This is a genomic window from Mesorhizobium sp. 8 (assembly GCF_006351905.1).
Classification (GTDB): Bacteria; Pseudomonadota; Alphaproteobacteria; order Rhizobiales; family Rhizobiaceae; genus Mesorhizobium; species Mesorhizobium composti.
Window position 1 is genome coordinate 3,290,489 of sequence record NZ_CP040914.1, and the last position, 56,823, is coordinate 3,347,311.

The 56,823-nt window shown below is 66.4% G+C and carries 53 protein-coding genes (2 of these 53 only partly in view); 35 read left to right on the plus strand and 18 right to left on the minus strand.

Annotation, left to right across the window (positions count from 1 at the left end; genetic code table 11):
- The 13 genes from FGU64_RS16000 to FGU64_RS16060 form a co-directional block, all read left to right on the plus strand.
- Positions 1 to 47, plus strand: the final stretch of a protein-coding gene (locus tag FGU64_RS16000; protein WP_139954085.1) for an HPr kinase/phosphatase C-terminal domain-containing protein. It extends 403 nt beyond the left edge of the window; 47 of the gene's 450 nt are visible here — the last part of the coding sequence; the start codon falls outside the window, past its left edge; the stop codon is at positions 45 to 47.
- A gap of 163 nt (positions 48 to 210) precedes the next feature.
- Positions 211 to 612, plus strand: a complete 402-nt coding sequence (locus FGU64_RS16005; RefSeq protein ID WP_136354206.1) for a PTS sugar transporter subunit IIA — start codon at positions 211 to 213, stop codon at positions 610 to 612.
- Positions 609 to 899: an HPr family phosphocarrier protein gene (locus FGU64_RS16010; protein ID WP_136354208.1), complete on the plus strand. Its 291-nt coding sequence runs from the start codon at positions 609 to 611 to the stop codon at positions 897 to 899. The genes FGU64_RS16005 and FGU64_RS16010 overlap by 4 nt, the downstream gene beginning before the upstream one ends.
- 129 nt (positions 900 to 1,028) lie before the next feature.
- Complete coding sequence (ahcY, locus tag FGU64_RS16015) at positions 1,029 to 2,429, plus strand: adenosylhomocysteinase (protein ID WP_139954086.1); 1,401 nt, start codon at positions 1,029 to 1,031, stop codon at positions 2,427 to 2,429.
- Between the two features lie 292 nt (positions 2,430 to 2,721).
- Positions 2,722 to 5,271 carry a PAS domain-containing sensor histidine kinase gene (locus FGU64_RS16020; protein WP_139954087.1) on the plus strand — a complete coding sequence of 850 codons (2,550 nt, stop codon included), beginning with the start codon at positions 2,722 to 2,724 and terminating at the stop codon, positions 5,269 to 5,271.
- Between the two features lie 8 nt (positions 5,272 to 5,279).
- Positions 5,280 to 6,788, plus strand: a complete 1,509-nt coding sequence (gene tsaE / locus FGU64_RS16025; RefSeq protein ID WP_139954088.1) for a tRNA (adenosine(37)-N6)-threonylcarbamoyltransferase complex ATPase subunit type 1 TsaE — start codon at positions 5,280 to 5,282, stop codon at positions 6,786 to 6,788.
- Between the two features lie 32 nt (positions 6,789 to 6,820).
- Positions 6,821 to 7,525 (plus strand): nucleotidyltransferase family protein, encoded by a 705-nt coding sequence (locus FGU64_RS16030; protein ID WP_139955410.1) that lies wholly within the window; start codon positions 6,821 to 6,823, stop codon positions 7,523 to 7,525.
- On the plus strand, positions 7,522 to 10,638 hold the full coding sequence (addB, locus tag FGU64_RS16035; RefSeq protein WP_139954089.1) for a double-strand break repair protein AddB: 3,117 nt from the start codon (positions 7,522 to 7,524) through the stop codon (positions 10,636 to 10,638). The genes FGU64_RS16030 and addB overlap by 4 nt, the downstream gene beginning before the upstream one ends.
- Positions 10,635 to 14,159: a double-strand break repair helicase AddA gene (addA, locus tag FGU64_RS16040; RefSeq protein WP_139954090.1), complete on the plus strand. Its 3,525-nt coding sequence runs from the start codon at positions 10,635 to 10,637 to the stop codon at positions 14,157 to 14,159. The genes addB and addA overlap by 4 nt, the downstream gene beginning before the upstream one ends.
- An 84-nt stretch (positions 14,160 to 14,243) precedes the next feature.
- Entirely contained in the window at positions 14,244 to 14,567 is a 324-nt protein-coding gene (trxA, locus tag FGU64_RS16045) for a thioredoxin (protein WP_136354220.1), read from the plus strand.
- Between the two features lie 79 nt (positions 14,568 to 14,646).
- Positions 14,647 to 15,084: an alternative ribosome rescue aminoacyl-tRNA hydrolase ArfB gene (gene arfB, locus FGU64_RS16050; RefSeq protein WP_139954091.1), complete on the plus strand. Its 438-nt coding sequence runs from the start codon at positions 14,647 to 14,649 to the stop codon at positions 15,082 to 15,084.
- Positions 15,085 to 15,181: 97 nt separating this feature from the next.
- Positions 15,182 to 15,649 (plus strand): peptidoglycan-binding protein LysM, encoded by a 468-nt coding sequence (gene lysM, locus FGU64_RS16055; RefSeq protein ID WP_139954092.1) that lies wholly within the window; start codon positions 15,182 to 15,184, stop codon positions 15,647 to 15,649.
- 96 nt (positions 15,650 to 15,745) lie between these two features.
- Positions 15,746 to 16,360 (plus strand): alpha-ketoglutarate-dependent dioxygenase AlkB, encoded by a 615-nt coding sequence (locus tag FGU64_RS16060; protein WP_139954093.1) that lies wholly within the window; start codon positions 15,746 to 15,748, stop codon positions 16,358 to 16,360.
- Between the two features lie 3 nt (positions 16,361 to 16,363).
- Here the strand turns inward: FGU64_RS16060 and coaA are convergent, their stop codons facing one another.
- The 9 genes from coaA to hisB all read right to left on the minus strand — a co-directional run bounded on the left by coaA (position 16,364) and on the right by hisB (position 22,187).
- On the minus strand, positions 16,364 to 17,323 hold the full coding sequence (gene coaA, locus FGU64_RS16065; protein ID WP_136354229.1) for a type I pantothenate kinase: 960 nt from the start codon (positions 17,321 to 17,323) through the stop codon (positions 16,364 to 16,366).
- Positions 17,324 to 17,354: 31 nt separating this feature from the next.
- Positions 17,355 to 17,675 carry a phosphoribosyl-ATP diphosphatase gene (locus tag FGU64_RS16070; protein ID WP_139954094.1) on the minus strand — a complete coding sequence of 107 codons (321 nt, stop codon included), beginning with the start codon at positions 17,673 to 17,675 and terminating at the stop codon, positions 17,355 to 17,357.
- Positions 17,676 to 17,684: 9 nt separating this feature from the next.
- Positions 17,685 to 18,479 carry an imidazole glycerol phosphate synthase subunit HisF gene (hisF, locus tag FGU64_RS16075; RefSeq protein WP_180375554.1) on the minus strand — a complete coding sequence of 265 codons (795 nt, stop codon included), beginning with the start codon at positions 18,477 to 18,479 and terminating at the stop codon, positions 17,685 to 17,687.
- Positions 18,480 to 18,582: 103 nt separating this feature from the next.
- On the minus strand, positions 18,583 to 19,419 hold the full coding sequence (locus FGU64_RS16080) for an arginase family protein (RefSeq protein ID WP_139954096.1): 837 nt from the start codon (positions 19,417 to 19,419) through the stop codon (positions 18,583 to 18,585).
- Positions 19,416 to 20,162, minus strand: a complete 747-nt coding sequence (gene hisA / locus FGU64_RS16085) for a 1-(5-phosphoribosyl)-5-[(5-phosphoribosylamino)methylideneamino]imidazole-4-carboxamide isomerase (RefSeq protein WP_139954097.1) — start codon at positions 20,160 to 20,162, stop codon at positions 19,416 to 19,418. The genes FGU64_RS16080 and hisA overlap by 4 nt, the downstream gene beginning before the upstream one ends.
- A gap of 4 nt (positions 20,163 to 20,166) precedes the next feature.
- On the minus strand, positions 20,167 to 20,457 hold the full coding sequence (locus tag FGU64_RS16090) for a DUF1330 domain-containing protein (RefSeq protein WP_139954098.1): 291 nt from the start codon (positions 20,455 to 20,457) through the stop codon (positions 20,167 to 20,169).
- Between the two features lie 8 nt (positions 20,458 to 20,465).
- Positions 20,466 to 21,116 (minus strand): imidazole glycerol phosphate synthase subunit HisH, encoded by a 651-nt coding sequence (gene hisH / locus FGU64_RS16095; protein WP_139954099.1) that lies wholly within the window; start codon positions 21,114 to 21,116, stop codon positions 20,466 to 20,468.
- Position 21,117: 1 nt separating this feature from the next.
- Positions 21,118 to 21,585 (minus strand): DUF2628 domain-containing protein, encoded by a 468-nt coding sequence (locus FGU64_RS16100; protein ID WP_139954100.1) that lies wholly within the window; start codon positions 21,583 to 21,585, stop codon positions 21,118 to 21,120.
- A gap of 2 nt (positions 21,586 to 21,587) precedes the next feature.
- Positions 21,588 to 22,187, minus strand: coding sequence for an imidazoleglycerol-phosphate dehydratase HisB (gene hisB, locus FGU64_RS16105; RefSeq protein WP_139954101.1), 600 nt, complete (start codon positions 22,185 to 22,187; stop codon positions 21,588 to 21,590).
- Between the two features lie 132 nt (positions 22,188 to 22,319).
- Here hisB and FGU64_RS16110 point away from each other — a divergent pair, with 132 nt between their 5' ends.
- The 8 genes from FGU64_RS16110 (at position 22,320) to FGU64_RS16145 (ending at position 29,370) form a co-directional block, all read left to right on the plus strand.
- Complete coding sequence (locus FGU64_RS16110) at positions 22,320 to 22,724, plus strand: VOC family protein (RefSeq protein ID WP_139955411.1); 405 nt, start codon at positions 22,320 to 22,322, stop codon at positions 22,722 to 22,724.
- A 128-nt stretch (positions 22,725 to 22,852) separates the two neighbouring features.
- Complete coding sequence (gene hslV, locus FGU64_RS16115) at positions 22,853 to 23,407, plus strand: ATP-dependent protease subunit HslV (RefSeq protein ID WP_139954102.1); 555 nt, start codon at positions 22,853 to 22,855, stop codon at positions 23,405 to 23,407.
- Positions 23,394 to 23,912 carry a GNAT family N-acetyltransferase gene (locus FGU64_RS16120; RefSeq protein WP_139954103.1) on the plus strand — a complete coding sequence of 173 codons (519 nt, stop codon included), beginning with the start codon at positions 23,394 to 23,396 and terminating at the stop codon, positions 23,910 to 23,912. The genes hslV and FGU64_RS16120 overlap by 14 nt, the downstream gene beginning before the upstream one ends.
- Positions 23,909 to 24,517 (plus strand): DUF2585 domain-containing protein, encoded by a 609-nt coding sequence (locus tag FGU64_RS16125; RefSeq protein WP_180375555.1) that lies wholly within the window; start codon positions 23,909 to 23,911, stop codon positions 24,515 to 24,517. Before FGU64_RS16120 ends, FGU64_RS16125 begins: the two co-directional genes overlap by 4 nt.
- A 20-nt stretch (positions 24,518 to 24,537) precedes the next feature.
- Complete coding sequence (gene hslU / locus FGU64_RS16130) at positions 24,538 to 25,848, plus strand: ATP-dependent protease ATPase subunit HslU (RefSeq protein ID WP_139954104.1); 1,311 nt, start codon at positions 24,538 to 24,540, stop codon at positions 25,846 to 25,848.
- A 154-nt stretch (positions 25,849 to 26,002) separates the two neighbouring features.
- Positions 26,003 to 26,962, plus strand: a complete 960-nt coding sequence (locus tag FGU64_RS16135; protein ID WP_139954105.1) for a DUF1402 family protein — start codon at positions 26,003 to 26,005, stop codon at positions 26,960 to 26,962.
- 111 nt (positions 26,963 to 27,073) lie between these two features.
- Positions 27,074 to 28,066, plus strand: coding sequence for an inositol 2-dehydrogenase (gene iolG, locus FGU64_RS16140; protein WP_139954106.1), 993 nt, complete (start codon positions 27,074 to 27,076; stop codon positions 28,064 to 28,066).
- A gap of 212 nt (positions 28,067 to 28,278) precedes the next feature.
- Entirely contained in the window at positions 28,279 to 29,370 is a 1,092-nt protein-coding gene (locus FGU64_RS16145) for a 3-deoxy-7-phosphoheptulonate synthase (protein ID WP_139954107.1), read from the plus strand.
- 39 nt (positions 29,371 to 29,409) lie between these two features.
- Here the strand turns inward: FGU64_RS16145 and FGU64_RS16150 are convergent, their stop codons facing one another.
- The 4 genes from FGU64_RS16150 to FGU64_RS16165 all read right to left on the minus strand — a co-directional run bounded on the left by FGU64_RS16150 (position 29,410) and on the right by FGU64_RS16165 (position 33,529).
- Positions 29,410 to 30,528: a Gfo/Idh/MocA family oxidoreductase gene (locus tag FGU64_RS16150; protein ID WP_139954108.1), complete on the minus strand. Its 1,119-nt coding sequence runs from the start codon at positions 30,526 to 30,528 to the stop codon at positions 29,410 to 29,412.
- Positions 30,529 to 30,558: 30 nt separating this feature from the next.
- A complete protein-coding gene (locus FGU64_RS16155) occupies positions 30,559 to 31,362 on the minus strand; it encodes an ATP-binding cassette domain-containing protein (protein WP_139954109.1) in 804 nt (267 codons plus the stop codon).
- 11 nt (positions 31,363 to 31,373) lie between these two features.
- A complete protein-coding gene (locus FGU64_RS16160; protein WP_139954110.1) occupies positions 31,374 to 32,495 on the minus strand; it encodes an ABC transporter permease in 1,122 nt (373 codons plus the stop codon).
- A gap of 77 nt (positions 32,496 to 32,572) precedes the next feature.
- Positions 32,573 to 33,529: a sugar ABC transporter substrate-binding protein gene (locus FGU64_RS16165; RefSeq protein WP_139954111.1), complete on the minus strand. Its 957-nt coding sequence runs from the start codon at positions 33,527 to 33,529 to the stop codon at positions 32,573 to 32,575.
- Here FGU64_RS16165 and FGU64_RS16170 point away from each other — a divergent pair.
- From FGU64_RS16170 to iolB, 7 genes are all read left to right on the plus strand, one after another.
- Entirely contained in the window at positions 33,528 to 33,719 is a 192-nt protein-coding gene (locus FGU64_RS16170; protein ID WP_139954112.1) for a hypothetical protein, read from the plus strand. The two genes, FGU64_RS16165 and FGU64_RS16170, sit on opposite strands and share 2 nt — an antisense overlap.
- A 31-nt stretch (positions 33,720 to 33,750) precedes the next feature.
- Positions 33,751 to 34,602, plus strand: a complete 852-nt coding sequence (locus FGU64_RS16175) for a MurR/RpiR family transcriptional regulator (RefSeq protein WP_139954113.1) — start codon at positions 33,751 to 33,753, stop codon at positions 34,600 to 34,602.
- Positions 34,603 to 34,690: 88 nt separating this feature from the next.
- Complete coding sequence (iolC, locus tag FGU64_RS16180) at positions 34,691 to 36,661, plus strand: 5-dehydro-2-deoxygluconokinase (RefSeq protein ID WP_139954114.1); 1,971 nt, start codon at positions 34,691 to 34,693, stop codon at positions 36,659 to 36,661.
- 18 nt (positions 36,662 to 36,679) lie between these two features.
- On the plus strand, positions 36,680 to 38,530 hold the full coding sequence (iolD, locus tag FGU64_RS16185) for a 3D-(3,5/4)-trihydroxycyclohexane-1,2-dione acylhydrolase (decyclizing) (protein WP_139954115.1): 1,851 nt from the start codon (positions 36,680 to 36,682) through the stop codon (positions 38,528 to 38,530).
- A 36-nt stretch (positions 38,531 to 38,566) separates the two neighbouring features.
- The gene (gene iolE, locus FGU64_RS16190) at positions 38,567 to 39,484 is read left to right on the plus strand and encodes a myo-inosose-2 dehydratase (RefSeq protein WP_139954116.1); all 918 of its coding nucleotides are present in this window, start codon (positions 38,567 to 38,569) and stop codon (positions 39,482 to 39,484) included.
- A gap of 45 nt (positions 39,485 to 39,529) precedes the next feature.
- Positions 39,530 to 39,745: a DUF3329 domain-containing protein gene (locus FGU64_RS16195; RefSeq protein ID WP_139954117.1), complete on the plus strand. Its 216-nt coding sequence runs from the start codon at positions 39,530 to 39,532 to the stop codon at positions 39,743 to 39,745.
- 11 nt (positions 39,746 to 39,756) lie between these two features.
- Entirely contained in the window at positions 39,757 to 40,569 is an 813-nt protein-coding gene (gene iolB, locus FGU64_RS16200; protein ID WP_139955413.1) for a 5-deoxy-glucuronate isomerase, read from the plus strand.
- 4 nt (positions 40,570 to 40,573) lie between these two features.
- On the opposite strand, the gene FGU64_RS16205 is transcribed toward iolB, so the two are convergent.
- From FGU64_RS16205 to FGU64_RS16215, 3 genes are read right to left on the minus strand one after another with little or no spacing between them, the layout of a single operon-like run.
- On the minus strand, positions 40,574 to 43,669 hold the full coding sequence (locus FGU64_RS16205; RefSeq protein ID WP_139954118.1) for an efflux RND transporter permease subunit: 3,096 nt from the start codon (positions 43,667 to 43,669) through the stop codon (positions 40,574 to 40,576).
- Positions 43,666 to 44,742 carry an efflux RND transporter periplasmic adaptor subunit gene (locus FGU64_RS16210; RefSeq protein ID WP_139954119.1) on the minus strand — a complete coding sequence of 359 codons (1,077 nt, stop codon included), beginning with the start codon at positions 44,740 to 44,742 and terminating at the stop codon, positions 43,666 to 43,668. The genes FGU64_RS16205 and FGU64_RS16210 overlap by 4 nt, the downstream gene beginning before the upstream one ends.
- A complete protein-coding gene (locus tag FGU64_RS16215) occupies positions 44,739 to 45,872 on the minus strand; it encodes an efflux RND transporter periplasmic adaptor subunit (protein WP_139954120.1) in 1,134 nt (377 codons plus the stop codon). Before FGU64_RS16215 ends, FGU64_RS16210 begins: the two co-directional genes overlap by 4 nt.
- Before the next feature lie 226 nt (positions 45,873 to 46,098).
- On the opposite strand from FGU64_RS16215, the gene FGU64_RS16220 reads away from it, so the two are divergent.
- Positions 46,099 to 47,373, plus strand: coding sequence for a 4-aminobutyrate--2-oxoglutarate transaminase (locus FGU64_RS16220; RefSeq protein ID WP_139954121.1), 1,275 nt, complete (start codon positions 46,099 to 46,101; stop codon positions 47,371 to 47,373).
- Between the two features lie 145 nt (positions 47,374 to 47,518).
- On the opposite strand, the gene FGU64_RS16225 is transcribed toward FGU64_RS16220, so the two are convergent.
- Positions 47,519 to 48,760, minus strand: coding sequence for an FAD-dependent oxidoreductase (locus FGU64_RS16225; protein WP_139954122.1), 1,242 nt, complete (start codon positions 48,758 to 48,760; stop codon positions 47,519 to 47,521).
- Positions 48,761 to 49,271: 511 nt separating this feature from the next.
- Between FGU64_RS16225 and FGU64_RS16230 the strand changes: the two genes are divergently transcribed.
- The 6 genes from FGU64_RS16230 to FGU64_RS16255 all read left to right on the plus strand — a co-directional run bounded on the left by FGU64_RS16230 (position 49,272) and on the right by FGU64_RS16255 (position 55,692).
- Positions 49,272 to 50,576: an imelysin family protein gene (locus tag FGU64_RS16230; protein ID WP_246671135.1), complete on the plus strand. Its 1,305-nt coding sequence runs from the start codon at positions 49,272 to 49,274 to the stop codon at positions 50,574 to 50,576.
- A 57-nt stretch (positions 50,577 to 50,633) separates the two neighbouring features.
- Positions 50,634 to 50,945, plus strand: a complete 312-nt coding sequence (locus FGU64_RS16235; protein ID WP_136354292.1) for a (2Fe-2S)-binding protein — start codon at positions 50,634 to 50,636, stop codon at positions 50,943 to 50,945.
- On the plus strand, positions 50,911 to 51,408 hold the full coding sequence (bfr, locus tag FGU64_RS16240; protein ID WP_139954123.1) for a bacterioferritin: 498 nt from the start codon (positions 50,911 to 50,913) through the stop codon (positions 51,406 to 51,408). Before FGU64_RS16235 ends, bfr begins: the two co-directional genes overlap by 35 nt.
- A gap of 246 nt (positions 51,409 to 51,654) precedes the next feature.
- On the plus strand, positions 51,655 to 53,118 hold the full coding sequence (locus FGU64_RS16245; RefSeq protein ID WP_246671136.1) for a di-heme oxidoredictase family protein: 1,464 nt from the start codon (positions 51,655 to 51,657) through the stop codon (positions 53,116 to 53,118).
- A gap of 209 nt (positions 53,119 to 53,327) precedes the next feature.
- Positions 53,328 to 54,386: an imelysin family protein gene (locus FGU64_RS16250; protein WP_246671137.1), complete on the plus strand. Its 1,059-nt coding sequence runs from the start codon at positions 53,328 to 53,330 to the stop codon at positions 54,384 to 54,386.
- Positions 54,387 to 54,591: 205 nt separating this feature from the next.
- Positions 54,592 to 55,692, plus strand: a complete 1,101-nt coding sequence (locus FGU64_RS16255; RefSeq protein WP_139954126.1) for a DUF1513 domain-containing protein — start codon at positions 54,592 to 54,594, stop codon at positions 55,690 to 55,692.
- Positions 55,693 to 56,589: 897 nt separating this feature from the next.
- Here the strand turns inward: FGU64_RS16255 and FGU64_RS16260 are convergent.
- Positions 56,590 to 56,823 carry the 3' portion of an ABC transporter ATP-binding protein gene (locus tag FGU64_RS16260; protein WP_139954127.1) on the minus strand. Its footprint extends 516 nt past the window's final position, so only the last 234 of its 750 coding nucleotides appear in the window; its start codon lies off the right edge, out of view — the gene reads right to left on this strand; it ends in the stop codon at positions 56,590 to 56,592.

Here is a 56,823-nt window from a genome sequence, read left to right on the forward strand (position 1 = left end):
CCTTGCCGCTGGTCGCGGCGCTGCTCGGGCTTCCGCCTTTCGCCTAAGGAACAGGCAGTTCCATGCTGCAATGCGTCAAAATGGCCGGAAATGGCGCTTTTTGGGGCTTGCCAACGCCTCCCGCGTCGACAAGATAGCGCTCCCGCCGCCAGCATGGACGGCAAGCATAAGATGCGCCCGTGAAGGGCCCATGACGGGAGCCGCCGAAGAATGATCGGACTCGTGCTTGTGACGCACGGTCATCTGGCCACCGAGTTCCGCCACGCGGTGGAACACGTGGTCGGCCCGCAGGAAAATTTCGAGACGGTCGCGATCGGCGCCGACGACGACATGGAACAGAGGCGCCGCGACATCGTCGAGGCCGTCGCCCGCGTCGATACCGGTGCCGGCGTCATCGTGCTCACCGACATGTTCGGCGGCACGCCCTCCAACCTGGCCATCTCGGTGATGGAAGCGGGGCGGACCGAAGTCATCGCCGGCATGAACCTGCCCATGCTGATCAAGCTCTCCAGCGTGCGCAAGACCGACAACATGGCCGTCGCACTGGAAGAGGCGCAGGCCGCCGGCCGCAAATACATCAACGTCGCCAGCCAACTGCTTGCCAGCAAATGAGCGAAACCTCCGACGCACCCGTCATCCGCGAATTCCTCATCGTCAACCAGCGCGGCCTGCATGCCCGCGCCTCGGCCAAGTTCGTGCAGGTCGCCGGCAGCTTCGAGGCGACCATCGAGGTCGAGAAGGACGGGGCGAGGGTCGGCGGCACCTCGATCATGGGGCTGATGATGCTGGCCGCCAGTCCCGGCTGTTCGATCCGCATCGTCGCCAGCGGCCCGCAGGCGGAGGAAGCCGTCACGGCGCTCGGCGAACTCATCGCCCAGCGTTTCGGCGAGGAGATCTGATCGCATCGATATGCAGGCATAAAGATTTCTTTATGTGCCATTGTCGATAGCGGTCGTTTCTGCTAGTCAGGCTGCCGATCGCGCCCGCTTCGCCGGCGCCTGAACAACGCATATCACCGGAGAACCGCCATGACGGATCGCAAGGATTACGTGGTCGCCGACATTTCGCTCGCCGACTGGGGCCGTAAGGAAATCGAGATCGCCGAGACGGAAATGCCGGGCCTGATGGCCGCGCGCGAGGAATTCGGGCAGGCCAAGCCACTGAAGGGCGCGCGCATCACCGGCTCGCTGCACATGACCATCCAGACCGCGGTGCTGATCGAGACGCTGAAGGCGCTCGGCGCCGAGCTGCGCTGGGCCTCGTGCAACATCTTCTCCACGCAGGACCATGCCGCGGCGGCGATCGCCGCCTCCGGCATTCCGGTCTTCGCCGTCAAGGGCGAGAGCCTCGAGGACTACTGGACCTATACCGACCAGATCTTCCAGTGGACCGACGGCGGCCTTTCCAACATGATCCTCGACGACGGCGGCGACGCCACCATGTACATCCTGCTCGGCGCCCGCGCCGAAGCCGGCGAGGACGTGCTGTCGAAGCCGGGCAGCGAGGAAGAGGAAATCCTGTTCGCGCAGATCAGGAAGCGCATGGCGGCTTCCCCCGGCTGGTTCACCAAGCAGCGCGAAGCGATCCGCGGCGTCACCGAGGAAACCACCACCGGCGTCAACCGCCTCTACCAGCTCCAGAAGAAGGGCCTGCTGCCCTTCCCGGCGATCAACGTCAACGATAGCGTCACCAAGTCGAAGTTCGACAACAAGTACGGCTGCAAGGAATCGCTGGTCGATGGTATCCGCCGTGGCACCGACGTGATGATGGCCGGCAAGGTCGCCATCGTCGCCGGCTACGGCGACGTCGGCAAGGGCTCGGCCGCCTCGCTGAAGGGTGCAGGCGCGCGCGTGAAGGTCACCGAGGCCGATCCGATCTGCGCCTTGCAGGCGGCGATGGACGGCTTCGAGGTCGTCACCATGGACGACGCCATCGGCACCGCAGACATCGTTATCACCGCCACCGGCAACAAGGACGTGCTGACGCTGGACCACATGCGCAAGCTGAAGGACATGGCGATCGTCGGCAACATCGGCCACTTCGACAACGAGATCGAGGTCGCATCGCTGCGCAACCTGAAGTGGACCAACGTCAAGCCGCAGGTCGACATGATCGCCTTCCCGGACGGCAAGCGCATGATCCTGCTTTCCGAGGGCCGCCTGCTCAATCTCGGCAACGCCACCGGCCATCCGAGCTTCGTCATGTCGGCGTCCTTCACCAACCAGGTGCTGGCGCAGATCGAGCTCTACACCAAGCCCGGCCAGTACAAGAACGAGGTCTATGTGCTGCCCAAGCACCTCGACGAGAAGGTGGCCAAGCTGCATCTCGACAAGCTCGGCGCCAGGCTGACCGAACTGTCTAACGAGCAGGCCGCCTATATCGGCGTGACGCCGAAGGGTCCGTTCAAGCCGGAACACTACCGCTATTAACCATAGCATTAGTTACCACAAGATATTGAAGCCGGGCGATTGACATTTCGCCTGGCTTCTTTTTTGCGCGCGCCGCTGCTTCACGCCGATTCGGCAAGAGGCTATTGTGGGGTGATTCGCGAAGCTTCCGGCTCGCGCATGGCTTCGGGCCGAGGGGGTCCGGTCGGGCGGCCATGAGCAGCCTTCCACGGTATCGGAGCGTACTTTGCGTGTCCGCGAGGGCGCGTCGATACCGATTCCGGGAGCGAGCGATGATCGGGCGGTCTTGTTCAGGCGGCGGAGAGGATCGGACATGCCGGGGGAAGACCCGCATCGCGCGGGAAAGGCCGCTAGCAGCGGCCAGCAGGATTCGACGGGCAGCGTGCCCGGCATTTGCGCGGGGACCGGACCGGGCCGCGCCCGGCGGGCGCTGCTCCTGGCGGGCTCCGCACTGGCCGGCCTGTTCGCCCCTGTCGCCGCCTTTGCTCAAGCCACCCCTGCCCCCCCACCGATCACCACGGTCGAGGTCATCCAGCTCGCCGTGCTGGCCGGCGTCATGGGCGCGGCGCTGCTTCTGGCCATCATAACGATCCGCGAGCGGGCCAGGACCGCCGCCGAGAACGTCACGCTCAGGGCACGGATCGCCGACGTCAATGCCGCCCTGCAGCGGAGTGAAGCGCTGCTCAACCTGCGTGACCAGCGCGTCGTCATCTGGTCCGGCGACGACAGGCGACCGGAGCTGGCCGGCGCCTTGCCGCTGGAAAGCGGCGCCCCGGAAGACCGGTCGGCCTTCCTCGCCTTCGGCCGCTGGATGATGCCGCGCTCGGCGGCCGCGCTCGAACATGCCGTCACGGCGCTCCGCGAGAAGGGAACGGCTTTCGACCTCGTCATCGAATCGCAGAGCGGCCAGCCGCTCGAGGTGCAGGGCCGCAAGAGCGCCGCCCATGTCATCGTGCGTTTCGTCTCGCTGTCGGAAGCGCAACGCGGGCACGCCCGGCTGAAACTCGAGAACCGGCAGCTCGCCGCCGAGCACGACACCGTCTTCGGCCTGCTCGACGCCTTGAAGATGCCGGTTTGGATCCGGGCCGCCGACGGCGCGCTGAAATGGGCGAACCGGGCCTATGCCGCCGCCGTCGAGGCAGCCGACGGCGGCGCGGCCGTACGCGACGGCAAGGAATTTCTCGGCAGCCAGGCGCGCACGGCGATCGCCGAGGCTCATACGGCGCGGCCGGTCTTCGAGCAGACGCTTTCGACGGTCGTCGGCGGCGACCGGCACATGTTCGCCGTCACCGATTTCGCCGCGGCGGACGGCTCCGCCGGGCTCGCCAGCGACGTCAGCGCGATCGAGCAGGTGCGCGCGGAATACGAGCGCACGGTGCGCAGCCATGCCGACACGCTCGACCAGCTCAACACGGCCGTCGCCATCTTCGATGCCGACCAGAAGCTGCGCTTCTTCAACCAGGCCTTCCAGAAATTGTGGGAGCTGGACAGCGCCTTCCTCGGAAGCGCTCCGGACAACGCGCTGGTGCTCGACCGGCTTCGCACCGAAGGCAAGATCGCCGAGCAGCCCGAATGGCGGCGCTGGAAGGAAGGGCTTCTGTCCGCCTATCGCGCCGTCGAATCGCAGGAGCACTGGTGGCACCTGCCGGACGGCAAGACCATCCGCGTGCTGGCCAACCCGCAGCCGAAGGGCGGCGTCACCTGGGTGTTCGAGAACCTGACCGAGAAGATCGATCTCGAAAGCCGCTACCAGACGGCGGTGCGCGTGCAGGGCGAGACGCTGGACAACCTGGCCGAGGGCGTGGCCGTGTTCGGTCCCGACGGGCGGCTGCGCCTGTCCAACCCCGCCTTCACCACCCTGTGGGGGTTGAACGCCGACGTGGTCAAGCCGGGCGTGCATGTGTCGGCGATCCGCACCATCGCAGACCGGCGCGCCAAGGACAGTCCATGGGCGGCTTTCGTCGCCACCGTCACCGGTTTCGACGAGGAGCGCCGCGACCGTCACGGTCAGGTCGAACTGACCGACGGCAGCGTGCTCAGGCATGCCGCGATCCACCTGCCGAATGGCCAGGTGATGATGACCTTCGTCGACGTCACCGACAGCGTCAACGTCGAGCGGGCGCTGAAGGACAAGAACGAGGCCCTGCTGAAGGCCGACCAGTTGAAGAACGAGTTCGTGCAGCACGTCTCCTACGAACTGCGCTCGCCACTGACCAACATCATCGGCTTTACCGAACTGATGGCGCTGCCGGCCACCGGACCGCTGACCGGCAAGCAGCGCGAATATCTCGAGCACATCGGCTCGTCCTCGTCGGTGCTGCTCACCATCGTCAACGATATCCTCGATCTCGCCACCGTCGATGCCGGCATCATGCAACTCGACATTTCCGAGGTCGAGGTCGGCCGCACCATCGCCGCCGCCGCCGAACTGGTCGCCGACCGGCTGGAGGAGCACGGCATCAGGCTCGAGGTCGAGGCCGTCAACGCTCCGCGCAGCTTCCACGGCGACGAAATCCGCGTGCGCCAGATCCTCTACAACCTGCTTTCCAACGCCGCCAACTATGCGCCGGAGCGCAGCACCGTCCGACTCACCTGCCGCGGCGTTGCCGAGGGTATCGAGTTCGCCGTCCATGACGACGGGCCCGGCATGGCGCCGGACGTGCTGGAAATGGTCTTCAGGCGCTTCGAGTCACGCGCCAACGGCGGCCGCCGGCGCGGCGCCGGCCTTGGCCTGTCAATCGTCAAGAGTTTCGTCGAACTGCATGGCGGCACGGTGCGCATCGACACCGGCGAGGCGCGCGGCACGACGGTGATCTGCACCTTCCCGGACGCCCCCTCCGGCATCCGCGAAGCCGCCGAGTAGCACGCTGCATGGCCGGTCCGGCACTCGAACGGTTCCTGTCGGACGAGGCGGCGACGATCCGCTTCGGCCAGGACCTCGCCATGGCTCTGCACCCCGGCGACGTGCTGGCACTGTCGGGCGATCTCGGCGCCGGCAAATCGACGCTGGCGCGGGCGCTGATCCGCGCTCTTGCCGACGATGCCGGCCTCGACGTTCCCAGCCCCACCTTCACGCTCGTGCAGAGCTACGACGGCCGCCTGACCGTCCATCATTTCGACCTCTACCGGCTGGCCGATGCCTCCGAACTGGACGAACTCGGCTTCGACGAGGCGCTGGCGCAGGGCGCGGTGCTGGTCGAGTGGCCGGAACGCGCGGCGGGTTATCTGCCGGCCGGCGCCGTCACGGTCGTCCTGAAGCATCAGGGAGACGGGCGGCTGGCGCACCTGTCCGGCGATGGCCCGGCCTTCCAGCGCATCGCGCGGTCGCTGGCGATGCGCGACTTCCTCGGCCGATCCGGTTGGGGCGATGCCACACGCCGCCATTTCGTCGGCGACGCCTCGGCGCGTTCCTACGAAATCGTTCGCCTGCCCGATGTGGAACCACGCATACTGATGAATTCGCCGCCGCTGGTGCTCGGCCCGCCGGTTCGCGACGGCAAGGCCTATGCCGAGATCGCCCACACCTCGCGTACCGTCGCCGCCTTCGTCGCCATCGACCGTGCGCTGGCGGCAGGCGGCGTAACGGTGCCCGAAATCTTTTCGCAAGACCTCGACCAGGGCTTTCTGCTGACGGAGCATCTTGGCTCCGGTCCATTTCTTGATGACGGCAGGCCGATGGCGGACCGCTATGTAGCCGCCGCCGAACTGCTCGCCTTCATGCATGGGCAATCGTGGCCATATCGGCCGGAAGCCAAGCCCGGCGTTGTTCATGAAGTGCCGCCCTTCGACCGCGCCGCCATGACGATCGAAGCCGATCTGCTTGTCGACTGGTACATCCCGGCCGTCACCGGTGCGCCGGCAAGCGACGCCGTCCACGACGGCTACCAGCGCGAATGGAACGCTTTGTTCGACCGCCTCGCTGAGGCTGAAACGACCCTGATGCTGCGTGATTTCCACTCGCCCAACATCGTCTGGCGGCCCGAGCGGAAGGGCCATGACCGGCTCGGCATCCTCGATTTCCAGGATGCGTTGGTCGGACCATCGGCCTACGATGTCGCTTCTCTCGCCATGGACGCACGTGTGACGGTTCCGCCGGAGATCGAAAAGGTGACCTACGACGCCTATGTCGCGGCGCGGCAGGCCGCCGGCGACTTCGACGCGGACGCCTTCGCCGAGGCGTACGCCATCATGGCCGCGCAGCGCAATTCCAAGATCCTCGGCATCTTCGTCCGGCTCGACCGTCGCGACGGCAAGCCGACCTATCTGAAGCACCTGCCGCGCATCCGCGACTATCTAAGGCGCGCGCTGGCGCATCCCGCCCTTGCCGGGCTGAAGGCTTTCTACGAGAAGAACGGCATATTGGAGGAACGGACGCTGTGAGCGCGGACGCGACGAAAGCGCCGACGACCGCCATGGTGCTGGCCGCCGGACTCGGCAAGCGGATGCGGCCGATCACCGACACGCTGCCGAAGCCGCTGATAAAGATCGCCGACAGGACCCTGCTCGACCGGGGTCTGGACGCACTCGCCGCCGTCGATGTCGAGAAGGCGATCGTCAACGTGCATTACCTGCCGGACCAGATCGTTGCCCATGTCGCGGACCGCGAGGCTCCCCGCATCGTCATTTCCGACGAACGCGACGGCCTGCTCGATTCCGCCGGCGGCATCGTCAAGGCGCTGCCGCTGATCGGCACCGAGCCCTTCTACATCCTGAACGCCGACACGTTCTGGATCGACGCCGGCCAGCCGAACCTTGCCCGCCTCGCCCTTGCATGGGACGCGGCGCGGATGGATATTCTGCTGATGCTTTCCGCTCTCGAAACAGTCACCGGCCACTCCGGCAGCACCGACTTTCTTCTAGCCGACGACGGGCGCCTCTCGCGCTCGCGCGGCGATCCGGCCGGGGTGATCTATGCCGGGGCGGCCATCGTCAATCCGCGCATCTTCGAAGGCGCTGCGGCCGGACCGGCGTCGCTCAACCGCTATTTCGATGCCGCGATCGCCACCGGCAGGCTGCACGGCATGGTCATGCGCGGGCGCTGGATCACCGTCGGCACGCCCGACGCCATCGCACCAGCCGAAGCCGCCGTCGCCGAGGCGCTCGCCGCGGCGCCATGAGCGGCCGCGTTCTCTCCATACCTTCCGGCGCCCCGTTTCTCGAAACGCTGGCGCGCGCGCTGCTCTACGGCAGGTTGGTTCCCGGCTTCCTCTTCGACCGCGATCCGCTGGCGCTGGCCGACGTCACCCTCTACGTGCCGACGCGCCGCGCGGCTCGCGCTCTGCGCGGCGTCTTCGCCGAGGTGCTGGGCGGCAAATCGGCGATCCTGCCGCTGATTAGGCCGCTCGGCGAGTTCGACGAGGACGATGCCGCCTTCGACATCGAACCGTCCGAAGCGGCGTCCATCCCGCCGCCGATCGCCGCGACCGAGCGGCTGCTTTTGCTCGCGCCGCTGGTGCGCGCCTGGAAGCGGCGCCTTCCGGCGCATGTCGCGGCCCTCTTCGACGAGGAGGTGGTGGTGCCGGCCTCGGCGGCAGACGCCGTGTGGCTGGCGCGCGACCTGTGCGCCCTGATGGACGAGATCGAGACGGAGGGCGCCGACTGGGCCAAGCTCGCCGGGTTGGTCGAGGGCAACCTCGCCGGCTGGTGGCAGGTGACGCTGGATTTCCTGAAGATCGTCACCGAGAACTGGCCCACGCTGCTGGCCGAGCGCGGCCGCTCCGATCCGGCGGCCCGCCGCAGCGCGCTGATCCGGCTGGAGGCGGCGCGGCTGAAGCGCAACCCGCCCGCCGGGCCGGTGGTCGCCGCCGGTTCGACCGGCTCGATTCCCGCCACCGCCGAACTGCTGGCAACGATCGCTTCGCTCCCCAACGGCGCCGTCGTGCTGCCGGGGCTGGACACTGCGATGGACGCCGTCTCCTTCGCCGCCATCACCCGATCCGGCGCCGCCCCCGCCCTGCTCGGCCATCCGCAATACGGGCTGGCGAAACTGATCGGCAAACTCGGCGTCACGCGCGACGAGGTCGGCCCGTTGGGCACGGTGGAAAGAGCCGTCGCCCTGCGCGCTGCACTGGTGAGCGAAGCGCTGCGGCCGGCCGAGACGACCGAACTGTGGAGCGAGACGCGCGGCCGTTTTCCTGCCGCCGAGGTCGATCGGGCGCTTGCCGGCGTGACGCTGGTTGAGGCGGCGAACGAGCGCGAGGAAGCCGCCGCCATCGCGCTGGCACTCCGGCAGGCGGTGATGGAATCGGGCCATCGCGCGGCGCTTGTCACCGGCGACCGAGCGCTGGCGCGCCGCGTGTCGGCGGAACTGAAGCGCTTCGGCGTGATTGCCGACGATTCCGGCGGTACGCCGCTTGCCGGCACGCCGCCGGCGACGTTGCTTTCGCTGGCCCTGGAAACGGCCTTTCGGCCCGGCGACCCGGTGGCGATACTGGCGCTGCTCAAGCACCCGTTGCTGGCACTCGGGCTGGAGCGTCCCGCCGTGCGCCATGCCGCCGAAACCGTCGAGCTTGTCGCGCTGCGCGGCGGCACCGGCCGCCCGGACATCGCCACGCTGCCGGCACTGTTTACGGCACGGCTGACACGCCTTGCCAACGAGCAGCGCCAACCCTTCTGGCTGGAGCGCCTGTCGACCCGCGCCATAGAGCAGGCCAATGCCATGCTGGAGCGGCTGGCGGCGGCGCTGGAGCCGCTGACCGCGCTGCGCGGCGAACCGGAGCTTGATATTCATGCACTGGTCCACGCCGCCGTCACCGCGCTGGAGGCGCTGGGGCGCGACGCCGACGGCACGCTGGCGCGGCTTTATGGCGGCGACGCCGGCGAGCGACTGGCCGAGCTGTTGCGCGGGCTGATCGCCGCGCAGGCCTCCTTCACCCTTGCCGCCGGTGAATCGCCGGACGTCATGGCCGCGCTGATGGCGACTGAAACGGTCAAGCCGGCGCGTGGCGCCGACAAGGCCATCGCCATCTGGGGTGCCTTGGAAGCGCGGTTGCAGCATGTCGATACGCTGGTTATCGGCGCGCTGAACGAGGGCGTGTGGCCGCGCCGCCCCGAAGGCGACCGCTTCATGTCGCGGCTGATGAAGACGGGCATCGAACTGGAGCCGCCGGAACGCCGCATCGGCCTTGCCGCGCACGACTTCCAGATGGCGATGGGGGCGCAAAACGTCGTGCTGGCGCGCGCCGCGCGCTCGGGCGACGCGCCGGTTGTGCCGTCGCGCTGGCTGCAACGGCTGCTCACCTTCACCGGGCCGGAGCAGGCCAGGGCGCTGCGCGCCCGTGGCGAAGAACTGCTTTCATGGGCACGCGCGCTGGACGACGCGCCGAGGCAGGATTTCGCGCCGCGACCCGCGCCGAAGCCGCCGCTCGGCACGCGCCCGACGCATTTTTCCGTCACCGAAATCGAGACGCTGCGGCGTGATCCCTATGCGATCTATGCAAGGCGCGTCCTCGGCCTCGCGGCGCTGGAGCCGGCGATCCGCGATCCGGGCGCAGCCGAACGCGGCACGCTGTTCCACGCCATCCTGCACCGCTTTGCGCGCGATTGCGCCGATCCCGCCGCGCCCGAGGCGCTGGAGGCGCTGCGAGCCGCCGGCCGTGCCTGCTTTGCCGAAGCAGCCCTGCCCGAAGACGTGCATGCGGTGTGGTGGCCGCGCTTTACCGCACTTGCCACCAACATCGTCGAATGGGAGCGCGGCCGCGCGCTCGACGTCGCGCGCCGCCATGCCGAGGAGCGCGCCGGCAAGACGATCGTCGGCGCATCGGGAGTGACGCTGTCCGGCTATGCCGACCGAGTCGATCTTCTGGCCGGCGGCATGGCCGACATCCTCGACTACAAGACGGGCTCCTATCCCTCCAAGGGCCAGGCGCATACTCTGCTGTCGCCGCAGCTCGCGCTGGAAGGCGCGCTGCTGAAGCGCGGCGCCTTCGCCGCGCTCGGCGCCCGAGAGCCGGCCGATCTCGCTTTCGTGCGGCTCAAGGCGAACGGCGAGGTGGTGCAGGAATCCATCCTCGAATACAACCGCCAGCCGCGCAGCGCCGCCGACCTTTCCGAGGAAGCCTGGGCGCGGCTGGAAAAGCTGCTTGTCCACTATCAGGACGCGGCGACCGGCTACCTGTCGCGGGCGCTGCCGTTCCGTGAAGGCGAGCCCGGCGGCGACTACGACCATCTCGCCCGCGTGCTGGAATGGTCGGCCGGCGGCGAGGGTGACGAAGGAGGCGGCGAAGAATGAAACGCCGCTACCCCATACCGACCGACACCGCCGAAAGTCAGGCGAAGGCAGCAAACCCCGCCACCTCCGCCTGGGTGTCGGCCAATGCCGGCTCGGGCAAGACGCATGTGCTGGCGCAACGCGTCATCCGCCTTCTGCTTGCCGGCACGAATCCCTCGCGGATTCTTTGCCTCACCTATACGCGCGCGGCCGCCGCCAACATGGCGAACCGGGTCTTTTCCACCCTGTCGGAATGGACGGCGCTGCCCGACGCGGAGCTGGCGGAACGCATTTCGGCGCTGGAGGGCCGGCAACCCGGCGCGGCCATCATGCGGCGGGCGCGACGGCTGTTCGCCGAGGCGCTGGAGACGCCGGGCGGGCTGAAGATCCAGACCATCCACGCCTTCTGCGAATGGGTGCTGCATCAGTTCCCGCTGGAAGCCAACATCGCCGCGCATTTCGAGATGCTCGACCCGCAGATGGAGGCCGCCCTTTTTGCCGCGACCCGCCGCGACATGATCTCGGGCGCGGGTGCTGCCGACGGCGGCGAACTGGCGGAAGCCTTCGCCACGGTGCTGGAGCGCGGCGGCGAAGCGGGGCTGGACGCGCTGCTTGCCGAGATCGTGCGCAAGCGCGATGGGTTGCGCGCCTTCATCGGCCAGATCGGCGGCGACGGCAGCGGGTTTTCCGCGCTGTTCGACGCCTTCGGCTTTGCGCCGGGCGAGACGCCCGCCGTGATCGCCGCCGGGTTGTGGCCGCTGCCCGGCTTTGCGCCTGCCTATCTGGAGACGCTGGCGCTGGCCTGCCGGAGGCTGGGCGCCGCCCGCACGCAGGACAGTCTCGTCACGGATGCCCAGACCGCCTTCGCCGAGGCCGACCCGCTGCGTCGGCTCGGCCTGCTGGCGAAAGCGTTTCTCGGCGGCAAGGGTGAGCCCTACAAGCCAGGCTGGCTGTTCGGCAAGGCGCTGCTCGGTGAGATGCCGGACCTGCCCGAGCGCTATCTGGAGGCGGCCGAGGCGATCATGGCGACCGCCGACCGGGTGGCGCTGCTTTCCATGCTGGAGGGCACGCGCGCGGCGCTCACCGTTGCCGACTGGCTGATCGCCCGCTACGAGCAGGTCAAGCGCGGCCGCGGCTTCCTCGATTTCAACGATCTGATTACCCGCACCGTCGGCCTGCTCGCCCGCGCCGACGCTGGGCCGTGGGTGCAATACAAGCTCGACCAGGGCATCGACCACATCCTGCTCGACGAGGCGCAGGACACCAGTCCCGACCAGTGGGAGGTCGTCAAGCGGCTGGCCGGCGACTTCTTCGCCGGCATCGGCGCGCGCGACGGCGTTCCCCGCACCATCTTCGCCGTCGGCGACGAGAAACAGTCGATCTATTCCTTCCAGGGCGCGGCGCCGGATTCCTTCCACGAGAGCCGCACGCTTTTCGCGACCGGCGCACGCGGCGGCGGAGCCGCCTTCGCCGACCTGAAGCTCACCTGGTCGTTCCGCTCCACCGGCGACGTGTTGGCGGCGGTCGATCGCGTCTTCGCCGATCCCGCGGTACGACGCGGCATCAGCCACGATCCCGATCCGCTCGACCACAAGCCGATCCGCAACGATGCGCCCGGCTATGTCGAGGTCTGGCCGTCGCTCGGCGCCGAGCAGGTGGAGGAACCGGACGACTGGACGCTGCCGGTCAACCATGCCAGTGCGCCGGCCGTGCGTCTCGCCGAGACGATCGCCGCCACCATCCGCCACTGGCTGCGGACGGGCGAAGTCATCGAGGGCAAGGGGTGTAGGCTGCGCGCCGGCGACGTGGTGGTGCTGGTCAGGAAGCGCGACCGTTTCGTCCATGCGCTGGCCAAGAGTCTCAAGGAAAAGAACATCCCCGTCGCCGGCGCCGATCGGCTGTCACTGCCCGCCCATATCGCGGTGCAGGACCTGATCGCGCTCGGCCGCTTCCTGTTGCAGCCGCATGACGACCTGTCGCTGGCGGCGGTGCTGCGCTCGCCGATCTTCGACGTGTCCGAAGAAGTGCTGTTCGATCTCGCCAGCGGGCGGGAGCGCGGTGTCTCGCTGATCGATTCGCTCAGGGCGAGGGCCGGTTCCAATGCCGCGCTCGTAGCCGTCGTCACCCAGCTGGACAATTGGTCGAACGAGGCGGCGTTTCGGCCGGTGTTCGAGTTCTACGCCGGCCTGCTGGCCCGCGACGGCGTGCGCCGCAGGATGATCGCGCGGTTGGGGCCGGAAGCCGGCGACATCCTCGACGAATTCCTCAACTTCGCGCTGGCCGAGGAGCGCACCGGCCTGCCGGGGCTGGACGCCTTCCTGTCGACGCTGGAGAACGCCGGCCCGGAGATCAAGCGCGAGATGGACCAGACGCGCGACGAGGTGCGCATCATGACCGTGCACGCCGCCAAGGGGCTGGAGGCGCCGGTGGTGTTCCTGGTCGACAGCGGCGCCGCGCCCTTCAGCGACCAACACCTGCCGCGCCTGATGCCCTTCGACGCGCCCGCAGGCGCACAGTGGCGCGGCAAGGGCTATCTGTGGCGCTCGGCCTCCGATGTCGCCAACGGCTTTTCGCGCGGCGCGGCGGAACGGGCAAGGCAGCTGGCCGACGACGAATACCGCCGTCTTCTCTATGTCGGCATGACTCGCGCCGAGGACCGGCTGATCGTCGCCGGCTATCATGGCAAGCGCAAACCTTCCGATGCGACGTGGCACGCGCTGGTTCTACGGGCGCTGGTCGACGCGCCGGAAACCAGGGAACTGCCGCACCCGGTGACCGGCGAGCCGGTTCATCGCTTCCGCGCCAACGCCATGCCGCCGCTCGACGGCGAAGCCGAGACGGCGGATCACGCACCGGCGGATTTCGGCCCGGTGCCAGCGGCACTGTTCAAGCCTTTGCGCGACCTCGAAGACCTGCCGAAACCGCTGTCGCCGTCCGGCGCCTCGGCGCTGGTCGAGGCGGAAAAGGAACCGGTGACCGATCCGCGCTCGCCGGTGCTGGACGCCGAGGCCGAGCCGGGCTTCGCCGTGCAGCGCGGGCTGGCCGTTCACAAGCTTTTGCAGATGCTGCCCGGCCTTGCCGACGACGCACGCGTGGATGCCGCCCGGCGCTATCTGGAGCGTGCCGGCGCCGGCTGGCCGGAGTTGGAGCGCGACAAGGCGCTGGCCGCCGTCGAGGCGATCCTGACGGACCAGCGCTTCGCACCGCTGTTTGCGCCCGGCTCACGCGCCGAAATCTCCATCGTCGGCACGATCGACCTGAAAGGCCAGTCGCGCGCGGTCGCAGGCAAGATCGATCGGCTTGCTGTGACCGGCACCGACGTCCTGATCGTCGATTTCAAGACCAACCGTCCGGCGCCGGCGTCGCTGGCAGCCGCGCCGCCCGCATACGTCCTCCAGCTTGCGCTCTACAGGGCACTGCTGAAACCGCTCTATCCGGGCAAGGCGGTGCGCGCTGCATTGCTGTTCACCGAGGCGCCCGGCCTGATCGAGCTGCCGGAAGAGGCGATGGATGCGGCGCTTGCCCGACTCACCGGGTCGTGACACAAGACCTGCTCGGATTTGCTTGAAGAACGGCACCGCAACCACCACATCTGGCAGAACTGTCCAACCCGAAAGGATTCTTTCATGGCCACCGTCAAGGTCGACAACAGCAACTTCCGCACCGATGTGCTCGAGGCCAAGGAGCCCGTCGTGGTCGATTTCTGGGCTGAGTGGTGCGGTCCCTGCAAGATGATCGGCCCGTCGCTGGAAGAGATCGCCACCGAACTCAGCGGCAAGGTCAAGGTCGCCAAGCTGAACATCGACGAGAATCCGGAGCTCGCCGCGCAGTTCGGCGTACGCTCCATCCCGACGCTGATGATCTTCAAGGGCGGTGAAGTGGCCGACATCAAGGTGGGTGCGGCGCCCAAGACCGCGCTGTCGCACTGGATCGGCGGCGCCGTCGCCTGAACCGCCGCCTGCTTTTTTGAAAGGCCCGGCCGCTGCGCCGGGCCTTTTCTTTTGCCCGCCGTCACGTCATGACTGCGCCATGAGCAGCGGCGACGACATCATCATCTCGGCGGAAGCGGTCATCCGGCTGGACGACCTGAGCGAAAGCTTCGTGCGCGCCTCCGGGCCGGGCGGCCAGAACGTCAACAAGGTGGCGACGGCCGTGCAGTTGCGCTTCGACGCGGCGAATGCGCCTGGCCTGTCCGAACGGGTCAGGGCGCGCGTCATCCGGCTGGCCGGCCAGCGCGCCACCAAGGACGGCGTCGTCGTCATCGAGGCCGACCGTTTCCGCACGCAGGAGCGCAACCGCGCCGATGCCCGCGAGCGATTGACGGCGCTGGTCGCCCGCGCCGCCGAACCGCCGCCGCCGCCGCGCAAGAAGACGAAGCCGTCCAAAGGCGCGGTGGAGCGCCGCCTGAAGGAAAAGGCCGGCCGCTCGACCGTCAAGAAGCTGCGCGGCAGGGTGGAGAGAGACTGACGCAACGGCAGGGCGAAGCCGCTTTCAATTCCAGCGTGCAGATGCCAAGATCGTCGCCGGAGCGGGCATTGAAGCAGGAATTGCGCAGGAGGCGTGCATGGGACTTTTTGATTTCGTCAAGGGCGTCGGCGAGAAGCTCGGCTTCGGCGATGATGACGACGACGCGGCGAAAGCCGAGGCACTCAAGAAGGAGCTGGATTCCCACAAGCTCGGTACCGACGCCGTGCAGGTCGAGGTCAAGGGCGATACGGCGGTCCTCAAGGGCGACGTCAAGGACCAGTCGATCTTCGAGAAGGCGGTGATCGCCGTCGGCAACACGCTCGGCGTCTCCAAGGTGCAGGCCGACGAGTTGAAGGTCGGCGACGCGGCCGCGCCGGCCGAGGCGCCGGTGTTCTACACCGTCAAGAAAGGCGACAACCTGTGGAAGATCGCGGAGGCTGAGTACGGCAAGGGCAAGGGCGCCAAGAACACGCTGATCTTCGAGGCCAACAAGCCGATGCTCAAGCATCCCGACAAGATCTACCCCGGCCAGGTGCTGCGCATTCCCGAGCTTCCCGCCGCCTGAAGGCATCGATCGCTTGCAGAAATGGAACGGCGGCTTTCGGGTCGCCGTTTTCCGTTGAAAGGAGCAGAAAGGGCCGATCCTGCAGGAATATCCGCCATGACCGCACCGCCTGAAGGCTTTCGCCACCTCCCCGGCCATTTTCCGCCGGACGCGCGGGCCTCACTGCTGGAGGCCGTCCGCGCCGTGGTGGCTCAGGCGCCGCTTTACGTGCCGACGCTGCCGCGCAGCGGCAAGGAGATGAGCGTGCGCATGACCAATTGCGGTGCGCTCGGCTGGGTCACCGACGCCGCGTATGGCTATCGCTATCAGGCGACGCATCCCGTCACCGGCGAACCGTGGCCGCCGATCCCCGGCATTCTGCTCGATCTGTGGGCCGAGGTTTCGGGCTATCCGCATCCGCCCGAGGCCTGCCTGGTCAATTTCTATTCGGCGGCGGCGAAGATGAGCCAGCATCAGGACCGCGACGAAACGGATTTCGCCGCCCCTGTCGTCTCCGTCTCGGTGGGCGACGATTGCCTCTTCCGCATCGGTGGCACGAAACGCACTGACCCCACCGTCTCACTCCGGCTTCGCTCGGGCGACGTGGCGGTGCTCGGCGGGGAAAGCCGGCTGGCCTTCCACGGCGTCGACCGCATCTATCCCGACACCTCGACGCTGCTGAAGAACGGCGGCCGCATCAACCTGACGCTCCGGCGCGTGACGAAACCCTGATGCCTACAGCTTGCGCAGCGCCACTTCCTCGACCAGATGGTCGGCGCCCTTGCGCAGGATGAGGTCGGCGCGCGGCCGTGTCGGCAGGATGTTCTCGCGCAGGTTCTTCAGGTTGATGTTAGTCCACAACCCTTCCGCGATGGCGCGCGCAGCGCTTTCGGAAAGCTGCGAATAGCGGTGGAAGAAGGATTCCGGGTTGCGGAAGGCCGTTTCGCGCAGCCGCATGAAGCGGGAAATGTACCAGTCGTGGATCAGCTTCTCGTCGGCGTCGATATAGATGGAGAAGTCGAAGAAATCCGACAGGAACGGCACGAACTTGCCGTCGGCCGGCAGCTTGCCGGGCAGGAGCACGTTGATGCCCTCGAAGATCAGGATATCGGGGCGGTCGATGGTAGCGAACGATCCCGGCAGGACGTCGTAGGTGAGGTGCGAATAGAGCGGTGCCTGAACGTCGCGCTGGCCGGACTTGATGCCGGACAGGAAGCGCAGCAACGCACCGATGTCGTAGCTTTCGGGAAAGCCCTTGCGCTCCATCAGGTTTTCGCGTCGCAGCACCTCGTTGGGCAACAGGAAGCCGTCGGTGGTGACAAGGTCGACCTTCGGGCTGGAGGGCCAGCGCGCCAGAAGCTCCTTCAGCACGCGTGCGGTGGTCGATTTGCCGACAGCGACGGAGCCGGCGACGCCGATGATGTAGGGCGTCTTGACCACGCTCTGCTTGTTGAAGAACAGCTGCCGCTGGCGAAACAGCAGCTGGCTCGCCTCGACATGCGCCGACAACAGCCGCGACATGGACAGATAGATGCGCTTGACCTCTTCGAGGTCGACCGGGTCGTTCAGCGAGCGCAGGCGGTCGATCTCGTCCTCGCTCAGCGTCAGCGGCGTATCGGCGCGGAATGCGGCCCATTCGCGCGCCGAAAAGAAAAGATAGGGAGAATACTTCTCGGTGGGTGCAAGCTGATCCAACAGGGTCCCCTTCTTTCCTGCCGAGGCGGCTTCAATCCTTGCGCGAAGCCTTTTCCGCCAAGCCGGAACGGCCGGTACGGCGCTCCAGTTCGGTCAGCACGTCGTCCAGCTTGACACCAGCTATGCCAAGCACCACCAGCCAATGATAAAGGAGATCGGCGCTTTCCGAAACGACGCCTTTGGTATCGCCCCTCACGGCGGCGATCACCGTCTCGACCGCCTCCTCGCCAAGCTTCTGGGCGGCCTTGTCGATACCTTTGGAAAAGAGCTTCGCCGTCCATGAGTCGGGATCGCCCGAGCGGGCGCGCTCGGCGATGGTCTTTTCCAGGTCGGACAGCGTAAAATCGGTCATGACGGCGGTTTACGGCGCGGCGGCGGCCGAGTCGAGTCGCATCGGAAGGCCGGCCGCCGCCATATGGCGCTTGGCCTGCATGACCGTATAGGTGCCGAAATGGAAGATCGAGGCGGCCAGCACCGCCGCCGCATGGCCGTCGCGAATGCCTGCCACCAGATCATCCAGCGTGCCGACGCCGCCGGAAGCGATCACCGGGACATGCACGGCATCCGCCACCGCGCGGGTCAGCTGAATGTCGTAGCCCGCCTTGGTGCCGTCGCGGTCCATCGAGGTGAGCAAGATCTCGCCGGCGCCGAGGTTGACGACATGCTGAGCGAAGGCGACCGCGTCGATGCCGGTCCTCTCGCGCCCGCCATGGGTGAATATCTCCCAGCGGTCGGCCTCGCCGGCACCGGACACCTTCTTGGCGTCGATGGCGACGACGATGCACTGGTCACCGAATTTGTCGGCCGCTTCCGCCACGAAGTCCGGGTTCTTCACCGCCGCCGTGTTGATCGACACCTTGTCGGCGCCGGCCAGCAGCAGCTTGCGGATATCGCTCACCTGGCGCACGCCGCCGCCCACCGTCAGTGGCATGAAGCACTGCTCGGCGGTGCGGGCGATCACGTCGAAGATCGTCTCGCGGTTGTCGGACGAGGCGGTGATGTCGAGGAAGCAGAGCTCGTCGGCGCCGGCTACATCATAGGCCCTGGCCGCCTCCACCGGGTCGCCGGCATCGACCAGGTCGACGAAGTTGACACCCTTGACGACGCGGCCGCCCTTGACGTCGAGGCAGGGGATGACACGGGCCTTGAGGGTCACAGGGCGGCCTCTTTTTTCACTTGCGTGTCCTCGCCGCTGCGCGGCTGCGGGCATCGCGGGCCGCCCTTGACGTCGAGGCAGGGAATGACGCGGGCCTTGAGCATCAGATGCGTTCCATCGCGGCGAGGAAATCGACCAGGAGCCGCCCGACCACCGGCGGCACCTCGCCCTTGGCGTCGAAGGCTGGATCGTAGGCGGTGATCGTCACGCCGGTCACCGGGACTGCGCGCGCCAGCGCCGAGACGGCTTGGCGCACGTCCTGCGGGGAAGGGCCGCCCGGTGCGGCATAGCGGTTGGCCTGCAACGTGTCCGAATTGTGCACGTCGAGGTCGATGTGAAGATGGGTGCGTTCCGCGCCGGCCGCTTTCAGCCTTTCCGCCTTTTCGGGCAGGTCGGCGCAACTGGCGCGGATGACCGGCAGGTCCTCCAGCAGCTTCTTTTCGGTGGCGTCGAGGTCGCGCGCGCCGACCAGCATGCAGCGCCACGGGTCGATGGCGCTGAAGCCCGGAATGGCGTTGGCGATGGTTCGCCAGCACAGGCCGAGCACCGTCGCCAGCGCCATGCCGTCGAGGAAGCCAGTGGACGAGGTTTCCGGCGTGTTGATGTCGCCGTGCTGGTCGAACCAGACGATGGAATCGGACCCTTCACCGGCGATCGCTCCGGCAGCCGTCAGGCAGTTGCCGGCGAGCACGATGGGGAAACGCCCTTCCGCCCGCGCGATGCCGATGGCGCGCGAAACGGCGTCGCAGACGGCGAAGCCGGCGGTGATCTCGCGCAGGTCCTCGTCCTCTATTCTGTCGATCTCGATCACCTCGGCCTCGTGGCCGTGCAGCGCCAGCTCGTCCACCAGCCCGCCGGTGATGATGGCGTCCGGCCCCTGTCCGAAGCCGGCATGGTAGTGGCCGCTGTCATAGGGGGCGAGGATGAGAGCAAGCTTCATCGGCTGGCCTCCACGGCGGCTCCCCGCAGCACCGCAAGAGCTTCGGCCGGATCGATGCGGCCGTCATAGAGCGCGCGGCCGGAAATCGCGCCTTCGAGACGGGCGGCGTCCGGCATGGTCATGCGCACGATATCGGCGATGGAGGCGAGGCCGCCCGAGGCGATGACGGGGATGGAAACAGCCTCGGCAAGGTCGATGGTGGCATCCCAGTTGATGCCGGAAAGCACGCCGTCGCGGTCGATATCGGTATAGACGATCGCCGCCACGCCGGCGCCCTCGAATTTTTGCGCCAGTTCGATAACGCCCAATTCGGACGCCTCCGCCCAGCCCTCCACCGCGACCTTGCCGCCCTTGGCGTCGATGCCGACGGCGACCCGGCCCGGATAAAGCCGGCAGGCTTGCCTGACCAGTTCGGGATCGCGCACCGCCGCCGTGCCGAGGATGACGCGGGCGAGCCCCTTGTCCAGCCAGCTCTCGATATGGGCCAGCGTGCGGATGCCGCCGCCGAGCTGCACCGGGTTCTTCGTCGCCTTGAGGATCGCCTCGACCGCCGCGCCGTTGACACTCTGGCCCTCGAAGGCGCCGTTGAGATCGACCACATGCAGCCACGAAAATCCTTGGTCCTCGAAGGCCTTCGCCTGCGCGCCCGGATTTTCGTTGTAGACGGTGGCGGTCGCCATGTCGCCGAGCTTCAGGCGCACGCACTGGCCGTCCTTGAGGTCGATGGCGGGGAAGAGGATCATCCGCTCAGGCGCCTTCGACGATGACGATGCGCGCTTCCGAGGCGGGGAGGCGATATTTCAACGCCTCCTGGTATTCGGGCGACCGGTAGCAGGCCAGCGCCGTCTCGTACGAATCGAACTCGATGATGACGTGCCGGTTGCCGGTCGGCCCCTCCGGGTTGAAATATTGCCCGGATCGGACGAGAAAACGGGCGCCGTATTTGGAGAAGGCGGCGGCGTTGGCCTCGATGTATTTCTTGTAGGTGTCGGGGTCGCGAACGTCGACCATCGCCATCCAGTAGCCTTTCTTGCTCATGCTCGCTCCTATGGTTTCCACCGCAGAAAATTGGCGATGAGGGCCAGGCCGAGCGCCTGGCTCTTTTCGGGATGGAACTGCGTGCCGACGCGGTTTTCGTGAGCCACGGCGGCCGTCACCGGCCCACCATAGTCGGTGACGGCGAGCACCTCGCCCGCGTGTCTCGCCGCCAGATGGTAGGAATGAACGAAATAGGCGTGCAGCCCGCCCTCGCCAGTCGCGATGCCGTCGAAAAGCGGATGCTCGCGCCTCAATTCGATGGTATTCCAGCCGATCTGCGGCACTTTCAGAGCCGGCTCGGCGGGTTCGATCAGTTTCACGTCGCCGCCGATCCAGCCGAAGCCTTGGGTCACCGTCTTTTCCAGCCCGCGTTCCGACATCAGCTGCATGCCGACGCAGATGCCGAGGAACGGCCTTGCCTTCGGCCCGGTCGCTTCCTCGATCGCTTCCCACATGCCGGGGACGGCATGCAGGCCGGCGGCGCAGTCGGCATAGGCGCCGACGCCCGGCAGGACGATGCGGTCGGCCGTACGGACCCGCTCGGCGTCCGCCGTAAGTTCGATTTCGGCCGCGATGCCGGCCTCGCGCGCGGCGCGCTCGAACGCCTTGGTGGCCGAGCGCAAATTGCCGGAACCGTAGTCGATGATGGCGACGCGCATGTCAGACCCGTCCCGGATTGTGCGACAGGCCGAGCGCCATGCCGGTGTGGATCGGCCGCGCGCGCGCCGCATCCGGCACGAGCACCGGCGCCTGCGGCTCCGGTTGGGCTTCCAGCGTCGCCGCATAGCGGATTTCGCCGTCGGCCAGCCCTTGCGCCTCGACCACGCCGCTCTCGCGCCAGCCGCGCCGCCGCAGCGCCGCGATCTTCAAGCCCTGCCCCTCCAGCCCGACGAAGAGCGAGACGAGCAGGGTCAAAAGCGATCCGGCAAGGCCGAGGCCGGCCGTTTCGCTCAGCGCCGAAAGCAGGCCGAGCACGATGAAAGCCAGCAGTGCTTCGACCCACAACCGGTGCCACAGCAGCCACAGCGGCGAAAAGAAGAAGGCGAGCCACGAAAAGCCGTCGCGCACCAGGACGGCATCGCCGCTGCCGGCCCGGCCCGGAGGCTCCATGACGACATAGGAGGCCATGGCTACCCTTTCAGCGAGCCCTTGGTGGAGGGCACGGCGTCGGGCTGGCGCGGGTCGCGCTCGACGGCGGTGCGCAGCGCCCGCGCCACGGCCTTGAAGCAGGTCTCGGCGATATGGTGGTTGTTGGCGCCGTAGCGGTTGTTGACGTGCAGCGTGATGCCGGCGTGCTGCGCCAACGCCTGGAAGAATTCGCGCACCAGTTCGGTGTCGAAGGTGCCGATCTTCGGCGCCGAGAAGGCGACGTTCCAGACAAGAAACGGCCGGCCGGACACGTCGATGGCGGCGGCCGTCAGCGTCTCGTCCATGGCAAGATCGATCGAGGCATAGCGCATGATGCCGCGCCGCTCGCCGAGCGCCTTGGACAGTGCCTGGCCGAGCGCGATGCCGGTGTCCTCCACCGTGTGGTGGTCGTCGATATGCAGGTCGCCCTTGGCCTTCACTGTCATGTCGATCAGCGAATGCCGGCACAGTTGGTCGAGCATATGGTCGAAGAAGCCGACGCCGGTGGCGATGTCGGCCTTGCCCGTGCCGTCGACATGAACGGACACGGAAATCTCGGTTTCCTTGGTCTTGCGGCTGACTTCGGCGGAACGGGCGGCCATTGTCTATCCCTGGACCCTGATGCTGCAACGCGAGCCTTCTAGCAGCATGATCCCGCGATGACCAGTTGGAGCATAGCCGACAATTGTATGTCGCGGTTTGGAACCGATCGGCAAACCGGGTATTGTATTTTCATGCTCGACCACACCGGCATCGTCGTAACCGATCTCACGAAGGCGCGCCGCTTCTACGACGCGATCGCCGAAGCTCTCGGTCTCGCCACGAAAACCAATAGCGAGCAATCGTTCCTGTTCGGCCGCAGCGCGGAGGAGCCGATCCCGTATCTGTGGATCGGGACCTTGCGCCCGTCCTACTGGGTGGAAGGTTCGCGCGCCGGGCTGAACCAGATGCACATCGCCTTCATTGCGGATAGCAAGCAGATGGTCGATGCCTTCTATCACGCCGCACTGGCGGCGGGCGGACGCGACAACGGCCCGCCCGGCCCCCGCGAGGGAGCCGGCGACTACTATGGCGCTTTCGTCCTTGATCCGGACGGCAACAACCTGGAAGCCTGCGTGCGCGGGCCGGCGGCGCGCTGATCTGTTTTTCGACAAGGTGCTGCCCTTGCGACGACCGTTTGCAAAGGGCTCTCCGTTGCATACATAGTGCCCAACCCAACTCGTACCGTGCGGCTGCCTGAGCGGGGCCGCGCGAATCGGAGCAAGACATGGCAAACGAACTGAGTATGCACGCCACGACCATCGTGACCGTGCGCAAGGGCGGCAAAGTGGTCATCGTCGGCGACGGCCAGGTGAGCCTTGGCCAGACCATCATGAAGGGCAACGCCAGAAAAGTACGCCGCATCGGCAAGGGCGGCTCTGTCATTGCCGGATTCGCCGGCGCCACCGCCGACGCCTTCACCCTGCTGGAGCGGCTGGAAGGCAAGCTGGAGCAGTATCCCGACCAGTTGATGCGGGCGTCCGTCGAACTCGCCAAGGACTGGCGCACCGACCGCTACCTGCGGCGTCTGGAAGCGATGATGCTGGTGGCCGACAAGAACGTCTCGCTGGCTCTCACCGGCAACGGCGACGTGCTGGAGCCGGAGCAGGGCGTCATGGCCATCGGCTCGGGCGGCAATTATGCGCTGGCCGCGGCCCGTGCCCTCATCGACACCGACAAGGACGCCGAGGAGATCGCCCGCAAAGCCATGCAGATCGCGTCCGACATCTGCGTCTACACCAACAACAACTTCGTCGTCGAAACGATCGATGGCGCCGCGTAACGACGCGCCGCGCTACGTCTTCCGGCCGGTGAGCGAGGCGGACCTGCCGCGCATCGCCGGCTGGCTGGCCGAGCCGCACGTCGCTGCCTGGTGGGACGATCCGGAAGTCGAGATCGCCGCCATCCGCGACCATATCGACAGCGTTTCGGTCGAACCGCTGATCGTCGAGCTTTCCGGCAAGCCGATCGCCTACCTGCAAAGCTACGATCCGCATCTGGAAGACGACCATCCCTATGCCGACCAGCCCTTCGGTACGCTGGGCATCGACCTCACCATCGGGCCGCCGGAGATGGTCGGCATCGGCCATGGCTCGGCCATCGTCAGGCAATTCGTAGAAGAGCTTTTCGACGAGGGGGCGCCGCGCGTCGTCATCGATCCGCACCCGGATAATGCGCGCGCCATCCGCGCCTATGAAAAGGCCGGTTTTCGCGAGATAGACCGGCGTTCGTCGGTCTATGGCGATGTGGTGCTGATGGCGGTGGATGCAGAAGGGGACGATGCATGACGCTTCCGACGGAACGCAGTGAAGACACCGCGCCATCCGCGATGGCGTGGCAGCTCGGCCTGATCGTCGCGGCCATCATCGTCGGCCTGCAGGCGCTGGCGCTCTACATCGAGGGCCATCCGGCGATCTGCACCTGCGGCTACGTCAAGCTGTGGCACGGCGTCGTCGTCAGTTCGGAAAACTCCCAGCACATTTCCGACTGGTACACACCCTCGCACATCATCCACGGCTTCCTGTTCTATGCGCTGGCGCACTGGCTGTTCCCGAAGCGGTCGATCTGGTTCAGGCTGGCCTTCGCGCTGCTGATCGAGGGCGGCTGGGAGGTGCTGGAAAACAGCCCCTTCATCATCGACCGCTACCGCGCCGGCACCATCTCGCTCGATTACTACGGCGATTCCATCCTGAATTCCGTCTGCGATACGCTGGCCATGGTGCTGGGCTTTGCGATGGCCAGAACGCTTCCTATATGGCTGGTCGTGGCCGTCGCGCTCTTCTTCGAGATCGGCACCGGCTATGTCATCCGGGATAATCTCACCCTCAACGTGATCATGCTGCTGCATCCGTTCGAGTCCATCAGGCAGTGGCAAAGTGCAATTCCCAGATAGGGAAATCGGGTTTTTGTGACATGAGCAATTTTTCCCCCCGCGAGATCGTTTCCGAACTCGACCGTTTCATCATCGGCCAGAAGGACGCCAAGCGCGCCGTGGCGATTGCGCTGCGCAACCGCTGGCGCCGCCAGCAGCTTGAAGGCCAGATGCGCGAGGAGGTGATGCCGAAGAACATCCTGATGATCGGCCCGACCGGTGTCGGCAAGACCGAGATTTCGCGCCGTCTCGCAAAGCTCGCCGGCGCCCCCTTCGTCAAGGTCGAGGCGACCAAGTTCACCGAGGTCGGCTATGTCGGCCGCGACGTCGAGCAGATCGTGCGCGATCTGGTCGAGATCGCCATCACCTTGCAGCGCGAGAAGATGCGCGACGACGTCAAGGCGCGCGCCCACATTAACGCCGAGGAGCGCGTGCTGGAGGCACTGGTCGGCAAGACCGCGAGCCCCGCCACGCGCGACAGCTTCCGCAAGAAGCTGCGCGACGGCGAACTGGACGACAAGGAGATCGAGGTCGAGGTGGCCGACACCGGCACCGGTGGCATGCCCGGCTTCGAGATCCCCGGCATGCCCGGCGCCAACATCGGCGTGCTCAACATCAACGACATGCTGTCGAAGGCGATGGGCGGCAAGCGCACCAAGACGCGCAAGACGACGGTGAAGGAAAGCTACGACATCCTGATCCAGGACGAGTCCGACAAGCTGCTCGACCAGGACGAGGTGGTGCGCCGCGCGCTGGAATCGGCCGAGAACGACGGCATCGTCTTCATCGATGAGATCGACAAGATCGCCGCCCGTTCCGACATCTCCGGCGGGCCGTCCCGCGAAGGCGTGCAGCGTGACCTGCTGCCGCTGGTCGAAGGCACAACGGTGGCGACCAAGTATGGGTCGATCAAGACCGACCATATCCTGTTCATCGCCTCGGGCGCTTTCCACGTCTCCAAGCCGTCCGACCTTTTGCCGGAACTGCAGGGCCGCCTGCCGATCCGCGTCGAACTGCGCGCGCTGGAGAAGGAGGATTTCGTCCGCATCCTCACCGAGACGGAAGCCAGCCTGATCAAGCAGTACATCGCGCTGATGGCGACCGAGGGCGTGACGCTGGACATCACCGACGACGCCATCGATTCCCTGGCCGGCATCGCCGTTGACCTGAACGCTACCGTCGAAAATATCGGCGCCCGACGCCTGCAGACGGTGATGGAACGGGTGCTGGACGAGATTTCCTTCGACGCCGCCGACCGCAACGGCACGACGGTGAAGATCGACGCCGACTATGTGCAAAAGCATGTCGGCGACCTGTCCCGCAACACCGATCTGTCGCGGTTCATTCTCTAGGCAATTGCCTGCCCTCCCTTCGCATGGGGAGGGCAGGATATCCGGTGTGGCGAAATGGAAGCATTGCGGCGCCTTTTGGCGTCGCCCGCGACGGAAGCCTCGACTTCATCACTCGCGCCCCCTAGTTTGCGTCCATCGACACTTTGGGCGGCGCATGAAGAAGCTTTTCCTTCCCTTGTTCCTTGCTGTTTTCACAGCAAGCATCGTCGCCGCGAGCGCCGTCACACCCGTTCCGCCGGGTAACCGCAATGCCGAGCAGCCGCCTATTCCCGGCGCTTCCACCCATCGCACACAGGCGACCAACACCACCTTCCAGGCCAAGTACCGCAAGGTCTATGCGCTGCTCGCCAACGACGCCAAGCTGCGCGGCAAGATCAAGCAGGCAGCGGCCACCTATGGCATCAGCCCGCTGCACATAGCCGGCGCCATCGTCGGCGAGCATACCTACAACGTCGACGCCTACGATCGCTTGCAGACCTACTACGTCAAGGCGATCTCCTACCTCTCCTCGAAGCTCACTTTCGCCTATGGCGGGGAGGACATTTCCGATTTCGTGCAGCGGCCGCAGTTTGCCTCCTGCGCCGGCAAGAGCGACAGCTATGCGCTGTGGACCTGCCGCGAGAGGGTGTGGAACAGCGCTTTCCGCGGCAAGACGGTGGGCGGCAAGAGCTTCCCCGATAATCGTTTCGGCGCCGTTTTCTTCCAGCCCTACTATGCCGGCCAGACCTTCGGCCTCGGGCAGCTCAACCCGCTCACCGCCTTGCAGATGAGCGACCTGGTCCATAAGGTATCCGGCCTGCCGAGGCTCGATGTCGGCGATCCGAACCAGGTCTACAAGACCATCATGGATCCCGACCTGACGCTGAACTACGTCGCGGCGACGCTGAAGAAGTCGATCGACGCCTACAGGAGCATCGCCGGCTTCGACATCTCGCAGAATCCCGGCATCACCGCCACGCTCTACAATGTCGGCAATCCGGACCAGCGCGCCTACGCGCTGAAGGCGGAAAACGACAAGCGCCGCGCCGCCGGCGAGCCGGAAAAGCTGCCGGAGGAGAACTATTACGGCTGGCTGGTCAACGACAAGCTGACGGAGCTGCAGGCGCTGTTCTGAGAAATCGCGACGCTTCCCAAGGCGAGGCTTGACGCTCGATCGCAGAATGGAATAAACATTTCATAGAAAGAGCGTATCGCTCTTTCATTCCATTCTGTGGAGGAAGACGTCATGACGGTTCGCTTCGGCCTGCTGGGGGCCGGCCGTATCGGCAAGGTGCACGCGCGCGCCGTGGGCTCCAACCCAGATGCGAAACTCGTCGCCGTGGCCGACGCCTTCGAGAAGGCGGCAAAGGAGATTTCCGCTGCCTATGGCGCCGAGGTGCGATCGATCGACGAGATCGAGAAAGCGAAGGATATCGACGCCGTCGTCATCTGCACGCCGACCGATACCCATGCCGACCTGATCGAGCGCTTCGCCAGGGCCGGCAAGGCGATCTTCTGCGAAAAGCCCATCGACCTCGATGTCAAGCGCGTGGTCAAATGCCTTGGCGTCGTGGAAAAAACCGGCGCCACGCTGATGGTCGGCTTCAACCGTCGCTTCGATCCGCATTTCGCGGCGGTGAAGAAGGCCATCGACGACGGCGCCATCGGCAAGGTCGAGATGGCGACCATCACCTCGCGCGATCCCGGTGCGCCGCCGGTCGACTATATCAAGCGCTCCGGCGGCATTTTTCGCGATATGACCATTCACGATTTCGACATGGCCCGTTTCCTGCTCGGCGAGGAGCCGGTTTCGGTGTCTGCCCATGCCTCCGTGCTGGTGGACAGGAAAATCGGCGACGCTGGCGACTACGATTCCGTCTCCGTCATCCTCGAGACGGCATCCGGCCGGCAGGCGCTCATCTCCAATTCGCGCCGCGCCACCTACGGCTACGACCAGCGCATCGAGGTGCACGGTTCGAAGGGCATGGTGGCGGCGGAGAACCAGCGGCCGGTGTCGATCGAACTCGCCAACGACAAGGGCTACACCCGCCCGCCGCTGCACGATTTCTTCATGACCCGCTACATCGATGCCTATGCCAACGAGATTTCGGCTTTCATCGCCGCTTTGGCGAAGGGAACGAAGCCGTCGCCGAGCGGCACCGACGGATTGGCTGCGCTCAAACTGGCGGACGCCGCGCTGAAATCGGCCAGGACCGGAAAGACCATCTCCGTCCAATGACGCATTGGCGAGTGACAAACGCCGCCATTTCGGTTATCTGACCGGCATGATCCACCTGACCGCCACGTTCTGGTACTTTAGCTACGGCAGCTCGCTGGCGGCGGGAGGATTGCGCTCGATCTGAAGATTGCAGCATCAAAATCCGAACAGCCGCCAGACCTGGCGGCTTTTTTGTTTCAGCCGGCGGGTCTCCAAATCAGGAGCAGAAAGCCGTGTTGACCACTACAGACGACCTTCGGGTCACCGAACTCAAGGAACTGAGCACGCCCGAAGAGGTGATACGCGAGATACCGCGCACCCTGACGGCGACGCGCACCGTCTCGGCCGCGCGCAACGCCGTCCATGACGTGCTGACGGGCACCGACGACAGGCTGGTCGTCGTCGTCGGGCCATGCTCCATTCACGATCCCGCCGGGGCCGTCGACTATGCCAGCCGTCTGGCGGCGCTGCGCGACAGTCTGTCGGACCGGCTCGAGATCGTGATGCGCGTCTATTTCGAGAAGCCGCGCACGACGGTGGGGTGGAAGGGCCTCATCAACGATCCCGACATCGACGGCAGCTTCAATATCGACAAGGGTTTGCGAATGGCGCGCAACGTGCTCGCCGCCGTCAACAATCTCGGCCTGCCGGCGGCGACGGAGTTCCTCGACATGACGACGCCGCAATACATTGCCGACCTCGTCAGCTGGGGTGCCATCGGCGCGCGCACGACGGAAAGCCAGATCCACCGCGAACTGGCGTCCGGCCTGTCCTGCCCGGTCGGCTTCAAGAACGGCACGGACGGCAACCTGCGCATCGCCGTCGACGCGGTGAAGTCGGCGGCCCAGCCGCATCATTTCATGGCGGTGACGAAGGCAGGCCGCAGCGCCATCGCCGCGACCACCGGCAACGAGGACTGCCACGTCATCCTGCGCGGCGGCGTGACGCCCAACTATGACGCGGCGAGCATCGAGGCGGCGAGCGCGCTGCTCCTTCGCGCCGGCCTGGCGCCGCGCCTTATGATCGACGTCAGCCATGCCAACAGCAACAAGAAGCCGGAAAACCAGCCTGCTGTCGCTGCCGACGTGGCGGGTCAGGTCGCCGCTGGCGACGACCGCATCGTCGGTGTCATGATCGAGAGCAATCTGATCGCCGGACGACAGGACGTCGTGCCGGGTAAGCCGCTGGTCTACGGTCAGAGCATCACCGATGGCTGCATCGACTGGGCGACGACGGAAGCTGTGCTGGAAAACCTCGCCGATGCGGTCCAACTGCGCCGACGGGTGCATGGGACGGCGGCATTGAGCAAGCCGGGAACTGCCTGAGCCCAGACGGGAAGCGGCAATCGCCGCTTCCCGTCCGGTTCAGCGCACGTCCACCCAGCCGCCTTCCCGGTGCGAGCGTGCCATGGCGTGCACGGTGCGCTCGATCTCCAGTCCCTCGTCGAAGCCGATCAGCCGCGCGCCGGTGTCGCCGCCGATGCGGGCGATCAGTTCGCGGCATTCGATGATCTTGAGGTCGTTGAAGCCGAGCCCATGGCCGGGCGCCGGCACGAAGGTACCGTAGGGCTGGTGCTGCGGTCCGATCAGCACGGTACGGAAGCCCTGTTCTTCGGGGCGGTCGCTGGTCAGGTAGAGCTGGAATTCGTTGAAGCGTTCCTGGTCGAACAGGATGGTGCCTTCCGAGCCGAAGATCTGCACGCAAATGCGCCCCTTGCGGCCCCAGGCCGCGCGGTTGACCTGCAAGGTCGCCGACAGGCCGCTCTCCAGCCGCATCAGCACGCTGGCGATGTCCCATGTTTCGACAGCGCGTGCTTCGCCCGAAGCGGTGATACGCTCGGCATGAGGCTTCGCCATATCGCAGACGACGCGCGCGACGCGGCCGAACAGCACCGCAATCAGCGACAGCGGATGCACGGCGAAATCGTCCAGCGCGCCGTAGCCGGAAGCGGCGTCGTGGCGCCAGCCGAACGGCGCGTGCGGGTCGGCCATGAAATCCTCGTCCATCTCGATGCGGAGATGGTTGAGCGTGCCGATCCGCCCTTCCGCGAGCAGCGCGCCGATCTGCCGGATCGCCGGGCTCTGGATGTAGTTGTAGCCGAGTATGGCCACCGTGCCGGCCTTCCTGGCCGCCGCGGCCATCGCCTCGGCCTCGGCGAAGGTGGGCGCCATCGGCTTCTCGCACCAAAGGTGCTTGCCGGCCTTGAGTGCGGCGGTCGCCATTTCGGCGTGGAACTTGTTCGGTGTCGTCAGCGAGACGACGTCGACGTCCGGATCCTTGATCACAGCGCGCCAGTCGCCGGACGCCTTGTCGAAGCCGAACTCGGCGGCGCGGGTGCGGGCAAGCTCGGCGTTCGCTTCGCCCAGATGCACCAGCCTCGGCCGGCCTACCCCGGCGAAGACGCTGCCGACTGAGCGCCACGCCAGCGCGTGGCACTTGCCCATGAAGCCCGTGCCGATCAGGCCGACGCCGATATCCTTCATCTGTGCTTCCTTACCGGTGTCGGGCCGAGCTCACACCATGCCGCCGAGATCGTCGGACAGCAGTTGCAGTTCCTTGTCGCCAGCCATCAGGTTCTGCAATTCCTCGATGCCGATGGCCGCCTTCTCATAGGTGCCGAGCGTGCGGCCGCGGTTGAGCACGGTAAAAGTGTTGCCGACCGCATAGGCGTGGCGGACATTGTGGGTGATGAAGATGACGCCGAGCCCGCGCGCCCGCACCTGATGGACGTATTTCAGCACCATCGAGGTCTGCGCCACACCGAGCGCCGAGGTCGGCTCGTCGAGGATCAGCACCTTGGCGCCGAAATAGACGGCGCGCGCGATCGCCACGCATTGTCGCTCGCCGCCCGACAGCGTGCCGACCGCCTGGCTGGGGTCGCGCACGTCGATACCGATCTTCTTCATCTCCTCGCGCGCCACGCGCTCGGCGAAGGCGAGGTCGAGGACCTTGAACGGGCCGACGCCGCGCATCGGCTCGCGGCCCATGAAGAAGTTGCGGGCGATGGAGGTCAGTGGCACCATCGCCAGGTCCTGGTAGACGGTGGCGATGCCGGCATCCAGCGCGTCGCGCGGCGTCGAGAACGACACCGGCCGGCCGTCGACGAGGAAGCTGCCGCTGGTCGGCTTGTGCACGCCCGATAGCGTCTTGATGAGGGTGGATTTGCCGGCGCCGTTGTCGCCCAGCAGGCACAGGACCTCGCCCTTGCGCACCTTCATGGAAACGCCGTTCAGCGCCACGACGGGGCCGAAATGCTTGACCAGATCGCGCACCTCGATCAGCGGGGCATCCGTGGAGAGATTGACGGTGTCGTTCATGGCCCTCTCCCTCAGCGCTCGCCGGTGGCGCGGCGGCGGATGTAGCTGTTGAACAGCACGGCCGTCAGCAGCATCAGGCCGAGGAACACCTGGAACCAGTCGTTCGGCGCGCCGGTGAACAGGATGCCCATCTGCACCACGCCGAAGATCAGTGCGCCGAAGAAGGCGCCGACGACGGAGCCGTAGCCGCCGGTGAGCAGGCAGCCGCCGATGACGGCGGCGATGATCGCCTCGAATTCCTTCAGCACGCCGCGGTCGGCGGCGGCCGAGCCGAATTCCATGACCTGGCAGGTGGCGTAGACGGTGGCGCAGAAAGCGGTGACCATGAACAGGGTGATCTTCACCCGCGCCACCGGCACGCCGACATTGCGCGCCGCATTGGCATCGCCGCCGGCGCCGAAGATCCAGTTGCCGAAGCGGGTGCGGGTGAGCACGATATGGCCGACCAGCGCGATGACGAAGGCCCAGATCACCACCGCCGGGATGCCCTGAACCGAAGGCTGTCCGTTCGGCAGCGTGCCGATGATGCCCGCCTCCGCCATCCAGACGAACAGACCGGGGAAGGCCTTGCCGGAAAACAGCGGCACGACGAGCGAATCGCCGGCGAAGTTCTTCACGCCCGAGACGATGGTGCGGTTGGCGAACAGGATGGAGAGCGCGATCGTCATGCCGCGCAGGATATAGAGCGAGGCCAGAGTGACGATGAAGGACGGCAGGCGTGTGCGCACCACGATCAGCCCGTTGAGGAAGCCGATCAGCAACGCGCCGCAGAAAGCGAAGACCACGCTGATCTCGACCGGCCAGCCGAAATAGACGGTGGGAATGGCGATCATCATGCCGGCGAAGCCGATCATCGAGCCGACCGAAAGATCGAACTCGCCGCCGACCATCAGCAACGCCGCGCCGGTGGCGATGATGGTGAGCTGCGCGGTGACGGTGATCCAGTTCATGATGCCGTCGGCGGCGAACATGCCGGTGCCGTGCGCGGTGGCGCCGAAGAACAGGAAGACCAGGACGGTGCCTGCGATGGCGCCGAGCTCGGGCCGCGACAATAGCTTGCGCAGGCCGGATTGCTTTTGCAGGCGTTCGTCGGCGGGCCGTCCGGCAGCCGCGACGGTTGTGTTCTCGGCCATCGCAGTGTCCCCGTCAGAAGATGAAGTGGATGCGCGCGGCCATTGGCTTTTGCCGGCCGCGCGCGTCTCGCCGTTGCCTAGCGGTATTCGCCCGCCAGCTTCTCGACCATCTCGATGTTCGCCTTGGTGACGAAGCCCGGCCCGGTGTTGACGTTGTTGGCCGGCAGCACGCCGTAGCGCTTGTATTCGGTCAGGAAGATGACCGGCAGGTAGCCCTGCAGGTAGGGCTGCTGGTCGATGGCGGACTCGACGATGCCGTCCTTGATGCCTTGCGAGATGTCGGACGACAGGTCGAAGGTGATGAAGTTGTACTTCGACGTCTCGCCGGTGTCGCGCAGGAGCTTGATGGTCGGCTCGGCCGCGTTCGGGCCCAGCGTCAGGATGCCGTTGGTGCCCGGGTGTGCGGTCAGGTACGCCTTGACCTTGTTGTAGACCCCCGTCGGGTCCTGGCCGGAATCGACCATGTGGTCGCCGAGCGGCACGCCGAGCCCGTCGGCATAGCCCTGGCAGCGCTCCACCGAGGCGGCGTTGGTGATGTAGTGGTTGACGCAGACGAAGTCGGTGACGCCCGCCGCCTTGGCGCGTTCGCCCGCACCCTTGCCGGCGTCGTATTCGGGCTGGCCGATATGCATCAGCGCGCCGAGCTGCTTGGACTGGTCGGCGGTGCCGGAATTGACGGTGATGACCGGGATGCCCTTGGCGATGGCGTCCTTGATGGCGCTCTGTAGCACGTCGAAGTCGGCGATGGTGGTGATGATGCCGTCAGGATTGGTGGCAGCCGCCTGCTGGATGATGCGCGCCATGTCGGCGATGTCGCCGGTCGGCGGGTTGCGGTAGTCGACGGTGGTCTTGGTGTCGGCGGCCGCGTTCTTCAGCGCGTTCTTGATGACATTCCACCAGGAATCAGTGTCCGGCGCGTGGCTGACGAAGACGAAGTGCTCGCCGTCGGCATGTGCTGTGACGGCGCCGAGGCCGACCAGCAGCGGCACGGCGGCGACGGCCGCCGCCAGAAGTTTCTTCAACTGAGTTTTCATGATCTCCTCCCTAGAGATTGCCGTGAAAATTGGAATTTCTCTACCAAAGTATCACTTTTTGGATTATGTATTCCATTTTTTAGCGATACGTCAAGCGGATCGCGAGGAAATCGCGGGGAAGGGAATCGGCGGCTGTCGAAGCGCTCTTGCGCTGACCGGGCCGGGCATGATTTTCCTCACGGGAGACTGACTTTGGGCCGCGCGTTGCGGAAAGGAAAACGATGAGCGACGTGGAAACGATCAACGCCCCTCGCGACTTCGATTCGTTGCGCGCGGCGATCCTGGAGCGGCGCGACAGTCTGCCCAAACGCATCGCCCAGGTCGCCGCCTATGCGCTCGACAATCCCGACGACATCGCCTTCGGCACCGCCGCCTCCATCGCAACTTTGGCGGGCGTGCAACCCTCGACCCTCGTGCGCTTCGCCCAGCAACTCGGCTTCGACGGGTTCACCGCCATGCAGGGGGTGTTTCGCGAGCGGCTGCGCGAGCGCACCTCTTCCTACGACGAGCGGCTGTCGACGCTGCGCGCCAAGGCTGACGCAGGCGCCGGCCACCGCGCCGTCTTCGACGGCTTCGTGACGGCAGCGTCGACCTCGCTGGCCGATATCGCGCGCAGCATCGACGAGGCGCATCTGGAACAGGCCGTCGACCTGCTGGCCGGGGCGGGCACGGTCTATATCCTCGCCAAGCGCCGCTCCTATCCGGTCGCCTCCTATCTTGCCTATGCGCTGGGCAAGCTGAAGATCCGCAGCCAGCTCATCGAATCGGCCGGCGGCCTGAATGCCGAGATGATCGGCTTCGCCACGCCGAAGGACGCCGCTATCGCCATTTCCTTCTCGCCCTATGCGTCCGCCACCGTCGACGAGGCGCGCGCGATCGCCAGGCAGGGCGTGCCGGTCGTCGCCATCACCGACAGCGCCTTTTCGCCGCTGGCGCAGGTCGCCACTGTCTGGTTCGAGGTTGCGGAAGCCGATTTCGGCGGTTTCCGCTCGCTTTCGGCCACCATGGCGCTGGCCATGGCCATCGCGGTTTCGGTTGCGGAGAAGCGCCGCGTGCTCGGCGGCAAGCGATAGCGGTTACCGGCAACCCCTATAGGGAATGTATGTTCCATATTGACTGGAATATGGAATTGATATTTCATCCGAGCAAATGTGCCGGGCAATGATCGGCAGCACGAAGAAAAATCCAGGAAGCAGGGAGGTGCGGGTGAAAGAAGCTGCCGACAAGCCGCTTGATGTCATCGCCATCGGCCGCGCCTCCGTCGATCTCTACGGCCAGCAGATCGGCTCGCGGCTGGAGGATATTTCCTCCTTCGCCAAGTCGGTCGGCGGCTGCCCTGCCAATATCGCCGTCGGCACCGCCCGGCTCGGCCTGAAATCGGCATTGCTGACGCGCGTCGGCGACGAACAGATGGGCCGCTTCATCCGCGAACAGTTGGTGCGCGAGGGAGTTTCCGTTGCCGCCTTGAAGACCGATCCGGATCGCTTGACGGCGCTGGTATTGTTGTCGGTGGAGGACGAGGGCGTCTCGCCGATGATTTTTGTCCGCACCGACTGCGCCGACATGGCGCTCGAGCCGGACGACGTCGACGAGGCTTTTGTGGCCTCGGCTCGCGCCGTCGTCGTCACCGGCACGCATTTCTCGCGTGAAAATACCGCCGCCGCGCAGCGCAAGGCCATGCGCGTCATGAAGCAGAGCGGCGGCAAAGTCGTCTTCGACATCGACTATCGGCCGAACCTGTGGGGCCTTGCCGGCCACGCTGAGGGCTTCGGCCGCTACGTGAAATCCGACCGCGTTTCCGCCGAGATGAAGGCTGTGCTGCCGGAGTGCGACCTGATCGTCGGCACCGAGGAGGAGGTGCTGATCGCCTCCGGCGAAAGCGACCTGTTGGCGGCGCTGAAGACGATCCGGACGCTTACGCCCGCCACCATCGTGCTCAAGCGCGGCGCCATGGGCTGCATCGTCTATGACGGAGCGATCCCGGACGATCTCGAAGCCGGTATCGTCGGCAAGGGGTTCCCGATCGAGGTCTACAATGTGCTCGGCGCAGGCGATGCCTTCATGTCCGGCTTCCTGCGTGGCTGGCTGGGCGGCGAAAGCCTGGAGACGGCGGCGACCTGGGCCAATGCCTGCGGGGCGTTTGCCGTATCGCGGCTTTTGTGTTCGCCGGCATACCCGACCTTCGAGGAACTGCGCTTCTTCCTCGATCACGGCAGCAAGCACCATGCGCTGCGCAAGGACGAGGCGATCGCCCACATCCATTGGGCGACGACGCGCCGGCGCGAAATTCCCTCGCTGATGGCCTTCGCCATCGATCATCGCGTCCAGTTGGAAGCGGTGGCTGAGAAGGCCGGCGCCGACTTTTCCCGCATCGACGCCTTCAAGGTGCTGGCGGTGAAGGCTGCGGCAAAGGTCGCCGATGGCCGCGCAGGCTACGGCATGCTGATCGACGAACGATATGGCCGCGAGGCGCTGTTCGAGTTCGCCCGCCATTCCTTCGCCTGGCTCGGCCGGCCGGTGGAACTGCCTGGCTCGCGACCGCTGCGCTTCGAATTCTCGCAGGACATCGGCTCGCAGCTCGTCGAGTGGCCGGTAACGCATTGCATCAAGTGCCTGTGCTTCTACCATCCCGACGATCCGCCGGCGCTGAAACAGGAGCAGCAGGAAAAGCTCCACGCCCTGTTCGAGGCCGCCCGCAAGGTGGGGCGCGAACTGCTGGTCGAGATCATCGCCTCGAAGAACGGCCCGGTCGACGACCGTACCGTGCCGCGCGCGCTGGAGGAGCTTTATGCGCTCGGCATCAAGCCGGACTGGTGGAAGCTGGAGCCGCAGCGTTCGCAGGTCGCCTGGAAGGCCATCGAGGCGACGATCACCGGAAACGACCCGTGGTGCCGTGGCGTCGTGCTGCTCGGGCTGGAAGCGCCGCAGGACGAGCTGGAACTGGCCTTCGCCGCGACGGCGGACGTGCCGGTGGTTAAGGGTTTTGCGGTCGGCCGTACGCTTTTCATCGACGCAGCCGAGAAATGGTTCGCCGGCGCACTATCGGACGAGGAAGCGATCGCCGACATGGCCGCCCGCTTCGACGCGCTCACCCGCGCATGGCTTGCCGCGCGCGGCCGCAAGGCGGCATAGAAGGCGGGGAGGACCGACATGACCAAAACCATCCGCCTCACCATGGCGCAGGCGCTGACGCGCTTCCTTGCCCGGCAGATGACCGAGATCGACGGCGCGAAACTGCCGATCTTCGGCGGTGTCTGGGCGATCTTCGGCCATGGCAACGTCGCCGGCATCGGCGAGGCGCTGTACGGCGAGCGCGAGGCTTTGCCCACCTTCCGCGCCCATAACGAGCAGGCGATGACGCATGCGGCCATCGCCTATGCCAAGGCGAATTTTCGCCGCCGCTTCATGGCCGCCACGACTTCCATCGGGCCTGGCGCGCTCAACATGGTGACGGCGGCGGCCCTTGCCCACGTCAACCGGCTGCCGGTGCTGCTCCTGCCCGGCGATGTCTTCGCCAACCGCATTCCCGATCCGGTGTTGCAGCAGGCCGAGGACTTTTCCGACGGCACCGCCACCGTCAACGATTGCTTCCGTCCCGTTTCGCGCTATTTCGACCGCATCACCCGGCCCGGGCAGATCGTGCCGGCGCTCAACCGCGCCATGCAGGTGCTGACCGATCCAGCCGAATGCGGGCCGGTGACGCTGGCGCTATGCCAGGACGTGCAGGCCGAGGCTTATGACTATCCCGAAAGCTTCTTCGCCGAACGCCTCTGGACGCCGCGCCGGCAGCGCCCGGACCGAGGCGAACTGGCCGCTGCTGCGGCGGCGCTGAAGGCGGCGAGGAAGCCGCTGATCGTCGTCGGTGGCGGCGTGCTCTATTCGGGCGCTTCCGATGCGCTGGCCGATTTCGTCGAAGCGACCGGCATTCCCGTCTGCGAGACGCAAGGCGGCAAATCCTCGCTGCCGGACGATCATCGCCTCAACATGGCCGCTGTCGGCGTCACCGGCACATCCGCCGCCAACCGTCTGGCCGAGGAGGCGGACGTGGTGCTGGCGGTGGGCACGCGGCTGCAGGATTTCACCACCGGCTCATGGGCACTGTTCAAGGGCGAGGGCAAGACGCTTGTCGGCCTCAACGTCCAGCCTTTCGATGCCGGCAAGCACCGCGCGCTGCCGCTGGTGGCGGACGCCAAGGAGGGGCTGGAGGAATTGGCCTCGGCCCTGAAGGGTTGGAAGGTGCCCGCCGCCTGGACCGATAACGCCGTGGACGGCAAGGCGGAATGGCAGGCCGAGGCCGGCAAGGTCACGGCATCGACCAACGTCGCCCTGCCGTCGGATGCGCAGGTGATCGGCGCCGTGCAGCGGGCAATGGGGTCGGATGTCATCGCCCTGCACGCGGCCGGCGGCCTGCCGGGCGAGATGCACAAGCTCTGGCAGGCTGGCGCACCGGGCTCCTACCATGCCGAATACGGCTTCTCGACCATGGGCTACGAGATTGCCGGCGCGCTCGGCGTCAAGATGGCGCGGCCGGACAAGGAAGTCGTCGTCATGGTCGGCGACGGCTCCTACCTTATGCTCAATTCCGAGATCGCCACGTCCGTGATGCTCGGCCTGAAGCTCACCGTCGTGCTGCTCGACAATCGCGGCTTCGGCTGCATCAACCGGCTGCAGATGGCGACCGGCGGCGCCAACTTCAACAACCTGTTGAAGGATGCGCGCCACGAGACATTGCCCGATATCGACTTCGCCGCCCATGCCGCCAGCCTCGGCGCGATCGCGCAGAAAGTGTCGTCGATTTCCGAGCTGGAAACGGCGCTGGCGGCGGCGAAGACCAATGAGCGCACCACCGTCCTCGTCATCGACACCGATCCGCTGGTGTCGACCGAGGCCGGCGGCTACTGGTGGGATGTCGCCGTGCCGCAAGTGTCTTCGCGCCCGCAAGTCGTTGCCGCGCGCAAAGAGTACGATGAAAAGCGCAAGGCGCAGCATGTCGGCGATTGAGCCGTCACTGGCCACAAGCAAAAACCGGAGATCACCGTGAAGGCAAAACTGGGCATGTCGCCCATCGCGTGGTGGAACGACGACCTTGTCGAACTCTCCGACGACGTGTCGCTGGAGGAGTGCCTGCGCCAGTCCCGCTCGGCCGGCTTCACCGGCATGGAGAAGGGCCGACGCTTCCCGAACGATCCGGACGTCATGCTGCCGATCCTGAAGGCGGCGGACGTGACGCTGTGCGGCGGCTGGTTCTCCGGCACGCTGACGGTCGAGGACCTGGCCGCCAACAAGGACCGCATCGCGCCGATGATCGCCCTGTTCAAGGCGGTCGGCGCGCCCTGTATCGTCTATGGCGAGGTCGGCCGCTCGATCCAGGGCGACCGGACGAAGCCGCTAGCGGAAAAGGCGGTGCTCTCCGACGCCGAGATGAAGGCCTATGCCCGCAAGGTCACGGACTTCGGCGAATGGTGCGCCGACCAGGGCATGCCGCTGGCCTACCATCACCATATGGCCGCCATCGTGCAGTTCGAGCACGAACTGGACGCCTTCATGAACCAGTCGGGCGAAGGCATTCCGCTGCTGCTCGATGCCGGCCACCTCGCCTTTGCCGGCGGCGATGTGCTGCGCGCCATCGACAGGCACCACAAGCGCATCAGCCACGTCCATGTGAAGGACATCCGCCAGCCGGTGATCGATGCGCTGGACTGGAAAAAACAATCCTTCCTCGATGCCGTGGCGCTCGGCGCCTTCACCGTGCCGGGCGACGGCTCGCTCGATTTCGGCGCCATCGTGCGGAAATTCGCCGACTATGGCTACGAGGGCTGGTTCGTGGTCGAGGCCGAGCAGGACCCGAAAAAGAATCCGCCGCTCAGGATGGCTGAGGTCGGCCACAAGGAACTGATGCGGGTGATGCTTGCTGCCGGCTATACGGTCGAGACGCAGGGCTTCCCGAAGGGTTGAGCGACGGCCGGGTGTGGCATAGGGATGGGTTTTCGGGAGCCGCATATGAAAGACGCCGATCATCCGTTTTTCCGGCCGCTGTGGCGGCGTGTCGCCCTGGTGGTCGTCTGCCTTTCGTGGGCGGGGCTGGAATTCTACAACGGCTCGCAGACATGGGGCCTGATCGCGTTGGCTTTCGCCGCCTACGGCGCCTGGCAATATCTGTGGCTCTACAAGCCACCCGGCGATCAGCCATCCGGCCCGTCGCTTCCGAAGGAATGATCGAGGACATCATGCCGAACCTGATCGTCAAGGCGAACCATGGCTACGGCCGCGTCGCCCACGTCACCCCGCAAAGCGCCGGCTGGACCTATGTCGGCTTCGACCTTCACCGGCTGCGTCCCGGCGAGACGGTGTCGGCGGAAACCGGCGCCAGCGAAGTCTGCCTCGTCTTCGTCACCGGAAAGGGCAGGGCCAGTGCCGGGGGCAAGGATTTTGGCTCGCTTGGCGAGCGCATGTCGGTCTTCGAAGGCAAGCCGTGGTCGCTCTATATCCCGCAAGATTCCGGCTGGTCGGTGACGGCCGAAACCGAATTGGAACTGGCGGTCTGCTCGGCGCCCGGCCTCGGCAGCGGCCTGCCCGCACGGGTGATTTCGCCCGACGATCTTGGCCAGGAGGTGCGCGGCAAGGGCACCAACACGCGCTATGTCACCAACATCCTGCCCGAGGGCGAGCCGGCGGATTCGCTGCTGGTGGTCGAGGTCATCACGCCCGGCGGCCATACCTCCAGCTACCCGCCGCACAAGCACGACCGCGACGCCCTGCCTGCCGAATCCTATCTGGAGGAAACCTACTACCACCGTCTCAACCCGCCACAGGGTTTCGCCTTCCAGCGCGTCTACACCGACGTGGATGCCGACGGCACGCGCGAGCTGGACGAGACGATGGCGATCGAGGACGGCGACGTCGTGCTGGTGCCGAAGGGCTACCATCCCTGCGCCGCCTGCCACGGCTACGACCTCTACTATCTCAACGTGATGGCCGGACCGAAGCGGACGTGGAAGTTCCACAACGCGCCCGAGCACGAATGGTTGTTGAAAGCCTGAGGCATCAGCCGGCCGGCGACGTTTCTCCGGCCGCCTCGTCCGATCCCTGTTCGTCCGCCGGCTTCGGCTCCTTCAGCCGGAACCAGGCGATGTAGAGCGATGGCAGGAAGAGCAGCGTGATCGCCGTGCCGGCGAGGATGCCGCCCATCATGGCATAGGCCATCGGCCCCCAGAAGGATTCGCGCGCGATCGGGATCAGCGCCAGCGAGGCGGCCGCCGCCGTCAGTGCGATCGGTCGCATGCGATGCTCGGAAGCGTCCACGACCGCCTTCCAGCGGTCCATGCCGTCGCGCACCAGGTCCTCGATCTGCATGACCAGGATCACCGAATTGCGGATCAGGATGCCGATCAGCGCGAGGATGCCGAGGATGGCGACGAAGCCCATCGCCGAATTGCTCAGCAGCAGGCCGATGACGACGCCGACCAGCCCGAGCGGCGCCACCGCGACGACGAGGAACAGCCGCTGGAAGCTCTGCAACTGGATCATCAGGATGGTCGCCATGATGAACAGCATCAGCGGCACCACGGCGGCGATCGGCCCCTGGCTCTTGCCGCTCTCCTCGACCGAGCCGGCGGTGGCGAGCGTATAGCCTTCCGGCAGTTTGGCGGCGAAGGCGTCGACCGACGGTTTCAGTTCCTTCACCACCGTGTCGGGCAGCGCGTCGCCGACGAGGCCCGCGCGCACGGTGATCGTCGGCACGCGGCCGCGCCGCCAGATCGCCGGTTGTTCCAGCGCGTAGTCGAAATTGGCCAGCGCCGCCAGCGGGATCGCCTCGCCGGTAGGCGTTGGAATCTGCATGTTCCTCAGCGTATCCAGCGAGGCGCGGTCTGCCTCGCGCGAGCGCACGACGACGTTGATGAGATAGGTGGAGTCGCGCACCTGGGTGATGGCCGCGCCGCCGACCGTGGTGTTGAGCGCGCTGGCGATGTCCTGCGAGGTGATGCCGAGCTGGCGCGCCTTGTCCTGCAGCACATCGACCTTCAAAACGCGCTCCGGCTCGTTCCAGTCGAAGGTGGGCGCGGCGACCTTTGGATTGGCGGCGATGATGCCGGCGAACTGCCGGGCAAGGTCACGCACCTTCTGGATATCGGGACCGCCGACGCGGTACTGGATCGGCCGGCCGACCGGCGGGCCGAGCTCGAGCGTCTTGACGAAGGTGTCGGTGCCGACGAACTCATCGCGCAGGATTTTTTCCAGCGCCGGCTTCACTCGGTTGCGCGCCTCGATGCTCTTGGTGACGATGACGACCTGACCGAAATACGGATTGGCCGGCTGCACGTCGAGCGTCAGCACGAAGCGCACCGCGCCCTGGCCGATATAGGACGACCAGTGGTCGATGTCGTCATTGCCGGCCAGCGCTATCTTTTCGAAACGCTCGACCTGTTCGCGCGTCTCGGCGATGGAGCTGTTCTGCGGCAATGTAAAATCGACGATCAGTTCCGGCCGGTCGGAGGGCGGGAAGAACTGCTGCTGCACCAGCGTCATCCCGCCGAGCGAGACGAGGAACAGCAGGATTGTGGCGACGATCGTCAGCCAGCGGTGCCGCACCGAAAAGAGCAGCACGCGCCGGAAGGCCCCGGTGAAGCGGCCGGGATTTTCGTGATGCGCCTTCATCGTCGCCGGCAGGAAGGTGATGCCGAGCAGTGGCGCGAACAGCACCGCGACGATCCACGACACCACGAGCGACACGGCGATGACGACGAACAGCGTATAGGTGTATTCGCCGGCGTTGGAGGAGTTGAGGCCGATGGGAATGAAGCCGGCCACCGTCACCAGCGTACCGGTCAGCATCGGGAAGGCGGTCGAGGTGTAGACATAGGTCGCCGCCTTGCGCAGCGGGTCGCCGGCCTCCAGCCGAGCGACCATCATCTCCACCGCGATCATGGCGTCGTCGACCAGCAGGCCGAGCGCGATGATGAGTGCGCCGAGCGAAACGCGCTGCAGCGATATTCCGAGATATTCCATCGCGACGAAGGTGATGGCCAGAACCAGCGGGATCGACAGCGATACGACGAAGCCTGCGCGCAGGCCGAGGCTGACGAAGGAGACGGCCAGAACGATGGCGACGGCCTCGAACAGCGCGCGTGTGAAGCCCGACACCGCCTCCTCTACGATCACCGGCTGGTCGGCCACCTTGTGCACGCCGACGCCGACCGGCAGCTCGGCCAGCACCGCGTCCATCTTGGCGTCCAGCGCCTTGCCGAAATCGAGCAGGTTGGCGTTCGGCTTCATGCCGATGGCGAGGCCGATGGCATCCTGCCCGTTGTAGCGGAACAGCCCGGCCGGAGGGTCGGTGTAGCCGCGCTTTATGGTGGCCACGTCGCTCAGGCGGAAGAAACGGTTGTCGATGCGCAGATTGATGGCGCGCAGGCTCTCTTCGGAGGTGAACTGGCCTGTGACGCGCACCGCCACGCGCTCCGGCCCCGCCTCGATGACGCCGGATGGCACGATGGCGTTCTGCGCCTGCAGGCTCTGCACAATCGCCTGTTCGTTGATGCCGAGCGCCGCGATCTGGCGGGTGGAAAATTCGAGGTAGATCACCTCGTCCTGCGCGCCGATCAGGTCGACCTTGCCGGCGTTTGGCACGGTCAGCACCTCGCTGCGCACCTTTTCCACATAGTCGCGCAGCTGCCGTCCGGTCAGTCCATCGGAGGTGAAGGCATAGATGTTGCCGTAGACGTCGCCGAAGCGGTCGTTGAAGAACGGCCCCTGCACCCCTTGCGGGAACTGGTGCCAGATGTCGTTGATCATGTTGCGCACCTGCAGCCAGGTGGGCACGACATCCTTCGCCTTGGTCGAGTCCTTCAGGTTGACGAAGACGATGGTGCGCCCCGCCGTGGTGAGCGAGCGGGTGAAGTCGAGGCTGTCCAGTTCCTCCAGCTTCTTCTCGATGCGGTCGGTGACCTGCCTGGCCTGCTCGTTCACCGAGGCGCCCGGCCAGTTGGCCTGGATGATCATCGTCTTGATGGTGAAGGAGGGGTCTTCCTCGCGGCCGAGGTTCAGGTAGGAGGCGACGCCGGCGACAACGAACACCAGCATGAAATACCAGACCAGCGAGCGGTGCGAGAGCGCCCAGTCGGAGAGGTTGAAGCCTTTCATGGCGTGGCCCCTTCGATCCTGACCTTCTGGCCTTCCTTCAGGCTGTGCACGCCGGCGGTGACCACGCGCGCGCCTGGCTCCAGCCCGCCGGCTACGGTGAAGGAACCGCTCGCCTTGCCGGAAACCTGAACGTCATGCGTGGCGACGGTCATGGCCTGCGGGTCGACGATCCACACCTTCGCCTTGCCGTCGGCTTCGAGCAGCGCCGACAGCGGCAGCTCGATGGCCGGCGTGGCGGCCGTGACGCGGGTGGCGGTGACGGTCGAGCCGAGCCGGAAGGATGCCGGCGGATCTATGAGGGTAAGCTTGACGCGGCGCGTGCGCGTCGCCCCTTCGGCCTGCGGCGCGATCTCGCGCAGCTTCGCCTCAGCCTTGATCGTCGGCAGCGATTGCAGCGTCACTTCGAACGGCGTGCCGGCGATAAGATCGCCGGTCAACTGGTCGGGAATATCCACCACGGCCTCGCGTACGTCGGCGCGCGCCACGGTGACGATCATCTGGCCGGGCGAGACGGTCTGCCCCACCTCGGCGCCGACGGCAGTGACGACGCCGTCGAAGTCGGAGAACAGGCGGGCATAGCCGAGCTGTTCCTGCGACTTCGCGAGTGCGGCTCGCGCTCGTTCCACATTGGCCTGCGCTGCCTGCATGGCCTGCTTGGCCGCATCATAGACCGCCTGCGAGGTGTTCTTCGATTCCAGCAGCTGGCGTTGGCGTTCCTCGCTGGCAGATGCGTTGGCGAACTGCGCCTCGGCGTTGGAAAGCTCCGCCTTGGCCGCCTGCACGCCGAGATCGAGCGCGGTCGGGTCGAGCGCCGCCAGCGTCTCGCCCTTCGTCACCAGGTCGCCGACCTCGACGTCGCGCGCCACCACGCGGCCGAGTAGGCGGAAGGCGAGGTTGGCGCTGAATTCCGACTCCACCGTGCCGACGAAGCCGAGCGTGCGGCTGGCCGTCGGCGTCACCACCATTGACAGCACCGGCCGCACGACTTCCGGCGGCGGCGTTTCCTTTTCCTGCGAGCAGGCGGCGAGCGGCGCAAGGACACAGAGCGTTAGCAGCAGCGCGCGCCGCGTCATGGCTTGGCCTCCGCCACCTCGACCACCTCCCCGGGACTGAGCAGCTGGCCGCCGGCGGTGACCACCTGCTGGCCCGCCTCCAGCCCCTTGTCGACGACGATGATGCCGGACTCGTAGGCAAGGATGCCGATCGGTGTCACCGTCACCGCCTTCGAGGCGGGATCGAGAAGCCAGACCGCCGGCTTGCCGTCCTGCGAGGTCAGCGCCTGCCACGGCAGGACGATGCCCTTTTGTGCCCTGGCCGAAACCGTGCCGACGACGGCAGCGCCCAATGGCAGCGCGGCCGGTGTCTCGGGGATCGCCACCTTGACGCGGATGGAGCCGGAGGCCGGATCGACGGCCGGCGAAATTTCACGCACCCTACCCGTCGCCGTCACCTTCGGATCGGAAACCAGTACGATCGTCACGGCCGGATCGGGCACGGTGCTCACCACCAGCGTTTCCTGCACGTTGAAAACCGCGTCGCGGTCGCCGTCCTCGGCGACGGTGAAAACGGTCTGCGCGGCCTGCACCACCTGTCCCGCCTCGACGGCGCGGGCGGTGACGACACCAGGGGCGCCGGCGCGCAGCTCGGTGAAGGTCAGGTTCTCCTTGGCGTTGGCGAGCGCGCTTTGGGCCGCGTCGACGCTGCCCTGCGCAACCTTCGCCGCCTGGTCGGCGGCGTCGTAGTCGCGCCGCGTGGTAAAGCCCTGCGCCAGCAGCGCCTTCTGCCGCTCGAAGGCGGCCTTGGCCTGCGTCAGGCTGGCATTGGCGGCATCGAGGTCGGCCTGCGCCGAACGCAGGTCCGATTCCTGTTCCTGCGGATCGAGCCGGGCGAGAACCGTGTCCTTGTCGACATGCTGGCCGACCTCGACCAGCCGTTCGGCGACACGGCCGCCGACGCGGAAGGCGAGATTGTTCAGCGTGCGTGCCGCAATGACGCCGGTCAGAGAGGTCTTCGGCGCGTAGTCGGTCATTTCGGCCGTGGCGACCTGCACCACCACCGGCAGCTTGGCTTCAGCGGTTTCCTTCTTCTGGCAGCCGGCGACGAGCAGGGCGGCCGCGCCGGCAAGCGCGAGGACGAGGGAACGGGGGACACGACGACGGAAGGGTGGCGATGACGTGGCAGACGATGGCACGCTTCCCCTCATGGCGGTCTCCGATCCGTCGCGCTTCGGCAAAGGATTGCCGCGGCGTTGCCGAAACAATACCCGTTCTCCATGCGATTGAAACCGGTCTTGTGGAGGAGACCGGAGTTGCGGGACCACCGGCAGGCCCAACGGACGGCGCACGGTGCCGGCTTGAGGAAACGGCGGAAAGAGGCCAGAAAGGCAGGGAAGCCGGCATATGTGCCATCGACCGTCCCGGAGAGAACCCATGAAGAATTCCGACCTGTCCCAGCGCAAGAACGCCTCGATCGCCCGCGGCGTTGGCATGACGACGCAGATCTATGCCGACAAGGCGGAGAACTCGGAGATCTGGGACGTCGAGGGCCGCCGCTACATCGATTTCGCCGGCGGCATCGCCGTGGTCAACACCGGCCACCGCCACCCCAAGGTGATCGAGGCGGTGAAGGCGCAGCTCGATCGCTTCACCCACACCTGCCATCAGGTCGTGCCGTACGAGAACTACGTGCATCTGGCAGAGCGGCTGAACGGCATGCTGCCGGGTAATTTCGAGAAGAAGACCCTCTTCGTCACCACCGGCGCGGAAGCCGTGGAGAACGCCATCAAGATCGCCCGCCACGCGACCGGCCGGCAGGCCGTCATCGCCTTCGCTGGCGGCTTCCACGGCCGCACCTTCATGGGCATGGCGCTGACCGGCAAGACGGCGCCCTACAAGCTGGGCTTCGGCGCCATGCCGGGCGACGTCTTCCATGCGCCCTTCCCGGTGCCGCTGCACGGCGTGACGGTGGCCGATTCGCTGGCCGCGCTCGACCGCCTGTTCAAGGCCGACGTCGATCCGTCGCGCGTGGCGGCCATCATCCTCGAGCCGGTGCAGGGCGAGGGCGGCTTCTACGAGGCGCCGCGCGACTTCACTTCGGCGCTGCGCAAGATCTGCGACCAGCACGGTATCCTGCTCATCGCCGACGAAGTGCAGACCGGTTTCGCCCGCACCGGCAAGATGTTTGCCATGCAGCATCATGATGCTGTGCCCGACATCACCACCATGGCGAAAAGCCTTGCCGGCGGCTTCCCGCTCTCGGCCGTCACCGGCCGCGCCGAGCTGATGGATTCGCCCAACCCTGGCGGCCTCGGCGGCACCTATGCGGGCAACCCGCTGGGCATCGCGGCGGCCCATGCCGTGCTCGACGTGATCGAGGAGGAGAAGCTGGTGGACCGCGCCAACCTGCTCGGCTCCCGCCTCAAGCAGCGGCTGGAATCGCTGCGCGCCGACGTGCCCGAGATCGTCGACATCCGCGGCCCCGGCTTCATGAACGCCGTCGAGTTCAACGACGTGAAGAAAAACCTGCCGTCGGCGGAATTCGCCAATGCCGTGCGGCTGAAGGCGCTGGACAAGGGCCTGATCCTGCTCACCTGCGGCGTCTACGGCAACGTCATCCGCTTCCTGTCGCCCATCACCATCCAGGACAATGTGATGACCGAGGCCCTGGACATTCTGGAGGCGTCGATAAGGGAGGCGCGGGCCTGATCTTCCTTCTCCCCGTTCAGGGGGAGAAGGTGGCCTGAAAGGCCGGATGAGGGGCAGCGCAAGCATCGCAGAACCTGGTGCCGCCCCTCACCTGCCTGCCGGCATCCTCTCCCCGTAAACGGGGCGAGGGCGCAGCTTCGGCCACCTACCCGACCTTCTCCTGAAACGCCGCCAGCGCCGCCTTCAGATCGCCCCCGGCGGCAATAAGGTCCGCGGCCGGCGAGAAGCCCGCCCCCATCATCTTGCGGCCCATCATGTGATCGGCGGGGCGGTTGACGGATTCGATGCCGAGCAGCCGGTCGCCGAGATAGTGGTAGACTGAGAACCTGTTCTCGGCCGGCTCGCCAACGACGATCTCGCGGTTTCCTCCGGCGGTCAGGCCGACCATCTGCAGCTTCATGTCGCCGATGTCCGACCAGAACCACGGCACGGCCGCGTAAGGTTCCTCGTGGCCGAGGATGGTGCGCGCGGCGAGCTTGGCCTGGTCGGTGGCGTTCTGCACCGATTCCAGCCGCACGTCCTGCCCGGTGAACCAGTGCCGGTAGTTGACCGCGTCGCCCACCGCCAGGACTTCCGGGACGGAAGACCGCATCTGCGCATCGACGCGCACGCCGTTGGCTGTCTGGATGCCGGCAGCCTCGGCAAGCTCCGTCGCCGGCACGACGCCGACGCCGACGATGACCATTTGCGCCGGCAGTCTTTCGCCGTCCGAGGTGACGGCGGCGGCGACATGGCCGCCGGCATCGCCCTCCAGCTTGGAGACCGTCGTGCCTGTGAGGATGCGGATGCCCGACGTCTCCAGCCGCTGGCGCACATGTGCCGCCACCGCCGGCGCCACAGCGCGGCCGAGCAGGCGCCCCATGGCCTCGATCACCGTCACCTTGCAGCCCGCCGCGGTCAGCGTCGCGGCAATCTCCAGCCCGATGAAGCCGCCGCCGAGCACCACGACTTCCCGCGCGGTTGCGATCAGGTCGCGGATCAGCCGCGCATCGCCGAGCGTGCGCAGCGACAGCACGCCGGCAAGTTCCGTGCCCGGCAGCGGCAGTGTGCGCGGCCGCGAGCCGGTGGCCAGCACTAGGCGGTCGAAGGGCAGCGGCGCACCGCCGGCAATCTCCAGCCTGCGGCCGGCGAGATCGATGCGCTCCACCCGTATGCCCGGGCGGTAGTCGATGGCGCTGCCGGTGTAAAAGGCCTCGCCGCGCAGCGGTTGCGGCTTTGCCTGCGGGTCCTTGATGAAGGTCTTCGACAGCGGTGGCTTGTGATAGGGCAGGGCTTCCGGTTCGTCGCCGAGCAGGATGAGCGGGCCGTCATAGCCTTCCTCGCGCAGGCTGGCCGCAGCCTGCACCCCGCCATGCCCCGCGCCGACAATGACCACGCCGTTCTTCATCGCAACCCGTCCCCCATCGTTGGCGCTGCCGCACCGATGAAACTATGCCGAAGCACCACATGGCGATTGCCCGGCTGCGCCGCAAGACGCCTCGGGCGTCGCACCTGAGACGGTGCGCTGTCAATCGGGTTGTGGGTCCGGTCGTCGGTCCCGCTGCCGGGCGACAGGCTTCGGCAGCAGCGCATAAACCTGACCGTATTAGTTTAGAATAATTCTAAACTCTTGTTTCAATTGGATTTTCCTGCCGATTTAATTTGACTTTCCTTTTCTTCTCAACTTTATGGAGGGGCGCTTCTGGCGCATCCCTTTGATGTCTGGGCCTTGAACCCTTTCGATTGGAGGCTTCGGTGTTGTTCTTGCGCGCGAACCATGGCGTCGCGGCCGGTCAGCCGGCTGGGGATGTGAATTGCGTTGCGCTGTCGCCACCTTCCGCTTCCAGCCCTTTTGCCGATGCGCCGACTTCGCCGCCGGGATCGCATCCATTTGCCATTTTCGAGGAGAGAGACGAACGATGATGAGGACGAAGGTTAATGCGCGATATGGCGGCAGGCTTGCCGCGGTGGGCGCCACGGCGTTGCTGACGGCCGCCGCATTCGTGCTGCCCGCCCGCGCCGAAACCGATGCCAAGGCGGTGGTCAAGACCTACGCCGATATCGCGCTCGCCAAATACGAGGATTCGCTGGCGACGGCCAAGGCGCTGGATACCGCCGTCGACGCTTTCCTCGCCAAGCCGTCGGCCGAGACGCAACAGGCTGCCAAGGACGCCTGGAAGGCGGCGCGCATCCCCTACCAGCAGACCGAGGTCTACCGCTTCGGCAACCCGGTCGTCGACGACTGGGAAGGCAAGGTGAACGCCTGGCCGCTGGACGAGGGCCTGATCGATTACGTCGATGCCAGCTACGGCACCGAATCCGACGAGAACGCGCTCTACACGGCCAACGTCATCGCCAACAAGGAGATCGAGATCGACGGCAAGAAGGTCGACGCTTCCGAAATCACGCCGGAATTCCTGTCCGGCACCTTACAGGAGGCCGGCGGCATCGAGGCCAACGTGGCGACCGGCTATCATGCCATCGAGTTCCTGCTGTGGGGCCAGGACCTGCATGGCACCGGGCCGGGCGCCGGCGAACGGCCTTACACCGACTACGACCTTGCCAACTGCACGCACGACAACTGCGACCGTCGTGCCCAGTACCTGAAGTCCGCCACCGACCTGCTGGTCTCCGATCTGGAGGAGATGGTCGGCGACTGGAAGGACGGCGGCGCGGCGCGCAAGCATCTGGAAGAGATCGACGCCAATGCCGGCATTTCCACCATCCTGACCGGCATGGGCTCGCTCTCTTACGGTGAACTGGCGGGCGAGCGCATGAAACTCGGCCTCCTGCTGCACGACCCGGAGGAGGAGCACGACTGCTTCTCCGACAACACCCACATGTCGCATCTGGAAGACGCCGTCGGCATCCGCTCGGCCTATCTCGCCAGCTACAAGCGCGTCGACGGCACCGAGGTTTCCGGCCCGTCCGTCTCCGACATGGTCAAGGCGGCCGACGCCGCGCTTGACACCGAACTCAGGGGCAAGCTGGACACGACCGTCGCCGCGATGGAAGCGATCAAGGCGCGCGCCGACGGCGGCGAGGCCTACGACCAGCAGATCGCCGAGGGCAACACGGAAGGCAACGCCACCGTGCAGGCCGCCATCGACGCGCTGGTCGACCAGACCAAGTCGATCGAGCGAGCCGTTTCGGTGCTGAAGCTCGACGCCATCGCCTTCGAGGGTTCCGACAGCCTGGACGCGCCCGACAAGGTCTTCCAGTAACCATCAACGATAGCGAGCGGCGTGCAGGACGCGCCGCCAGCCATCCGGATCAGGGACATGCTCGTCTGCCATTGCAACATCATCACCGAGAAGGAGATCGAGCAGACGATCGTTCGGCTGCTCGACGAGGATCCCTGGCAACTCATCGTTCCGGCCAAGGTCTACCACGCGATGCATAAGCGCGGCCGCTGTTGCGGCTGTTTCCCAAATGTGGTGGAAACGATCATTCGGGTCACCGAGGACTACCACGCCCGTGTTCACACGGGCGGAGCCGACATCGTTTCACACCTCGACCGCGTGAGGGAGTTGCGCGGCCAATACGGGAGCAGAACCCATGAAAGGCGACAAGCAGGTCATCGAGCGGCTTAACGAGGCGCTTTTTCTCGAACTCGGCGCCGTCAACCAGTACTGGGTGCATTTCAGGCTGCTGGAGGACTGGGGCTACACAAAGCTGGCAAAGAAGGAGCGCGCTGAATCCATCGAGGAGATGCACCACGCCGACAGACTGGTGGCGCGCATCATCTTCCTCGAAGGCCATCCGAACCTGCAGTCGGTGGCGCCGCTGCGCATCGGCCAGAACGTCAAGGAAGTGCTGGAATCGGACCTCGAAGGCGAATACGACGCACGCACCGCCTACAAGCGCTCACGTGAGATCTGCAACGAAGTGGGCGACTACGTGTCGATGAAACTGTTCGAGGAACTGCTGGCGGACGAGGAAGGCCATATCGACTTCCTCGAGACCCAACTCGACCTGCTCGCCTCCATCGGCGAGGAGAAATACGGCCTGCTCAACGCCGAATCCGCCGACAACGCCGAGATCAACCAGGACTGAGGACATGGGTAAATGCGGCGCGCCCTGAACCTGCTGCGCGCGCCGCGCCATTCTTCCTTCGCCCCGTTTACGGGGAGAAGGTGTCCCGAAGGGACGGATGAGGGGCAGCGTCCCTCTCTGAAAGGTTTGCACCGCCCCTCATCTGCCTGCCGGCATCTTCTCCCCGTAAACGGGGCGAAGAGCGCTCATCGCCGCTTCGCCCTGCCGCTCGTCGCCGTCTTTGTATCTGTAGCTTGGCCCGCATTTTTGCTGGCTGACGATCTTCCCACCTCCCGCGCCGACCTCTCCGGTGCCGACCTCGCCCGCGTTGAGTCTGTCACTGCGCCGACCAAGGACTTCTCCAAGCCCGAAGACTACGAAACGATGCAGGGCGGTGCCGGCACGTCCAAGAAGCGCGCCAATGCAGACGCCTTCTCTCAAGCTTCGGCCAACATCACCTTCGAGCAGCAGGCCACGTTCAAGCTGGGCAACGCGCTGTTCCGCAAGAACTGGGTGTCGTCGCCGTCCTCGACGCAGGCGTCCGACGGGCTGGGGCCACTGTTCAACGAGCGCGCCTGCCAGAACTGCCATCTCAAGGATGGCCGCGGCCGGCCACCGCTTGGCGCCGATGGCACTACCTCCATGTTCCTGCGGCTGGCGCGGGCGGCGAGCAACGCCGAGGAGCAGGCGACGATCGCTCGGCACGAGGCGCTGAATTTCCCCGATCCCGTCTACGGCACGCAATTGCAGGAACTGGCCGTGCCTGGACTCGCCGGCGAAGGCCGCATGAGCGTGACCTATACGGAGGAACCGATGACGTTGGGCGACGGCGCGACAGTCTCGTTGCGCCGCCCCGCCTATTCCGTGACCGATCTTGCCTATGGCCCGCTCGATCCGGCCACCACGCTGTCGCCGCGCCTGACGCCGCCGATGATCGGCCTTGGCCTCGTCGAGCAGATCCATCCCGCCGACACTCTCGCCCATGCCGATCCGGGCGACCGCGACGGCGACGGCATTTCCGGCCGGCCGAACATCGTGCTGGACGAGACGACCGGCAAGCCGGCGCTCGGTCGCTTCGGCTGGAAGGCGCAGGCCGCCTCGATCCGCCAGCAGTCGGCCGACGCGCTGGCGACCGATATCGGCATCTCCTCGCCGGAAGCGCCGCGCCACTGGGGCGACTGCACCAAGGCCGAGCCGGCGTGCCTCGCCATGGCAAACGGCGTGCAAGCCCGCCTCGGCGACACCGAGGCGCCGGTGCCGGTGATGGACCTGATCACCTTCTATGCGCAGAACCTCGCCGTGCCGGCGCGCCGCGACGTCGGTGGCAGGCAGGTGCTCGCCGGCAAGCGGGCTTTCTACGAGATGGGTTGCGTCGCCTGCCACACGCCGAAATTCGTCACCCGCCGCGATACGCCGGACAAGGCGCAGGCCTTCCAACTCATCTGGCCGTACTCGGACTTCCTGTTGCACGACATGGGCGAGGGGCTGGCCGACGGGCAGCAGGTGGGCGATGCCACCGGCAACGAATGGCGCACGCCGCCGCTCTGGGGCATCGGCCTGACTGCGCGCGTCGGCGGCGGCCACGCCTTCTTCCTGCATGACGGGCGCGCCCGCAATCTCATCGAGGCGATCCTGTGGCACGGTGGCGAGGGCACCAAGGCCCGCGACCGCTTCGCCGCCGCCGACGCCGCAACGCGCGCCGCGCTGATCAGGTTCCTGGAGTCGCTGTGATGATTGTAGATGTGATGAAAGAGCGTGGCGTTTCCTGTCCAGGTGGCAAAGTCCCCCCTCTCCGTCTCGGCTTCGCCGAGCCACCTCTCCCCCCGTTCCGGGTGGAGAGGATGCGCCGGCCGCAAGGCTTGGCACTCATCCTCTCCCCTACGAAGTGGGGGAGAGGTGGCTCGGCGAAGCCGAGACGGAGAGGGGGACTTGTCGTTGCCTTGACCGTTTTCGTTTCGTTGGTCGGTGCCCAGCCAGCCCCAGCCGCTCCGGTGAAAACCGCCGACGTCATCGGCCGCGCCGTCGACGGTTTCGTGCGGCCGGCCTACGCCGCCTTGCGCGAGAAGGCCTCCGCCGAGGCAAAAGCCGTCAAGGCGCTGTGCGCGTCGCCCTCGCAGGCCAATCTCGCCGCCGCCCGCACCGATTTCTCCGCCCTCGTCGATGCCTGGTCGGCGATCGAAATCGTCCAGTTCGGGCCGATCCGCGAAAACAACCGGCTGGAGCGGATGCTGTTCTGGCCGGACCGCAAGTCGATCGGGCTGAAGCAGGTGCAGGCTGCGCTCGCCGCCAATGACCCGACCGCCGCCGACCCTGCCGCCATCGCCGGCAAGAGCGTCGCCATGCAAGGGCTGGGGGCGCTGGAATATATCCTCTACGGCACTGGCGCGGATGCGCTGGCGAGCGCCAACGGTGCGTATCGTTGCGCCTTCGGCGCGGCGGTAGCCGGCAACATCGAGACCATTGCCGCCGAAGTCGCAGCGGCCTGGAACAAGCCGGACGGCTTTGCCGCCATCTGGCGGAACCCGGGGCCGGACAATCCCGTCTACCGCGACGGGCCGGAGGCGGTGACGGACCTGCTCGGCGTCCTCATCGACGGGCTGGAGCTTGTCCGCGACGTCAGGGTGAAAGGCTTCCTCGGTGCGAATGCCGATGCGGACAGGCCGAAGCAGGCGATCTTCTGGCGCTCGGGCAAGACGGCCGATTCGCTGGCCGCCAACCTCGACGGCATGGACCGCCTGTTCACCGTCTCGCGCATCGGCGAGGCGCTGTCCGACGACGCCCGCTGGATGGCCGAATCGACGCATATCCAGCTCGCCAACGGCGTCGCCGACGCCCGCGCCGCGTCCGGCCCCATCGATACCGTGTTGGCCGATCCTGAAAAGCGCGCCAGGCTGGAACACTTCCGCCTCGTCACCAGCAGCCTCTCCAGCCTCGTCGGCACGCGCATGACGGCGGAATTCGGACTGACAGCAGGGTTTTCCTCGCTGGACGGGGATTGAGGATGCCGGCAGGTCCTTTCTTCATTCGGCCCCTTACCCCCACCCCTGTCCCCTCCCCGCAAGGGGGAGGGAGACGCTGGCATTGCCGGTCCACGAAATTGTCCGCCACCGCCAAGCCCCCCTTCCCCTTGCGGGGAGACAGGGGTGGGGGTACCGCGACTTCAAAGCGGGCCGACCTCCGGCCAAGGCACAGGAGGTTCGCCCCATGCGCACCCCGCTGATCGACCGCCGCGACTTCCTGCGCGCCGCCGGCGCCGGCTTCGCGGCGGCCATGGCACCGTCGGCCTGGGCGGCGGCGCTTGCCACCGATGCCGTCTTCGCCACCGCCTTCGTGCGCCGCGACGGCGGCTATGGCGCCGGCATCCTGTCGGAGGAAGGCAAGCTGCTCTACGCCGTGGACCTGCCCGACCGCGGCCACGGCATGACCCTCGACCCGGCCTCGCGCCGCGCCATCGTCTTCCCGCGCAAGCCGGGCACGCTGGCCGTGGCCTTCGACCATGGCGGCAAGGACGAACCGGTCACCATCGCCGCACCCGCCGGACGGCATTTCTACGGCCATGGCGTCTTTTCGCCGGACGGCGCGCTGCTCTACGCCACCGAGAACGATTTCGACGTGGCGGCAGGCATGGTCGGCGTCTACGATGCCGGCGACCGCTTCCGCCGCGTCGGCGAGTTCGCCACCCATGGCGTCGGCCCGCACGAAATGGTGCTGCTCGGCGACGGCCGCACGCTTGCCGTGGCCAACGGCGGCATCGAGACGCATCCCGATTTCGGCAAGGCCAAGCTCAATCTAGCCACCATGAAGCCGTCCTACGTGCTGATCGACCGGCTGACCGGCGACCTCCTCGAAAAGCACGAACTGCCGGCCGACCTGCACAAGCTGTCGATCCGCCACATGGACATCGACGCGCAAGGCGCCGTCTGGTTCTCCTGCCAATACGAGGGCGCGACGCTGGATCGGCCGCCGCTGGTCGGCAAGGCCGAGCGCGGCAGGGAACTGCAACTGCTCGACATGCCGGAAAAGGTGCTGAACGGCTTGCGCAACTACATCGGCGCCATGGCGGCCAACCGCGAGGCCGGAACCATGGCCGTCTCCTCGCCGGCCGGCAACAGCTACGTCGTCTTCGACACGGCAAGCGGTAGCATCGTCTCGGCCATCAGCCTGACCGAAGTGTGCGGCATCGCGCCGGACCGCGCCGGCTTCATCGCCTCCAGCGGCGCTGGCGCCATCGTCGCGCCGCACCGGCCGGCCGTGTCGGAGCCGGACTATGTGTGGGACAACCACATGCTGCGGATAACAGCCTGACCCTTTCCCGCTTGAGGGGGTCCGAAGGACGCCGGGCGTAGCCCGGTCGGGAGGGGTAACCTCAACCGCTCCGACGCACAGAAGCCTCGCTCTACGGCCAGCGACCCCTCTCCGTCGCCGCTTCGCGGCGCCACCTCTCCCCAAAGGGGCGAGGAACCGAGCCCGCGACCGTCGCACTCTGCGAGTATCGAGGCATCACGCAGTTTCCACATGGCGCCGGCCCAACAGGACCTGGGTTCCTCGCCCCTCTGGGGAGAGGTGGCGCGCGCAGCGCGACGGAGAGGGGTTCTCCCTGAGTGAGCTTCTTCGTTGCCACGCTGCCTTTCGGCCCTGGCCATTGTCAAAGAGCGGACCTCGTTTGAGGTCGGGAAGCGGGCGCGGGGGCCGTGCCTGCTAAGTTAAAGTATGGCGCGGCATCCCGCGCCCGCCGGTGTCTTGCCTCCCCGAGGGTCGCTGCCGCCTTTCGGGCGGCCCGCTGGCTCGGTCGAGGCCCGGACTTGGGGGTTCATCACCCAGCCGCCTACCGTAGACGACCAGCCCGGCACCGTCCCCTGCCACAAGCGCCCGGTTCGCGACCCGCGTTCCCGCACAGGAGATGACGGGCAGTATGGAGCGGGTAGAAAGGACGGGGATAGATTTCGGGAAAATGCTTTGCGGAAGGAGGCGCGGCATGGGCGTCTCCCTCTCCCCGTTCACGGGGAGAGGGTAAGGATGAGGGGCAGCGCCAACGTCGCAGAACAGGCGCCGCCCCTCACCTGCCTGCCGGCATCCTCTCCCCGTAAACGGGGCGAGGAAAGCAGCTTCCGCGTTGCACTCCGTCCACTCTGGCCGTCGCCAATGTTCTCATGCAAGGACTGGCGATGGCATGACGGGACCGACAGGGCGGTCGCCCGTGGCTCACCCGGCGCGGGCAAAGCCTTCCGAGGCTTTGAGCAGGCGCTTCGTATAGTCCTTCTCGACACGGTGCGCGGCGAGGTCGGGGGCCGCGAGCGTTTCGACCACCTCGCCGTTCTGCATCACAGCCAGCCGTCCGCACATATGGGTGACGACGGCGAGGTCGTGGCTGACCATCAGGAAGGTGAGGCCGCGCGCGCGGCGGACCTGTTCCAGAAGGTTCAGCACTTCTGCCTG

Coding starts and splice junctions, on each gene's coding strand:
- FGU64_RS16225 (WP_139954122.1), bottom strand. CDS start 48,760: ATGAAGAACGGCGTGGTCATTGTCGGCGCGGGGCATGGCGGGGTGCAG.
- FGU64_RS16210 (WP_139954119.1), bottom strand. CDS start 44,742: ATGACGCGGCGCGCGCTGCTGCTAACGCTCTGTGTCCTTGCGCCGCTC.
- tsaE (WP_139954088.1), top strand. CDS start 5,280: ATGGCCGGTCCGGCACTCGAACGGTTCCTGTCGGACGAGGCGGCGACG.
- bfr (WP_139954123.1), top strand. CDS start 50,911: ATGAAAGGCGACAAGCAGGTCATCGAGCGGCTTAACGAGGCGCTTTTT.
- FGU64_RS16120 (WP_139954103.1), top strand. CDS start 23,394: ATGGCGCCGCGTAACGACGCGCCGCGCTACGTCTTCCGGCCGGTGAGC.
- FGU64_RS16125 (WP_180375555.1), top strand. CDS start 23,909: ATGACGCTTCCGACGGAACGCAGTGAAGACACCGCGCCATCCGCGATG.
- FGU64_RS16090 (WP_139954098.1), bottom strand. CDS start 20,457: ATGAGCAAGAAAGGCTACTGGATGGCGATGGTCGACGTTCGCGACCCC.
- FGU64_RS16175 (WP_139954113.1), top strand. CDS start 33,751: ATGAGCGACGTGGAAACGATCAACGCCCCTCGCGACTTCGATTCGTTG.
- lysM (WP_139954092.1), top strand. CDS start 15,182: ATGGGACTTTTTGATTTCGTCAAGGGCGTCGGCGAGAAGCTCGGCTTC.
- FGU64_RS16110 (WP_139955411.1), top strand. CDS start 22,320: ATGCTCGACCACACCGGCATCGTCGTAACCGATCTCACGAAGGCGCGC.
- FGU64_RS16165 (WP_139954111.1), bottom strand. CDS start 33,529: ATGAAAACTCAGTTGAAGAAACTTCTGGCGGCGGCCGTCGCCGCCGTG.
- hisA (WP_139954097.1), bottom strand. CDS start 20,162: ATGATCCTCTTCCCCGCCATCGACCTCAAGGACGGCCAGTGCGTGCGC.
- FGU64_RS16100 (WP_139954100.1), bottom strand. CDS start 21,585: ATGGCCTCCTATGTCGTCATGGAGCCTCCGGGCCGGGCCGGCAGCGGC.
- FGU64_RS16220 (WP_139954121.1), top strand. CDS start 46,099: ATGAAGAATTCCGACCTGTCCCAGCGCAAGAACGCCTCGATCGCCCGC.
- hslU (WP_139954104.1), top strand. CDS start 24,538: ATGAGCAATTTTTCCCCCCGCGAGATCGTTTCCGAACTCGACCGTTTC.
- iolC (WP_139954114.1), top strand. CDS start 34,691: ATGATCGGCAGCACGAAGAAAAATCCAGGAAGCAGGGAGGTGCGGGTG.
- FGU64_RS16070 (WP_139954094.1), bottom strand. CDS start 17,675: ATGACCGATTTTACGCTGTCCGACCTGGAAAAGACCATCGCCGAGCGC.
- hisH (WP_139954099.1), bottom strand. CDS start 21,116: ATGCGCGTCGCCATCATCGACTACGGTTCCGGCAATTTGCGCTCGGCC.
- iolB (WP_139955413.1), top strand. CDS start 39,757: ATGCCGAACCTGATCGTCAAGGCGAACCATGGCTACGGCCGCGTCGCC.
- trxA (WP_136354220.1), top strand. CDS start 14,244: ATGGCCACCGTCAAGGTCGACAACAGCAACTTCCGCACCGATGTGCTC.
- FGU64_RS16010 (WP_136354208.1), top strand. CDS start 609: ATGAGCGAAACCTCCGACGCACCCGTCATCCGCGAATTCCTCATCGTC.
- addB (WP_139954089.1), top strand. CDS start 7,522: ATGAGCGGCCGCGTTCTCTCCATACCTTCCGGCGCCCCGTTTCTCGAA.
- FGU64_RS16230 (WP_246671135.1), top strand. CDS start 49,272: ATGATGAGGACGAAGGTTAATGCGCGATATGGCGGCAGGCTTGCCGCG.
- hisB (WP_139954101.1), bottom strand. CDS start 22,187: ATGGCCGCCCGTTCCGCCGAAGTCAGCCGCAAGACCAAGGAAACCGAG.
- arfB (WP_139954091.1), top strand. CDS start 14,647: ATGAGCAGCGGCGACGACATCATCATCTCGGCGGAAGCGGTCATCCGG.
- FGU64_RS16255 (WP_139954126.1), top strand. CDS start 54,592: ATGCGCACCCCGCTGATCGACCGCCGCGACTTCCTGCGCGCCGCCGGC.
- FGU64_RS16030 (WP_139955410.1), top strand. CDS start 6,821: ATGGTGCTGGCCGCCGGACTCGGCAAGCGGATGCGGCCGATCACCGAC.
- ahcY (WP_139954086.1), top strand. CDS start 1,029: ATGACGGATCGCAAGGATTACGTGGTCGCCGACATTTCGCTCGCCGAC.
- FGU64_RS16155 (WP_139954109.1), bottom strand. CDS start 31,362: ATGAACGACACCGTCAATCTCTCCACGGATGCCCCGCTGATCGAGGTG.
- iolG (WP_139954106.1), top strand. CDS start 27,074: ATGACGGTTCGCTTCGGCCTGCTGGGGGCCGGCCGTATCGGCAAGGTG.
- FGU64_RS16080 (WP_139954096.1), bottom strand. CDS start 19,419: ATGAAGCTTGCTCTCATCCTCGCCCCCTATGACAGCGGCCACTACCAT.
- addA (WP_139954090.1), top strand. CDS start 10,635: ATGAAACGCCGCTACCCCATACCGACCGACACCGCCGAAAGTCAGGCG.
- FGU64_RS16160 (WP_139954110.1), bottom strand. CDS start 32,495: ATGGCCGAGAACACAACCGTCGCGGCTGCCGGACGGCCCGCCGACGAA.
- FGU64_RS16195 (WP_139954117.1), top strand. CDS start 39,530: ATGAAAGACGCCGATCATCCGTTTTTCCGGCCGCTGTGGCGGCGTGTC.
- FGU64_RS16150 (WP_139954108.1), bottom strand. CDS start 30,528: ATGAAGGATATCGGCGTCGGCCTGATCGGCACGGGCTTCATGGGCAAG.
- FGU64_RS16205 (WP_139954118.1), bottom strand. CDS start 43,669: ATGAAAGGCTTCAACCTCTCCGACTGGGCGCTCTCGCACCGCTCGCTG.
- hslV (WP_139954102.1), top strand. CDS start 22,853: ATGGCAAACGAACTGAGTATGCACGCCACGACCATCGTGACCGTGCGC.
- FGU64_RS16170 (WP_139954112.1), top strand. CDS start 33,528: ATGATCTCCTCCCTAGAGATTGCCGTGAAAATTGGAATTTCTCTACCA.
- FGU64_RS16060 (WP_139954093.1), top strand. CDS start 15,746: ATGACCGCACCGCCTGAAGGCTTTCGCCACCTCCCCGGCCATTTTCCG.
- FGU64_RS16135 (WP_139954105.1), top strand. CDS start 26,003: ATGAAGAAGCTTTTCCTTCCCTTGTTCCTTGCTGTTTTCACAGCAAGC.
- FGU64_RS16235 (WP_136354292.1), top strand. CDS start 50,634: ATGCTCGTCTGCCATTGCAACATCATCACCGAGAAGGAGATCGAGCAG.
- iolD (WP_139954115.1), top strand. CDS start 36,680: ATGACCAAAACCATCCGCCTCACCATGGCGCAGGCGCTGACGCGCTTC.
- FGU64_RS16005 (WP_136354206.1), top strand. CDS start 211: ATGATCGGACTCGTGCTTGTGACGCACGGTCATCTGGCCACCGAGTTC.
- FGU64_RS16215 (WP_139954120.1), bottom strand. CDS start 45,872: ATGAGGGGAAGCGTGCCATCGTCTGCCACGTCATCGCCACCCTTCCGT.
- FGU64_RS16020 (WP_139954087.1), top strand. CDS start 2,722: ATGCCGGGGGAAGACCCGCATCGCGCGGGAAAGGCCGCTAGCAGCGGC.